46 protein-coding genes (2 of these 46 running past the window's edge) are annotated in these 57,671 nt (G+C 66.0%); 30 read left to right on the top strand and 16 right to left on the bottom strand.

The features are described 5' to 3' along the window. The 15 genes from AC1DZT_RS15315 to AC1DZT_RS15385 all read left to right on the top strand — a co-directional run. Positions 1-6,751: the 3' portion of a hypothetical protein gene (locus AC1DZT_RS15315; protein WP_478007512.1), read on the top strand. 4,223 nt of this gene lie to the left of the window's left edge; only the last 6,751 of its 10,974 coding nucleotides appear in the window; its start codon lies beyond the left edge, outside the window; its stop codon occupies positions 6,749-6,751. A gap of 306 nt (positions 6,752-7,057) precedes the next feature. Further along, on the top strand, positions 7,058-8,401 hold the full coding sequence (locus AC1DZT_RS15320) for an NAD(P)-binding domain-containing protein (RefSeq protein ID WP_478007513.1): 1,344 nt from the start codon (positions 7,058-7,060) through the stop codon (positions 8,399-8,401). Positions 8,402-8,656: 255 nt separating this feature from the next. Further along, positions 8,657-10,441: an APC family permease gene (locus AC1DZT_RS15325; RefSeq protein ID WP_478007514.1), complete on the top strand. Its 1,785-nt coding sequence runs from the start codon at positions 8,657-8,659 to the stop codon at positions 10,439-10,441. Between the two features lie 159 nt (positions 10,442-10,600). Then, complete coding sequence (locus AC1DZT_RS15330; protein ID WP_478007515.1) at positions 10,601-11,737, top strand: aminomethyl transferase family protein; 1,137 nt, start codon at positions 10,601-10,603, stop codon at positions 11,735-11,737. An 85-nt stretch (positions 11,738-11,822) separates the two neighbouring features. Beyond that, the gene (locus tag AC1DZT_RS15335) at positions 11,823-12,440 is read left to right on the top strand and encodes a dimethylamine monooxygenase subunit DmmA family protein (protein ID WP_478007516.1); all 618 of its coding nucleotides are present in this window, start codon (positions 11,823-11,825) and stop codon (positions 12,438-12,440) included. Continuing rightward, positions 12,437-13,399: a PDR/VanB family oxidoreductase gene (locus tag AC1DZT_RS15340; protein ID WP_478007517.1), complete on the top strand. Its 963-nt coding sequence runs from the start codon at positions 12,437-12,439 to the stop codon at positions 13,397-13,399. The genes AC1DZT_RS15335 and AC1DZT_RS15340 overlap by 4 nt, the downstream gene beginning before the upstream one ends. Before the next feature lie 9 nt (positions 13,400-13,408). Beyond that, positions 13,409-14,476, top strand: coding sequence for a heme-dependent oxidative N-demethylase family protein (locus AC1DZT_RS15345; RefSeq protein ID WP_478007518.1), 1,068 nt, complete (start codon positions 13,409-13,411; stop codon positions 14,474-14,476). Continuing rightward, positions 14,476-15,474 (top strand): GlxA family transcriptional regulator, encoded by a 999-nt coding sequence (locus tag AC1DZT_RS15350; RefSeq protein ID WP_478007519.1) that lies wholly within the window; start codon positions 14,476-14,478, stop codon positions 15,472-15,474. The genes AC1DZT_RS15345 and AC1DZT_RS15350 overlap by 1 nt, the downstream gene beginning before the upstream one ends. Positions 15,475-15,595: 121 nt before the next feature. Continuing rightward, the gene (locus AC1DZT_RS15355; protein ID WP_478007618.1) at positions 15,596-17,965 is read left to right on the top strand and encodes a DUF1989 domain-containing protein; all 2,370 of its coding nucleotides are present in this window, start codon (positions 15,596-15,598) and stop codon (positions 17,963-17,965) included. An 8-nt stretch (positions 17,966-17,973) separates the two neighbouring features. Further along, the gene (locus tag AC1DZT_RS15360; protein WP_478007520.1) at positions 17,974-18,351 is read left to right on the top strand and encodes a group II truncated hemoglobin; all 378 of its coding nucleotides are present in this window, start codon (positions 17,974-17,976) and stop codon (positions 18,349-18,351) included. Positions 18,352-18,432: 81 nt separating this feature from the next. Further along, the gene (locus AC1DZT_RS15365) at positions 18,433-19,683 is read left to right on the top strand and encodes a sarcosine oxidase subunit beta family protein (RefSeq protein ID WP_478007619.1); all 1,251 of its coding nucleotides are present in this window, start codon (positions 18,433-18,435) and stop codon (positions 19,681-19,683) included. 70 nt (positions 19,684-19,753) lie between these two features. Next, the gene (locus AC1DZT_RS15370; protein ID WP_478007521.1) at positions 19,754-20,038 is read left to right on the top strand and encodes a sarcosine oxidase subunit delta; all 285 of its coding nucleotides are present in this window, start codon (positions 19,754-19,756) and stop codon (positions 20,036-20,038) included. Continuing rightward, positions 20,035-22,992 (top strand): sarcosine oxidase subunit alpha family protein, encoded by a 2,958-nt coding sequence (locus AC1DZT_RS15375; RefSeq protein ID WP_478007522.1) that lies wholly within the window; start codon positions 20,035-20,037, stop codon positions 22,990-22,992. Before AC1DZT_RS15370 ends, AC1DZT_RS15375 begins: the two co-directional genes overlap by 4 nt. Continuing rightward, positions 22,985-23,551: a sarcosine oxidase subunit gamma gene (locus AC1DZT_RS15380; protein WP_478007523.1), complete on the top strand. Its 567-nt coding sequence runs from the start codon at positions 22,985-22,987 to the stop codon at positions 23,549-23,551. Before AC1DZT_RS15375 ends, AC1DZT_RS15380 begins: the two co-directional genes overlap by 8 nt. A gap of 70 nt (positions 23,552-23,621) precedes the next feature. Continuing rightward, positions 23,622-24,275, top strand: coding sequence for a helix-turn-helix domain-containing protein (locus tag AC1DZT_RS15385; RefSeq protein WP_478007524.1), 654 nt, complete (start codon positions 23,622-23,624; stop codon positions 24,273-24,275). 132 nt (positions 24,276-24,407) lie between these two features. On the opposite strand, the gene AC1DZT_RS15390 is transcribed toward AC1DZT_RS15385, so the two are convergent. Genes AC1DZT_RS15390 through AC1DZT_RS15415 form a run of 6 tightly spaced genes read right to left on the bottom strand, consistent with a single transcriptional unit; the run spans position 24,408 to position 27,698 of the window. Next, a complete protein-coding gene (locus AC1DZT_RS15390) occupies positions 24,408-24,683 on the bottom strand; it encodes a hypothetical protein (RefSeq protein WP_478007525.1) in 276 nt (91 codons plus the stop codon). Further along, positions 24,680-25,360 carry a hypothetical protein gene (locus AC1DZT_RS15395; RefSeq protein ID WP_478007526.1) on the bottom strand — a complete coding sequence of 227 codons (681 nt, stop codon included), beginning with the start codon at positions 25,358-25,360 and terminating at the stop codon, positions 24,680-24,682. The genes AC1DZT_RS15390 and AC1DZT_RS15395 overlap by 4 nt, the downstream gene beginning before the upstream one ends. Before the next feature lie 54 nt (positions 25,361-25,414). Continuing rightward, positions 25,415-26,854, bottom strand: coding sequence for an APC family permease (locus AC1DZT_RS15400; RefSeq protein WP_478007527.1), 1,440 nt, complete (start codon positions 26,852-26,854; stop codon positions 25,415-25,417). Beyond that, positions 26,847-27,023: a hypothetical protein gene (locus AC1DZT_RS15405; protein WP_478007528.1), complete on the bottom strand. Its 177-nt coding sequence runs from the start codon at positions 27,021-27,023 to the stop codon at positions 26,847-26,849. Before AC1DZT_RS15405 ends, AC1DZT_RS15400 begins: the two co-directional genes overlap by 8 nt. 7 nt (positions 27,024-27,030) lie before the next feature. Beyond that, positions 27,031-27,408: a hypothetical protein gene (locus tag AC1DZT_RS15410; protein WP_478007529.1), complete on the bottom strand. Its 378-nt coding sequence runs from the start codon at positions 27,406-27,408 to the stop codon at positions 27,031-27,033. Next, complete coding sequence (locus AC1DZT_RS15415) at positions 27,408-27,698, bottom strand: hypothetical protein (RefSeq protein WP_478007530.1); 291 nt, start codon at positions 27,696-27,698, stop codon at positions 27,408-27,410. Before AC1DZT_RS15415 ends, AC1DZT_RS15410 begins: the two co-directional genes overlap by 1 nt. A 237-nt stretch (positions 27,699-27,935) precedes the next feature. Here AC1DZT_RS15415 and AC1DZT_RS15420 point away from each other — a divergent pair, with 237 nt between their 5' ends. The 5 genes from AC1DZT_RS15420 to glnT are packed head-to-tail and all read left to right on the top strand — an operon-like array spanning position 27,936 to position 32,632. Next, positions 27,936-28,832, top strand: a complete 897-nt coding sequence (locus tag AC1DZT_RS15420; protein ID WP_478007531.1) for a class II glutamine amidotransferase — start codon at positions 27,936-27,938, stop codon at positions 28,830-28,832. Between the two features lie 4 nt (positions 28,833-28,836). Continuing rightward, on the top strand, positions 28,837-29,526 hold the full coding sequence (locus AC1DZT_RS15425; protein ID WP_478007532.1) for a protein GlxC: 690 nt from the start codon (positions 28,837-28,839) through the stop codon (positions 29,524-29,526). Positions 29,527-29,532: 6 nt separating this feature from the next. After that, on the top strand, positions 29,533-30,849 hold the full coding sequence (locus tag AC1DZT_RS15430; protein WP_478007533.1) for an FMN-binding glutamate synthase family protein: 1,317 nt from the start codon (positions 29,533-29,535) through the stop codon (positions 30,847-30,849). After that, positions 30,850-31,299, top strand: coding sequence for an OsmC family protein (locus AC1DZT_RS15435; RefSeq protein ID WP_478007534.1), 450 nt, complete (start codon positions 30,850-30,852; stop codon positions 31,297-31,299). A 25-nt stretch (positions 31,300-31,324) separates the two neighbouring features. Beyond that, on the top strand, positions 31,325-32,632 hold the full coding sequence (gene glnT / locus AC1DZT_RS15440; protein WP_478007535.1) for a type III glutamate--ammonia ligase: 1,308 nt from the start codon (positions 31,325-31,327) through the stop codon (positions 32,630-32,632). Between the two features lie 86 nt (positions 32,633-32,718). Here glnT and AC1DZT_RS15445 read toward each other — a convergent pair whose 3' ends face one another. From AC1DZT_RS15445 to AC1DZT_RS15455, 3 genes are all read right to left on the bottom strand, one after another. Then, the gene (locus AC1DZT_RS15445; RefSeq protein ID WP_478007536.1) at positions 32,719-34,584 is read right to left on the bottom strand and encodes a calcium-binding protein; all 1,866 of its coding nucleotides are present in this window, start codon (positions 34,582-34,584) and stop codon (positions 32,719-32,721) included. A 269-nt stretch (positions 34,585-34,853) separates the two neighbouring features. Further along, complete coding sequence (locus AC1DZT_RS15450; protein ID WP_478007537.1) at positions 34,854-35,417, bottom strand: hypothetical protein; 564 nt, start codon at positions 35,415-35,417, stop codon at positions 34,854-34,856. 90 nt (positions 35,418-35,507) lie between these two features. Further along, positions 35,508-37,037 carry a UxaA family hydrolase gene (locus AC1DZT_RS15455; RefSeq protein WP_478007538.1) on the bottom strand — a complete coding sequence of 510 codons (1,530 nt, stop codon included), beginning with the start codon at positions 37,035-37,037 and terminating at the stop codon, positions 35,508-35,510. Positions 37,038-37,131: 94 nt separating this feature from the next. Between AC1DZT_RS15455 and AC1DZT_RS15460 the strand changes: the two genes are divergently transcribed. Beyond that, the gene (locus AC1DZT_RS15460) at positions 37,132-37,893 is read left to right on the top strand and encodes a GntR family transcriptional regulator (RefSeq protein ID WP_478007539.1); all 762 of its coding nucleotides are present in this window, start codon (positions 37,132-37,134) and stop codon (positions 37,891-37,893) included. Positions 37,894-37,899: 6 nt separating this feature from the next. Beyond that, positions 37,900-38,865 carry a sugar phosphate isomerase/epimerase family protein gene (locus AC1DZT_RS15465; protein ID WP_478007540.1) on the top strand — a complete coding sequence of 322 codons (966 nt, stop codon included), beginning with the start codon at positions 37,900-37,902 and terminating at the stop codon, positions 38,863-38,865. A gap of 137 nt (positions 38,866-39,002) precedes the next feature. Here AC1DZT_RS15465 and AC1DZT_RS15470 read toward each other — a convergent pair whose 3' ends face one another. Both AC1DZT_RS15470 and AC1DZT_RS15475 read right to left on the bottom strand, forming a co-directional pair. Further along, entirely contained in the window at positions 39,003-39,830 is an 828-nt protein-coding gene (locus AC1DZT_RS15470; RefSeq protein WP_478007541.1) for an amidohydrolase family protein, read from the bottom strand. Further along, positions 39,827-40,861, bottom strand: a complete 1,035-nt coding sequence (locus AC1DZT_RS15475; protein ID WP_478007542.1) for an aldo/keto reductase — start codon at positions 40,859-40,861, stop codon at positions 39,827-39,829. Before AC1DZT_RS15475 ends, AC1DZT_RS15470 begins: the two co-directional genes overlap by 4 nt. 77 nt (positions 40,862-40,938) lie before the next feature. On the opposite strand from AC1DZT_RS15475, the gene AC1DZT_RS15480 reads away from it, so the two are divergent. The 4 genes from AC1DZT_RS15480 to AC1DZT_RS15495 are packed head-to-tail and all read left to right on the top strand — an operon-like array spanning position 40,939 to position 45,114. Continuing rightward, a complete protein-coding gene (locus AC1DZT_RS15480) occupies positions 40,939-41,763 on the top strand; it encodes a BtpA/SgcQ family protein (RefSeq protein WP_478007543.1) in 825 nt (274 codons plus the stop codon). Next, positions 41,760-42,869: a M42 family metallopeptidase gene (locus tag AC1DZT_RS15485; RefSeq protein WP_478007544.1), complete on the top strand. Its 1,110-nt coding sequence runs from the start codon at positions 41,760-41,762 to the stop codon at positions 42,867-42,869. Before AC1DZT_RS15480 ends, AC1DZT_RS15485 begins: the two co-directional genes overlap by 4 nt. After that, positions 42,869-44,371, top strand: coding sequence for an FGGY-family carbohydrate kinase (locus tag AC1DZT_RS15490; protein WP_478007545.1), 1,503 nt, complete (start codon positions 42,869-42,871; stop codon positions 44,369-44,371). The genes AC1DZT_RS15485 and AC1DZT_RS15490 overlap by 1 nt, the downstream gene beginning before the upstream one ends. Further along, the gene (locus AC1DZT_RS15495; protein WP_478007546.1) at positions 44,368-45,114 is read left to right on the top strand and encodes a creatininase family protein; all 747 of its coding nucleotides are present in this window, start codon (positions 44,368-44,370) and stop codon (positions 45,112-45,114) included. The genes AC1DZT_RS15490 and AC1DZT_RS15495 overlap by 4 nt, the downstream gene beginning before the upstream one ends. Before the next feature lie 54 nt (positions 45,115-45,168). Here the strand turns inward: AC1DZT_RS15495 and AC1DZT_RS15500 are convergent, their stop codons facing one another. From AC1DZT_RS15500 to AC1DZT_RS15515, 4 genes are all read right to left on the bottom strand, one after another. After that, the gene (locus AC1DZT_RS15500) at positions 45,169-45,624 is read right to left on the bottom strand and encodes an RbsD/FucU family protein (protein ID WP_478007547.1); all 456 of its coding nucleotides are present in this window, start codon (positions 45,622-45,624) and stop codon (positions 45,169-45,171) included. Positions 45,625-45,706: 82 nt separating this feature from the next. After that, positions 45,707-46,654: a carbohydrate ABC transporter permease gene (locus AC1DZT_RS15505; RefSeq protein ID WP_478007548.1), complete on the bottom strand. Its 948-nt coding sequence runs from the start codon at positions 46,652-46,654 to the stop codon at positions 45,707-45,709. Between the two features lies 1 nt (position 46,655). Then, a complete protein-coding gene (locus AC1DZT_RS15510) occupies positions 46,656-47,759 on the bottom strand; it encodes a carbohydrate ABC transporter permease (protein ID WP_478007549.1) in 1,104 nt (367 codons plus the stop codon). A 154-nt stretch (positions 47,760-47,913) separates the two neighbouring features. Continuing rightward, positions 47,914-49,548 (bottom strand): extracellular solute-binding protein, encoded by a 1,635-nt coding sequence (locus AC1DZT_RS15515; protein WP_478007550.1) that lies wholly within the window; start codon positions 49,546-49,548, stop codon positions 47,914-47,916. A gap of 272 nt (positions 49,549-49,820) precedes the next feature. Between AC1DZT_RS15515 and AC1DZT_RS15520 the strand changes: the two genes are divergently transcribed. From AC1DZT_RS15520 to rbsK, 4 genes are all read left to right on the top strand, one after another. Further along, positions 49,821-50,873, top strand: coding sequence for an ABC transporter ATP-binding protein (locus tag AC1DZT_RS15520; RefSeq protein ID WP_478007551.1), 1,053 nt, complete (start codon positions 49,821-49,823; stop codon positions 50,871-50,873). Then, on the top strand, positions 50,870-51,514 hold the full coding sequence (locus tag AC1DZT_RS15525; protein ID WP_478007552.1) for an SGNH/GDSL hydrolase family protein: 645 nt from the start codon (positions 50,870-50,872) through the stop codon (positions 51,512-51,514). Before AC1DZT_RS15520 ends, AC1DZT_RS15525 begins: the two co-directional genes overlap by 4 nt. 97 nt (positions 51,515-51,611) lie before the next feature. Further along, positions 51,612-52,079 (top strand): RbsD/FucU family protein, encoded by a 468-nt coding sequence (locus AC1DZT_RS15530; RefSeq protein WP_478007553.1) that lies wholly within the window; start codon positions 51,612-51,614, stop codon positions 52,077-52,079. Continuing rightward, positions 52,079-52,996: a ribokinase gene (gene rbsK / locus AC1DZT_RS15535; RefSeq protein WP_478007554.1), complete on the top strand. Its 918-nt coding sequence runs from the start codon at positions 52,079-52,081 to the stop codon at positions 52,994-52,996. The genes AC1DZT_RS15530 and rbsK overlap by 1 nt, the downstream gene beginning before the upstream one ends. A gap of 72 nt (positions 52,997-53,068) precedes the next feature. Here rbsK and AC1DZT_RS15540 read toward each other — a convergent pair whose 3' ends face one another. After that, a protein-coding gene (locus tag AC1DZT_RS15540; protein ID WP_478007555.1) for a calcium-binding protein crosses the window boundary here: on the bottom strand, positions 53,069-57,671 show its 3' portion. The gene runs 1,634 nt beyond the window's last position; 4,603 of the gene's 6,237 nt are visible here — the last part of the coding sequence; its start codon lies off the right edge, out of view — the gene reads right to left on this strand; it ends in the stop codon at positions 53,069-53,071.

Here is a 57,671-nt window from a genome sequence, read left to right on the forward strand (position 1 = left end):
CAACAGCCAGATGGCGGCCCTCACCTCGTCGCAGGTGGCCGCGCTGACCACGGCGCAGATGGCGGCCTTTTCGCCCGGCCAGGTCGGCGCCCTGACGGCGGCGAGCCTGGGTGGTCTGACCTCTGCCGATCTGGTCGCCCTGACCACGGCGCAGGCGGCGGCGCTGAGCTCAACCCAGGTGGCTGGTCTCAACCCCGCAATCATCGCCCAGATGGAGACGCAGGATCTGGCCGCCATCACCACGGCCGCCCTGCGCGGGTTGAGCACGGCCGAGGTCGTGGGTCTGACCACGGCGCAGATTGCCGCCCTGACCAATGGCCAGGTCGCGGCGCTGGCGACCGCCGCGGTCTCGCATCTGTCGACCGATCAGATTGCCGCGATGACGACGACCCAGGTCGCGGCCTTCACCACGTCACAGGTGGCCTCGCTGACCTCGGACCAGGTGGCGGGGCTGAGCACGGCGCAGGTCGCGGGCATGACCTCGACCCAGGTTGCGGCGCTGTCGACGGCGGGCCTGGCCGGCCTGACCTCGGCAGAGCTGGTGGCTTTGAGCACGACCCAGGCTGCGGCGCTGACCTCGGCGCAGGTCGGGGCGATCGATGCGACGGTGCTTGCCGCGATCGAGACGGCGGATCTGGCGGCGCTGAGCACCACGGCGGTGCGCGGGCTGGGTTCGGCGCAGGTGGCGGCTTTGTCCTCGGATCAGGTCGTGGCGATGACGCCGGGCCAGATCGCCGCCCTGACCACGGCGGCGGTGGCCGGGCTGACCCCGGCGGATGTGGCGGCGCTGACCACGACCCAAGCGGTAGCCCTGACCACGGCGCAGGTGGCGGTGCTGTCCTCGGCCCAGGTCGCGGCCCTGACCACGGCAGAGGTGGCGGCGCTTTCGACGGCGCAGGTCGCCGCCTTCGGTACGGCGGCCCTGGCGGGGCTGGGCAGTGACGCGCTGGTTGCGATCACCACGGCGCAGGCCGCGGCGCTGACCTCGGCGGAGGTGGGGGCTCTCGCGCCCTCGGTCCTGGCGCAGATGGAGACGGCGGATCTTGCCGCCCTGACGACGGGGGCCCTGCGCGGGATGACCACGGATGGCGTGGCAGGACTGTCGACCGACCAGGTCGCAGCCCTGACCGTGGCGCAGGTCGCGGCCCTTGGCACGGCCCAGGTCGCGGCGATTGCGACCGCGGGGATTGCCGCCCTGACCACCGACCAATCCGCCGCCCTCACCACGGGGCAGATGGCGGCCCTGACGGCGGACCAGCTTGCCGCAGTCACGACGGCGCAGATGGCGGGCCTGAGCACCGCGCAGGTCGCGGCGCTGACCACTTCGGCGCTGACCGGGCTTGGCAGCGATGACCTCGTCGCCCTGACCACGGCGCAGGCGGCGGCCCTGTCCTCGGCCCAGATCGGCGCGATCGCGGCCAATGTGATTTCGGCGATGGAGGTGGCGGATATCGCCAAGCTCACCACCACGGCGCTGGCGGGCCTGAGCACCGATCAGGTGGCCAGCCTCGGTTCGGATCAGGTCGCGGCCCTGACCACGGGCCAGGTCGTGGTCCTGACCACGGCCCAGATCGCGGCCCTGTCGAGCGATGCGGTGGCGGCGATGTCGACGGGCCAGGTCGCGGCGCTGACCTCGGCGCAGGCGGCGGCCCTTACCTATGACCAGGTGGGCGCGCTGACCACGGCGCAGGTCGCCAACATGACGACGGACCAGGTCGCGGCGCTGACCACCGATGCCTTGCCCGGCATGGGCTCGGCGGATCTGGTCGCGCTGACCACGGCGCAGGCGGCGGTCCTGTCTTCGGCGCAGATCGCGGTGATCGACCCGACGGTTCTGGCCGCGATGGAGGTGGCCGATCTTGCCGCCCTGACCACGACGGCGATCACCGGGCTCAGCACCGATCAGATCGCTGCGCTTGGCATCGATCAGGTCGCGGGCCTGACCAGCGCGCAGATGGCGGTCCTGAGCACGGGCCAGGTCGCGGCGATCTCCAGCGACGGGATCGCGGCCCTGACCACGACACAGGTGGCGGCGCTGACCTCGGTGCAGGCAGCGGTTCTGACCTCGGAGCAGGTCGGCGCCATGACCACGGCGCAGATTGCGGCGATGACCACGGCGCAGGTGGCGGCGCTGTCGACCGATGCGCTGGCGGGGCTGACGACGGATGACATCGTGGCGCTGACCACGGCGCAGGCCGCGGCGCTTTCCGCGGCGGAGGTGGGCGCGCTGAGCGCGGATCAGGTCGCGGCCTTCGAGGCGGCGGATCTGGCCGCCCTGCGCACCGCGGCCCTCAGGACGCTGGATACGGCCGAGATTGCGGCGCTCGGGACGGCCCAGGTGGCCGCCCTGACCACCGCCCAGGTGGCGGCGCTGCGCACGGCGCAGGTGGCGGCGATTGCCACGGCGGGAGTCGCGGCCCTGTCGACGGCGCAGGTCGTAGCCCTGACCACGGCGCAGGTCGCATCCCTCGGCTCCGATCAGGTGGGGGCGCTGACGGCGGCCCAGGTGGCCAAGCTTTCGACCGGGCAGATCCTCGCCCTGCGCACCCAGGCCATTGCCGGACTGGGCACCGCCGGGGCTGCGGCCCTGACCACGGCGCAGGCTTCGGTTCTGACCTCCGCGCAGATCGGGGCACTGGACCCCCTCGCCTTCGGGGCGCTGGGTTCGGCGGATATGGCGGTTCTGTCGACCACGGCGCTGCGCGGGTTGACCACGGCAGAGGCCGCGGCGATGAGCGCGGCACAGGCGGCGGCGCTGACCACCGGCCAGCTCGTCGGCCTCGGTACGGCGCAGGTCGGCAATCTGAGCACGGCGGCGGTGCAGGCCCTGTCCACCACGCAGCTCGCCTCGCTCTCGACGGCGCAGATCGCGGGGTTCGGCACCGCGCAGGTGGCGAGCCTGACCACGGCGCAGGTCTCCCATCTGACCACGGCGCAGGAGGTGGCCCTGACCACGGCGCAGGTGGCGGCGCTGACCACGGCGCAGGTGGCGGCCCTGACCACGGCCCAGGCCGCGGCCCTGACCACGGCCCAGGTCGGCGCGCTGAGCACGGCGGATGTCGCGGCGCTGACCACGGCCCAGGTGGCGGCCCTGACCACGGCGCAGTTCGGCGCCCTGAGCCTCGCGCAGTTCGGCGCCCTGACCGGGCCGCAGCTTGCCGCCCTGACCACGACCCAGATCTCCCGGCTCAGCACCGCGCAGCTGGGGGTGCTTGGCACGGCGCAGATCGCGGGCCTGACCACGGCGCAGGTGGAGGTGCTGACCGCGGCGCAGGTGGTCTCGCTTTCGACGGATGATGTGGCGGCGCTGACCCAGGCGCAGGTCGCGGTGCTGACCAGCACCCAGATCGCAGCACTTTCGACCGGGCAGGTCGCGGCGCTGAGCACCGACCAGGTCGCGGCCCTGACCACGGCGCAGATCGCGCGGCTCAGCACGGCGCAGGTGGCCGCCCTGAGCACCGATCAGATCGGCGCCCTGACCACCGGCCAGGTCGTGGCCCTCTCCACCGCCCAGATCGCGAAGCTGTCGACGGCCGATGTCAATGCGCTGTCGACCAGCCAGGTCGCGGCCCTGACCTCGGCCCAGATCGTGGCGCTGACGACGGATCAGGTCGCCGCCCTCGGCTCGGATGCGGTGGCGGCGCTGACCACGGCGCAGATCTTGCGCCTGACCACGGGGCAGATCGTGGCCCTGACCTCGGACCAGGCCGCGGCGCTGACCACGGCGCAGCTGGCCGCCCTGACCACGGCGCAGATCGCCAAGGTCACGACGGCGGATATCGCCGCCCTCTCCGCCAGCCAGATCGCGGCCCTGACCACGGGGCAGATCGCGGTCCTGACATCGACCCAGGTGGCGGCCCTGACGACCGAGGAGGCCGCCGCCCTGACCACCGCCCAGATCGCCGCCCTCGGGACGGCGGCGCTGAAGGGGCTCGGCTCGGATGACCTCGTCGCCCTGACCACGGCGCAGGCCCATGTCCTGACCGGGGCGCAGATCGCGGTGATCTCCTCCACCGCCATCGCGGCGATGGAGACCGAGGATCTTGCCGCCCTGACCACCGCCGCCATTCGAGGGCTGACCACGGCGCAGGTCGCGGCCCTGACCTCGGACCAGGTGGCGGGGCTGACGACGACGCTTCTGGCCGCGATGACCACGGCCCAGGTGACAAAGTTCACCACCGCCGATATCGCGGCGCTGAGCGCGGATCAGGTCGCGGGCCTGACCACGGGCCAGGTGGCGGCCCTGACCACGGCCCAGGTCGCGGCGATCGGCAGCGACCAGATCGCGGCGATGACCACGGCGCAGGTGGCCAAGCTGACCACGGCGCAGATCGCGGCGCTCTCGACCACCCAGGTCGCCGCGCTGAGCGAGACGCAGATTGCGGCCCTGACGGCGGCGCAATTCGCCAAGCTGACCACCGCCGATATCGCCGCCCTCTCGATGGCGCAGGTGGCGGCGATGACCACGGCGCAGGTGGCGGCGCTGGGCTCGGCGCAGGTCGCAGCCCTGAGCACCGATGCGATCAGCAGCCTGACCACGGCGCAGATCGCGGTGCTGAGCACGGGTGCCCTGGCCGGCCTGACCACGGCCGATGTCGTGGCGCTGAGCGGGGAACAGGCGGCGGTCCTGACCTCTGCCCAGGTGGCGGCGCTGGATACGGCGGGGATCGTGGCGCTGGAGGTGGGCGATTTCGCGGCCCTCTCCTCCACGGCGATCAAGGGGCTGACCACGGCCCAGGTCGCGGTCCTGACCTCGGACCAGGTGGCGGCGATGACGGCGGGCCAATTGGCGGCCCTGTCGACGGCGCAGCTGTCACAATTCAGCACGACCGACATCGCGGCGCTTTCGGCGGGCCAGATCACCGGCCTGACGACGGCGCAGATGGCGGGATTGACCACGGCGCAGGTGGCGGCGATCGGAACCGAGCCGATTACGGCGCTGGGCACCGGGCAGGTGGCGGCCCTGACCACGGCGCAGGTCGGCGCGCTGACCACGGCGCAGATCGCGGCTCTGGACGGGACGCAGATCGCGGCGCTGACGGTGGCGCAGCTTCCCGCACTCTCGACGGCGGATGTGGCGGCGTTGAGCGTCGATCAGGCGGCAGCCCTGACCACGGCGCAGATCGCAGCCCTCTCCACCGCGCAGATCGCGGCCCTTGGCTCGGATCAGGTGGCGGGGCTGACCACGGCCCAGGTGGCCAGGCTGACCACGGCGCAGATCAGTGCCCTGTCGACCAGCCAGATCGCCGCCTTGAGCGCCACGCAGATCGGCGCTTTGACCACGGCGCAGATCGGGCGCTTCTCGACCGCGGATATGGCTGCGCTCTCGGTCGATCAGGTCGCGGCGCTGAGCACGGCCCTGGCTGCGGTGCTGACCTCGGCCCAGATGGCGGCGCTCTCGACCGATCAGGTGGGCGCCCTGACCTCGGACCAGATCGGGGCGCTTGCGACGGCGGCCCTGGCGGGTCTGGGTACCGATGACGTGGTGGCGCTCAGCGCCGATCAGGCGGGGGCGCTGACCTCGGGCCAGATCGTCGCGCTGAGCACGGCCCAGATCGCGGCGATGGAGGCGGAGGATCTTGCCGCCCTGACCACGGCGGCGATCCGGTCTCTGACGACGGGCCAGGTCTCTGCTCTTGGCAGCGATCAGGTCGCGGCGCTGACCACCGATCAGGTTGGCGTCCTGACCACGGCGCAGGTGGCGCGGCTGACCACGGCGGATCTGGCGGCGATGACGGCCGATCAGGTGGCTGCGCTGGCCACGGCGGCGGTGGCGGTCCTGACCTCGGCCCAGATCGGCGCCCTGACGCCGGAGCAGGTCGGAGCCCTGACAACCGGGCAAGTGGCCGCCCTGACCACGGCCAGCATCGCGGGCCTGTCCAGCGATGATGTCGTGGCCCTGACGACCGAACAGGCGGCGGCCCTGACTTCGACCCAGGTCGCGGTCCTGTCTACCGCGATCTTGGCCCAGATGGAGGGGGAGGATCTTGCCGCCCTGTCCACCACCGCGATCCGGGGTCTGACCACCGGGCAGATCGCGGCGCTGACCACGGGCCAGGTGGCCGCGCTGACCACCAGCCAGGTGGGCGCCCTGACCACGGCCCAGGTGACCAAGTTCAACACCGGCGACATCGGCGCGCTTTCGACCGATCAGGTCGTGGCGCTGACCACGGCGCAGGTGGCGGTCCTCGTCTCGGCCCAGGTCGCGGCCCTGACCACCGATCAGGTCGAGGCGCTGACGACAAGCCAGATCGGCGCGCTCAGCATCTCCAGCATGGCGGGCCTGTCGAGCGATGACGTGGTGGCCCTGACCACGGCGCAGGCCGGGGCGCTCAGTTCCGGGCAGCTCGCCGCACTCGGCACGGCGGTGCTGACCCAGATGGAGGTGGCGGATTTCGCAGCCCTCAGCACGACGGCGATCAAGGGGCTGACGGCCAACCAGCTGCATGCCCTGACCTCGGACCAGATGGCGGCGCTGACCACCGATCAGATCACCGCCCTGACCACGACGCAGATCGGCGCGCTGGGCACCGATCAGGTGGTGGCGCTGTCGACCGATGCGATCACCGCCTTCACCACGGCGCAGATGGCGGGGTGGAGCACGGCCCAGATCGCCGCCCTGACCACGACGCAGATCACAGCCCTGGAGACGGCCGATATCGCGGCCCTGTCCAACAGCCAGACCTCTGCTTTCACCTCGGCCCAGACGGCGGTGATGACCAACGACCAGATCTCGGCCCTGTTCCTCTGACGGAACGGCCGGATCGGGCCTGGCGCGCTCTGCCCCTTTGGCAGGGCGCGTCTTGCCTTTCGCGATCAAGGCCTGAAGGGTGCGAAGGGGCGCCGGGGCAGGGAGACCGCCCCTTCTGGCCGCCGCCCGACTTGCCAGCCTCGTGCCACCACCTCTGCCCCTAGGAGGCTGCTGGCAAATCAGGCGCAGCACCCCCTGCGACGTTTCACAGCAGGAAGAAAAATTGACACTCAGCATAGGGTCTGTCTAGCTTCCTTCAAAGGGCCAGAATCAAATCCTCGCAGGGCCCGCGTCAGGGAGACTTCCATGCAGAAACGAGTTGCGGTCATCGGCGCAGGTCCCTCGGGCCTCGCGCAACTGCGCGCCTTCCAATCGGCCCGCGCCAAGGGCGAAGCGATCCCCGAGATCGTCTGCTTTGAAAAGCAGGGCAATTGGGGGGGCCTTTGGAACTACACCTGGCGCACCGGCCTCGATGAATATGGCGAGCCGGTGCATTGTTCGATGTACCGCTATCTCTGGTCGAACGGCCCGAAGGAAGGCCTTGAATTTGCCGACTATTCCTTTGAAGAGCATTTCGGCAAGCAGATCGCCTCCTACCCGCCGCGCGCCGTGCTCTTCGACTATATCGAAGGGCGGGTGAAGAAGGCCGGGGTGCGGCCCTGGATCCGTTTCCGCCATCCGGTCCGCTTTGTGAAATACAACGAGGCCAAGGGCAATTTCACCGTGACCGCCCATGATCTGGTCAACGACAGCATTTATGAGGAGGAGTTCGACAATGTGATCGTCGCCTCCGGCCACTTCTCGACGCCGAATGTGCCGGAATATCCGGGCTTTTCCAAATTCGGTGGCCGCGTGCTGCACGCCCATGACTTCCGCGACGCGATGGAGTTCAACGGCAAGGACATCCTCCTGCTCGGCTCCTCCTATTCGGCCGAGGACATCGGCTCGCAATGCTGGAAATATGGCGCGAAATCGGTGACGGTGGCCTATCGCCATGCGCCGATGGGCTATAACTGGCCGGAGAATTTCAAGGAATGTCCGGCACTTGACCATGTCGACGAGACGACGGCCTATTTCAAGGACGGCAGCTCGAAGAAGGTCGATGCGATCATCCTCTGCACCGGCTACAAGCACCATTTCCCCTTCCTTCCCGACGATCTGCGCCTGAAGACCGCCAACCGTCTGGCGACGGCGGACCTCTACAAGGGGGTGGCCTGGGTGCATAACCCCAAGCTCTTCTACATCGGGATGCAGGACCAGTGGTTCACCTTCAACATGTTCGACGCCCAGGCCTGGTGGGTGCGCGACGTGATCCTCGGCCGGATCGCCATTCCCGCCGACAAGGCGGTTCTGCTCAAGGACGTGACCGACCGTGTCGCGGGCGAGGATGCCGGCAAGGACGCCCATGACGCGATCCACTACCAGGGCGATTATGTCAAAGAGCTGATCGCCGAGACCGACTACCCCTCTTTCGACGTCGACGGCGCCTGCGAGGCCTTCTTCGAATGGAAGCATCACAAGGCCGAGGGCATCATGACCTTCCGCGACCATGCCTATAAATCGGTGATCACCGGCTCGATGGCGCCGATCCACCACACGCCCTGGAAGGACGCGCTGGAGGATTCGATGGAGAGCTACCTCAAGAATTGAGTGCCCCCGGACCGCAAGTCTGACCATCGCAAGGCCCGGCACCTGATGGCGCCGGGCTTTTTGCTGCGTTTTGCGGCAATTCTGACCCAGGCGCCAAGTGTCGGGTAAACAAATATTCCGAGGATTAAAATTTTGTAGCGTTAATTTCGTCTTCATGTTTTTGTTGCCTCATCCGGGGCGAACCCGGTGCGAATGCGCGGCCATCCTCAGGCCTGGCGCGGGCAAAAACACAGCGGGAGAGGGAATGAGATGACGATGGAGACAAGTGTGTCCAGCACGGGCACCGCCTCGAGTGCGGGGCAGCTGGTGCGGGCGCTGGACTGGAAGGGTGCGTTCTGGGTTGCGGCGGGGGTGCCGCCCCTGGTTCTGTTCTCGATCGGCGGGATTGCCGGGGTGGCGGGCAAGGCGGCCTTCCTCGTCTGGATCATTTCGATGATCATGGGCTTTCTGCAAAGCTTCACCTATGCCGAGATGGCGGGGATGTTCGGCAACAAGTCGGGCGGCACCTCGATCTATGGCGCCACGGCCTGGCTGCGCTATTCCAAGCTGATCGCGCCCCTGTCGGTCTGGTGCAACTGGTTCGCCTGGAGCCCGGTGCTCTCGCTCGGGTCGGTCATCGCGGCGGGCTATATCCTGAATGCGCTGTTCCCGATCCCGGCGGCGGATTCGGCGGCGGTCATGGCCTGGGTCACGGCCCATGCGGCGGATTACACCGCCTCGACCCAGGCGGTGGTGGACTACATCGCAGCCCATGCCGGCACGGCGCCGGCCGATGCGATCACCGCGGTGGCCTCGGCCGACGGGGTGGCGGCGCTGACCCCGGCCATCCGCACCTGGGAGGCCCTGAGCTTCAGCATCCCGGGCCTTGGCGCCCTGCATTTCAACTCCACCTTCGTGGTGGGCGCGGTCCTGATGCTGGTGATGTTCGGCATCCAGCACCGCGGCATCGCTTCGACCGCCTCGGCGCAACGGGTGCTGGCGATCATCGTGCTGGTGCCTCTGCTGCTGGTCGGGCTTTACCCGATCTTCACCGGGGCGATCCAGTCGGCCAATGTCACCGGGATCGTGCCGCCGACGGCCTCCTATTCGGGCGTGGACGGTTTGTGGAACCTTGGCGGCTGGACGCTGTTCCTCGGCGGGATGTATATCGCGGCCTGGTCGACCTATGGGTTCGAGACGGCGGTTTGCTATACCTCGGAACTGAAGGACCCGCAGCGCGACACCTTCAAGGCGATCTTCTTCTCGGGCCTGCTCTGCTGCGTCTTCTTCTTCATCATCCCCTATACCTTCCAGGGCGTGCTGGGGCAGGGCGGCATGCTGGCGCCGGGCATCGTGGACGGCACCGGTGTCGCCGAGGCGCTTGGCAACATGGCGGGTGGCCATCGGGTGGTGACGCAGATCTTCGTGATCCTGATGATCCTCGGCCTGTTCCTTGCGATCATGACCGCGATGGCGGGCTCGTCGCGCACGCTTTACCAGGGCTCGAAGGACGGTTGGCTGCCGCGCTATCTGAGCCATGTGAACGACCACGGCGCGCCGACGGGGGCGATGTGGACCGACTTCTGCTTCAACCTCTTCCTTCTGGCGCTGGCCTCGGATGCGGGCGGGTATTTCTACGTTCTGGCGATCTCGAACGTGGGCTATATCCTGTTCAACTTCCTCAACCTCAACGCCGGCTGGATCCACCGCATCGACAGCGGCCATATCGCGCGGCCGTGGAAGGCGCCGGCGGTTCTGATCGGGATCAACACCGTGCTGGCCTTCGTCAACGCGCTGTTCCTCGGCGCCGGGGCCAAGGTCTGGGGCTATTCCAACGCGCTCTGGGCCGGGCTGATCTTCGCGGCGCTGATCATCCCGGTCTTCGCCTATCGCCACTATGCGCAGGACGGCGGCCGCTTCCCGGCGGAGGCCATGGCCGAGCTGGGCCTGAAGGATGGCGAGATGGGCGAGCGCAAGGCGGGCATGCTGCCCTACCTCGCGCTGCTTCTGGGGGCGGCGGTGGTGCTTTGGGCCAATTGGTTCTTCGTCCTGCCCGCCTGAGACCCGTCTGATCCCGAAAAGGGGCGCCCCGCGTGGCGCCCCTTTTTTCATCCGAAGTCGGCGTTTGTTTTCTGAGAAGAAAATATGTTGCACTTGAGTATTGCTTTTTCGCAGGTGCCCTCGCAAACTTCGTCCAAATCACCGAAAACGGGGGGTATCATGACGAATTCCTGGCGATTCTCGACCTTGGGCGACCGGCACCGGGCCCTGGGTTCCAACCTTGAAGACTGGTCGGGCATGGGCACCGCCTGGTCCTATGACGCGGACCCCGAACAGGAGTATCTGGCGATCCGGACCAAGGCCGGGTTGATGGATGTCTCGGGGCTGAAGAAGGTCCATATCTCGGGCCCGGCCGCCAGCCATGTGATCGAACGCGCCACGACGCGGAACATGGAAAAGCTGATGCCGGGGCGGGCGGTCTATGCCTGCATGCTCAACGATGCGGGCAAGTTCATCGACGACTGCGTGATCTACCGCTTCGGGCCGAACAGCTTCACCGTGGTGCATGGCTCGGGGCAGGGGCATGAGCAGCTGACCATGGCTGCGACCGGCCGCGACGTCTCGATCCGCTTTGACGACAACCTGCATGATCTGTCGCTGCAAGGCCCGCTGGCGGTGGATTACCTGGAAAAGCACATCCCCGGCGTGCGGCAACTGGGCTATTTCAGCCATATGGGCACCTCGCTTTTCGGCAAGCCGATCACGCTGAGCCGGACCGGCTATACCGGCGAGCGCGGCTATGAGATCTTCTGCCGTGGCCAGGATGCCGGCATGATCTGGGACCGCATCCTCGAAGAGGGCGCTGCGATGGGGATCATCCCCTGCCGCTTCACCACGCTGGACCTGCTGCGGACCGAGAGCTATCTTCTGTTCTTCCCCTTCGACAATTCCGAGATGTATCCCTTTGAAAACGAAGGCCCGGGCGACACCTTGTGGGAGCTTGGCCTCGATTTCACCGTCTCGCCCGGCAAGGTCGGCTTCCGGGGGGCAGAGGAGCATTACCGGCTGAAGGGCCGCGAGCGGTTCAAGATCTGGGGGCTGAAGCTGGAGGGGATCAACGCCCCCGGCAATGGCGCGCCGGTGATGCAGGGCGGCAAGCAGGTCGGCGTGGTTACGCAAGCCATGCATTCCAGCCTGAACCAGCACACCGTCGCCATTGCCCGCCTGCCGGTCGATTGCGCCAACAACGGCACCGAACTGGTGGTGCATTGCGGCACCCATGGGCCGATCAAGGCCACGACGCACAGCCTTCCCTTCTACGACATCGACAAGAAGCGGCGGACGGTGCAGGGCTGAAGGCCCGGCCGGGGCGCCCCGGGCAGACCGGGGCCTCCGGCGGGGATATTTGCGCAAGTATGAAAGACCAGGTTCAGGCAGGATGATGAGCAAGACCAGCTTCCCCCCTTCGATCAAGAGCAGGCCGGTTTATGCGGAGCTTGAGGCCCGGCCGGGGCGCGCGCATCTGGTCATTGCCGATGGCGAGGGGGCGGAGGCGGTGACCGAGATGCTGGCCCGCGCCCCCGATGCGGCGGCGATGCTGGCCGCGATGCATATCCTTTATGTGCCGGGGCCGAATGGCACGGATCAATGGGCCGGGTTGCGGGCCTTGGGAGCCTCGATCGCTTACCGGGCGCCGACCATTCCCGCGCTGATGCCGCGCCTGCAGAAGGTGGTGGGCGAGGCGCATATGGGCACCCAGTTCTACCTTGCCGGGACCGAGGGGCTGATCGGCCAGGCCGAGCGCGAGATCATGGCGACCGGCTTTCCCTTTGCCGCCATCCAGAAAGAGCATCGCGGCTCGACCCTGCGCCGGGTGCAATGCGTCCATTGCAAGGGGATTACCGAAAACGTGGCGACCGATCCTTTCGTCTGCAGCCATTGCGGCTTGCATCTTTTCGTGCGCGACCATTACTCGCGCCGGATCGCGGCCTTTCAGGGCGTGAACATCGACGCCGAGGACCCGGGGCTGGTCCCCGAAGCGGTGGAGCGGTTCAAATGAGCGGCGGGGCCAAGCTTTTCGTCAAGGTGGCCGAGGTGGTCAAGGTCAACGACCTGATCACCCGCTTTCGCTTTGTCAGCCGGGATGGCGCGCCCTTGCCGGCCTTTTCCGGCGGCGCCCATGTCGTGGTCGAGATGGAGGATCAGGGCACGCGGCGGCTGAACCCCTATTCCTTGATGTCCGACCCCGAGGATCGTTCGGGCTACGAGATCAGCGTGCGGCGCGATGATGCAGGCCGTGGTGGCTCGCTTTACATGCACCGCGAGGTGGTGCCGGGGATGGAGATGGTGATCAGCCATCCGCTGAATTTCTTCCCGCTCGACGGCCGCGCGCGCAAGCATCTGATGATCGCAGGCGGCATCGGCATCACGCCGTTTCTGGCGCAGATCAAGCAATTGGCGCATTTCGGCGGCAGGTTCGAACTGCATTACGCCGCGCGCAACGAGAGCCTTTGCGCCTATGGGGCAGAGCTGCAGGCCGGGCATGGGACACGCGCGCAACTTTACTTTGACGACAACGGCCAGGCCATTGCGCTGGAGGATCTCTTGACCCGCCAGCCGATCGGCACCCATCTTTACGTCTGCGGGCCGAAGGGCATGATCGCCTGGGTCCGCCGCTCCGCCGAGGCCGCCGGCTGGCCCGCCCAGGCCGTGCATTTCGAGGAGTTCCTCGCCCCCGGCACCGGCGCCGTCTTCACTGCCGCGCTTGCCGCCTCGGGCAAGACGGTCACCGTCGGCACGCATCAGAGCCTCCTCGAGGCGATAGAGGCCGCCGGGGTCGATGCGCCCTACCTCTGCCGTGGCGGCGCCTGTGGCCAATGCGAGACGAAGGTGATCGCCTGCGACGGCAAGATCCTGCACCGCGACCACTGGCTTTCGCCCGAAGAGCAGGCGGCGGGGGCCAAGATCATGCCCTGTGTTTCCCGGTTCGAGGGCAAAACCCTCGTCCTTGACCGATAGGAGCGCCAGATGAGCCTCGATTTCAAACCTGCCTTCGACGACTTCTTCCGGAACGAGACCTTCCGCGAGGATTTCACCTACAAGAACTCCCCGGCCGCCGTCCGCCGCTTTCCCTTTCCCTTCGACCGCGACGAATACATGTATTCGGTCAATATCGAGCCGCATGTGCCGGGGCGGGTGGGTTCGGTCTTCGAGAAGACCTTCGATGTGGACGAGCATTATGTCTCCGAGATGATCGACCGCGCCAAGGTGCTGGCCGAGGACCCCCTGCGCTGCCAGAGCCTGCCGCATATGACGCTGGCGGGTTGGGATCTTCTGGAACTGATCATGGAAAGCAACGCGCGGGATTACCCGCAGTGGTTTTCGCTTCACAAGAACGGCGACCGGTGGCACTGGATCAACCGGCCCTTGGGGATCGACCAGACGTTCACTTTCCTCGATGACAGCACCCTGCCTTACGGGCCGATGGAATATATCACCCGCCAGATGCAGGGCGATTTTTCCTTGCAGGATGAAAGGGATGGCAACCTCTGGATGGATGCCGGCATGGTGACGACCCAGGCCGACTGGAGCCTTGATTTCGACGTCGGCATGAATTTCATGGAATGGCACGCGCCGGTGCCCTTGGCGCATGAGATGCAGGTCTTCGATCGGGCGCTGAAGTTTCTGTTGAAGCTGCAACAGGGCGCGCCGGTCCGCCGCTTCAACTGGACGATGACGGTGGACCCGCTTCTGGACACCAGCCCCGAGCATTACCCGAAATGGGGCCCGACCAAGACCACGATCACGCCAGAGACTTTCGGCCACCGCCAGCATCTGCGAGTGGAGTTGCAGGCCCTTTTCCGGCTGCCGCGCTCCAACGCCATCGCCTTTTCGATCCGCGCCTACCTCGGCAAGTTCGAGGAACTGGTGACGGTGCCGAAATGGGGCCGCCGCCTGCACCGGGTGATGCGCGATCTGCCGGTGGAGCTTGCGACCTACAAGGGCTTCGAGCGCAACCGCAAGATGATGGTGGAGTGGCTGTCGAAGTACGATGACGGCGCGCCGACCTCGCCGGGCTGGTGGCCGGATCTCTGATGGAAAAGCCGCTGAAACTGGGGTTCCTGATGTTCCCCGGCTTTCCGATGGCCTGCCTGACCTCGGCGATCGAGCCTTTGCGCGCGGCCAACGAGATCACCGGGACAAGGGCCTTTTCCTGGGTGCTTCTGGGCGAGACGGCAGCGCCGGTGCGCTCCTCCGCCGAGGTGCGCTTCACACCGGACCTGACGCTGGAAGAGGCGCAGGGGCTGGACCAGATCTACCTTCTGTCGCCGCCGACCGGCAGTTTCAGCGATGCCCGCCGCTCGCCCGCCGTCCTGCGGCGGATGGACCGGGCCGGGGTGGTGATTGGGGCCTTTTCGGGCGGGATCTTCCCCCTGGTGCGGGCGGGCGTGATGGAGGGGCATCGCTGCTCGGTCCATTGGTGCTATGAAAGCGCCTTCAAGGCCGAGTTTGCGCAGATCGCCGCCGAGGAAACCGTGATCGTGCGCGACCGGCGGCGGATCACCGCCTCGGGGGCCGGGGCGGTCTTCGATCTGATGTTGCGCCTGATCGAGGAGCGGCTGGGCCGTGCCGCGACGACCGAGGTCGCCTGCTGGTTCCAGCACCCTTTCGTGCGCGACGAGGATGCCCGCCAGAAAGTGCCGGTGCAGCGCGGCGCGGGCACCGCCGATGCCCTGCCGCCGCCGATCCGCACCGCGATCCAGCTTTTCGACGCCCATATCGAGGACCCTCTGCGCATTCCTGACGTCGCCGATGCGGTGGACATGTCCGAGCGCAACTTCGAACGCCTGTTCAAGCGCGAAACCGGGCAGAGCCCCCTGCGCTATTACCGCCTGATCCGGCTGGCCAAGGCGCGCCAGCGCGTGCTTTATTCCGACGATTCCCTGACCGAGATTGCGGCCTCGGTCGGCTATCCCCGCTCTGGTCCGATGGCGCGGCATTATGCCGAGGCGTTCGGGGTCAGCCCGCAGAACGAACGCAAGGCGCTGGCGGGCTTGCGCGGCCTGTCCGGGGCGCAGCCGCCAGACCGCTGAACCCGATTTTTCGACGAAAAATCGTGTTGCGCCCTTGGCCCGGCTTGTGCGGTCCTTGTGACGTGTTATTCTTGAGGATGAACAAGTTTTACATGCGTTAAAACTGGCGCGGAGAATGTCCATGCTTGACAGTGCCTATCCCTCGGTTCGGCCCGGCCCGCCGAAGCCCAGCCAGATCCTGATCCCCGAGGCCGCGCGCCGCCGTTCGGGGCATGAACGGTACGAGGTGCCAGGCGGTGGGGCGCTGCTGGTCGCGCTGGATGAGGGCGACCGGATCAGCGTGACCAATGTTGAGGGCGGACAGCGCGCCGAGGTTCTGGTGGCGGATGCGGCGGGCGTGATCGATCCGACGATCCTGGGCGTGGCGGCCGATTGCACGGGCGAGGGGCTGCAGGCGCTGGTCTCCGCGGGCGGCCCCGGCATGGCGCGGCTGCGCGCGGGCCTTGCGCGGCGCGGCATCGATCTGGGCCGGGCCAGGGCTCTCGGGCTTTTTGGCGAGGCGTCGCCCGCGGGATCTCAGGCAAGCTTCACCGCCGGGCGGGCGGGCAGCCTGATCCTCGCCGCGCCGGGCGCGCCGATGTCGCCCGATGCGCAGTCCACCCTGACGCCCCTGATCCTGACCATCGACCGCGCCAATCCCGGCTGGGCCGCGCTGCATGACCTGCCCGAGCCTTTGGCCGAGCCGACCCTTGATCTGCGGGTGAAGGCCGCCACCGCCCGGGCCTATCACGTCAAGGCGGGCGACTATATCCAGATCATCGATGTCGATGGCCGCCAATGCACCGATTTCCAATGCTTTTCGGCGCGCAAGCTGGATCGGGGGATCGCCCATCCCCTGGATGTCACCACCTCGCGCACCTTGATGGGCCATGCCTATTCGATGCCGGGTCTCCACGCCAAATACTACGATCAGGACTGGGAACCGCTGGTCGAGGTCATCCAGGACACCGTGGGCCGTCATGACGCCTTTGCGATGGCCTGTGCCGCGAAATATTACGACGAGATCGGCTATCCCGGCCATGTCAACTGCTCGGACAATTTCAACGCGGCGCTGGCCCCGCATGGGGTGGGCGCAAGGCCCGGCTGGATGGCGGTGAATCTCTTCTTCAACACCGCGATCGACGCGCATGGCGTGCTGATCGCCGATGAGCCCTGGAGCCGGCCGGGCGATTACGTCCTCTTCCGCGCGCTGACCGATCTGGTCTGCGTCAACTCCTCCTGCCCGGATGACACCTCGCCCGCCAATGGCTGGTATCTGTCGGATATCCACATCCGCACCTATGCCGGTGCCGAACCCTTCCAGCGCGCCACGGCCTGGCGCCCCATGCCCGATGCGGAGCCGCAGATGACCAAAGAGACCGCCTTTCACCCCGCGACCTCGGCCCGCACCCGCAACATGGTGGAATACCGCGGCTATTGGCTGCCCAATGCCTATGCCGCCGCAGGCCCGATCGAGGAATACTGGGCCTGCCGCCAGGCCGCCGTGGCCATCGACCTTTCCCCCCTGCGCAAGTTCGAGGTGACCGGCCCGGATGCCGAGGCGCTGATGCAATATACCCTGACCCGCGATGTGAAAAAGCTCGCCGTGGGGCAGGTGGTCTATTCCGCCATGTGCTATGAACACGGCGGGATGATCGATGACGGCACGCTGTACCGCCTTGGCCGCGACAATTTCCGCTGGATCGGTGGCGATGATTTCGGCGGGGTCTGGCTGCGGCAACAGGCGGAAAAGCTGGGGTTGAAGGTGATGGTGCGCAGCAGCACCGACCAGCTGCACAACCTCGCCGTCCAGGGCCCGAACAGCCGTGAGATCCTGAAGCGGATCATCTGGACCGCGCCGGCCCAGGCCAGTCTGGAGGAACTCGGCTGGTTCCGCCATACCGTCGCCCGCCTGCAGGGGCCGACCGGGGCGCCCCTTGTCGCCTCGCGCACCGGCTACACCGGGGAACTGGGCTATGAGATTTTCTGCCACCCGAAGGATGCCGTGGCGGTCTACGATGCGGTGATGGAGGCGGGGGCCGACCTTGGCATCCGCCCGATGGGCCTTCTGGCGCTGGATATGGTGCGGATCGAGGCCGGGTTGATTTTCGCCGGCTATGATTTCAGCGACGAGACCGACCCTTTCGAGGCTGGCATCGGCTTCACCGTGCCGCTCAAGTCCAAGCCGGATGATTTCATCGGCCGTGACGCACTGATCCGCCGCAAGGACCACCCCTCGCGCAAATTCGTCGGGCTGGAGGTCGATGCCGCCACCGACGTTGGCCATGGCGACACGCTGCACCTCGGGCGGGCCAGGGTCGGGGTCGTCTGCTCGGCCATGCGCTCGCCGCTTCTGGGCAAGCAGATCGCCCTGGCGCGGGTCGATGTCGCCCATGCCGAACCCGGCACCGCGCTGGAGGTCGGCAAACTTGACGGCCAGCAGAAGCGCCTTCCGGCTTTGGTCACCACTCTTTCGGCCTATGACCCGAAGAAGACCCGGCCGCAAAGCTGATGGAGCCGATGATCGACAGGATCGGTGGCGAGGCGGCGGTGCGGGCGCTCGTCGCCCGGTTCTATGACCTGATCGAGACCCGGCCCGAGGCGGCGGCGATCCTGAAACTGCACCAGCAGGGCCATGGCCTCGACCATGCCCGCGCCGCCCAGTTCGACTTTCTCTCCGGCTTCTTTGGCGGGCGGCGCTATTATGTCGAAGCCCGCGGCGCGATGAACCTGCGCGAGATCCACGCCCATCTGCCGATCCGCCCGCAGGAGGCCGAGGCCTGGCTGGAGGCGATGGCCGAGGCCATGGCCGACACCCGCATCGCCGCGCCGATGCGGGAGGAGATCATGGCGACCTTCCGCCGCGCCGCCCGGATGCTGGTGAACCGGGATGGCTGAAATCAGACATGACTTGGCGGAAATCACGCTGTGGACCGCGCCGATGCGCGCTAGGTTCGTCGCAGCGAAGGAGAGATGATGATGCGCTATTCCGGCTTTCGGATCCTGAAAGAGGCCCTGACCGGCCACAAGGGCTGGACCCAGGCCTGGCGCGACCCGGCGCCGCAGGCCGCCTATGATTACGTCATCGTCGGCGGTGGCGGGCATGGGCTGGCCACGGCCTATTACCTCGCGAAAGAGTTCAGGCAGGCGCGGATCGCGGTGGTCGAGAAGGGCTATCTCGGCGGCGGCAATGTCGGGCGCAACACCACGATCATCCGGTCGAACTACCTTCTGGACGGCAATGAGCCCTTCTACGAATTCTCGCTGAAGCTCTGGGAAGGGCTGGAGCAGGATTTCAACTACAACGCGATGGTGTCACAGCGCGGCATCATCAACCTGATCCATACCGATGCCGCCCGCGATGCCGCCACACGGCGCGGCAATGCGATGATCCTGAACGGCGCGGATGCCGAGCTTCTGAACCGCGATCAGGTCAAGGCCATGTATCCCTTCCTGAATTTCGACGACGCCCGCTTTCCGATCAAGGGCGCCCTGATGCAGCGGCGGGGCGGCACGGTGCGCCATGATGCCGTGGCCTGGGGCTATGCAAGGGGCGCCGACAGCCGGGGTGTCGATCTGATCCAGAACTGCGAAGTCACCGGCATGCGGATCGAGAATGGCCGCATCCTCGGGGTCGAAACCACCAAGGGCTTCATCGGCGCCAAGAAGGTCGGCGTGGCAGTGGCAGGCTCCTCCTCCCGCGTCATGTCTCACGCCGGCATGCGCCTGCCGATGGAAAGCCATGTGCTGCAGGCCTTCGTCTCAGAGGGCCTCAAACCGCTGATCGACGGGGTGATGACCTTCGGCGCTGGGCATTTCTACGTCAGCCAGTCCGACAAGGGCGGCCTCGTCTTCGGCGGCGACATCGACGGCTACAATTCCTACGCCCAACGCGGCAACCTGCCGGTGATCGAGGATGTGATCGAGGGCGGCATGGCCCTGATGCCGATGCTCGGCCGCGCCCGCCTCTTGCGCGCCTGGGGCGGCGTCATGGACATGTCGATGGACGGCTCCCCCATCATCGACAAGACCCACGTCGAGGGCCTCTATTTCAACGGCGGCTGGTGCTATGGCGGCTTCAAGGCCACCCCGGCCTCGGGCTGGTGCTTTGCCCATCTCCTGGCCACCGACACGCCGCACAAGACCGCCACGGCCTACCGCTTCGATCGCTTCCTCAAGGGCCTGATGATCGATGAAAAGGGCCAGGGCGCCACGCCGAACCTGCACTGATGCGCGCCCTTGCCCTCTGCCCAAATACTCCCCGCGGAGCGTTCCACGCCTCCCAAACGCGAGCCCTGACATGATCATCCCCCATCCCATCCTCGGCCCCCGCGACGCGCAGGAATTCGTCTATCTCGGCGACGCCAGCCTGATCCAGCGACCCGACGGCATGACGGCCTCCTTGGAAGAGATGCACGACTACGCCTATCTGCGCGACAATCCGGCGGGGCTACACCGCGAACTTTGGTATCACGAACAGGGCGACCGCTCCTGGCTGGTCGTCACCCGCAACACCCTGACGCATGAGATCGTCGCGGCCGAACTGGCGCGCGACGTGGCACGGGCCGAGGGGCGTTCCAAATGACCCAATCCAACCGCATTGCCGAGACCCTTGCCGCTGGTCAGATTGACCGCAAGACCAGGCTGAACTTCCAGTTCGACGGCAAATCCTTCACCGGCCATCCCGGCGACACCCTCGCCTCCGCCCTTCTGGCCAATGGCGTCCGCCTGATGGGGCGCAGCTTCAAGTACCACCGCCCGCGCGGCCCGATCTCGGCGGGTTCCGAGGAGCCCAATGCCCTCGTCGAACTGCGCTCCGGCGCCCGGCAAGAGCCGAACACCCGCGCCACCGTGGCCGAGCTGTTCGACGGCCTCACCGCGCAAAGCCAGAACCGTTGGCCGAGCCTGAAATTCGACGCCCTGTCGATCAACGACCGCTTCAACAGCTTCTTCACCGCCGGGTTCTACTACAAGACCTTCATGTGGCCCGCCTCCTTCTGGGAAAAGGTCTATGAGCCGATCATCCGCCGCGCCGCTGGGCTTGGCACGCTGAACCGGGTCGAGGACCCCGACCAGTACGACAAGGGCTTCCTGCACTGCGATATCCTGATCATCGGCGCCGGGCCTGCCGGCCTGTCGGCGGCCCTGACCGCGGGTCGCGCGGGCGCCCGCGTGATCCTCGCCGATGAGGATTTCCGGATGGGCGGGCGGCTCAATGCCGAAACCTTCGCCCTGGGTGACCAGAGCGGCGCAGACTGGGCGGCCGCCGCGGTGGCCGAACTCGCCACCATACCCAACGTCCGCCTGATGCGCCGCACCACGGTTGTCGGCGCCTTCGACCACGGCATCTATGGCGCGGTGGAGCGGGTCTCCGATCACCTCGCCGTGCCGCTGGCCCACAAGCCGCGCCAGACCTTCTGGCGGATCTATTCGGCGCGCGCGATCCTTGCCGGGGGCGCCACCGAACGCCCGATCGCGTTTGAGAACAACGACCGTCCGGGCATCATGCTGGCGGGCGCCTTGCGCGCCTATGCCAACCGCTGGGGCGTCTCGGTCGGCGACCGCACGGCGGTTTTCACCAACAATGACGATGGCTTGCGAACCGCTCTTGATCTGCAGGCCAAGGGCGTCGACGTGGTGGCGGTGATCGACAGCCGCGAGGGCGGCGCGCTTCTGCCCGGCATCCGCCACCTGCGCGGGGCGGAAGTGGTGGACAGCGAGGGGCGGCTTGGCCTTTCCTCCATCACGGTGCGGCTGGCCAATGGCAAGACCGAGGTGATCAGGGCCAATGCGCTTGGCGTCTCGGGCGGCTGGAACCCCAATGTGAACATCACCTCGCACCACCGCTCGCGCCCGGTCTGGCGCGAGGATATCGCGGCCTTCGTGCCGGGCGAGGGCGGGCCTGCCAACCTCTCCGTCGCCGGGGCTGCGGCAGGAGCGATGTCCACCCATGGCGCGCTGGTCACGGGCGACGCCGTGGCGCGGCAGGTTTTGGAGGGTCTGGGCCGCAGCGCCCCCGCCGCCGATCTGCCGAAGGCCGAGGATGCGCCGGTCGCGATCAAGCCCCTGTGGTTCGTCAAGGGCGCCAGCCGCGCCTGGATCGACCCGCAGAACGATGTCACCGTCAAGGACATCAAGCTGGCGCATCAGGAGAATTTCACCTCGGTCGAGCATCTGAAACGCTATACCACGCTTGGCATGGCGACCGATCAGGGCAAGACCGGCAATGTGCTGGGGCTGGCGGTCATGGCCGAACTGACCGGCAAGCCGATCCCCGAGACCGGCACCACGATCTACCGCCCGCCCTATACGCCGGTTGCGATGGGCGCTTTGGGCGGCAGGGCGCGGGGCCGCGATTTCAAGCCTTTCCGCCTGACGCCCTCGCACAGGTGGGCCAGCGAACAGGGCGCGACCTTTGTCGAGGTCGGCTATTGGCTGCGCACGCAATGGGTGCCGAAAGCGGGGGAGACGGAGTGGCGGCAATCGGTCGACCGCGAGGTTCTGGCGACGCGGAAATCGGTTGGCATCTGCGATGTGACGACGCTGGGCAAGATCGACATTCAGGGCACCGATGCCGGGGCTTTCCTCGACCGGGTCTATGCCAATACGTTCAGCACCCTCGCCATCGGCAAATGCCGCTACGGCCTGATGCTGCGCGAGGATGGCATGGTGTTCGACGATGGCACCACGGCGCGGATGGGCCAGAATGAATATGTGATGACGACGACGACCGCCAATGCCGTCACCGTCTTCCGCCATCTGGAGTTCTGCCGCCAAGTCCTGTGGCCGGACATGGATGTGCAGCTGATTTCCACCACGGAAGCCTGGGCGCAATTCTCGGTCGCCGGGCCCAATGCGCGGAAATTGCTGCAAAAACTGGTGGATCAGGACATTTCCGACGCGGCCTTCCCCTATATGGGCGCGGGCGAGATCACGGTCGGCGGGTTGCGGGCGCGGCTGTTCCGGATCAGCTTTTCCGGCGAATTGGCCTATGAGATCGCGGTGCCGACCCGCTATGGCGATGCGATGATAAGGAAGCTGATGGAGGCGGGGGCCGAGTTCGATGCCGTGGTCTATGGCACGGAGGCTTTGGGCGTGATGCGGGTCGAAAAGGGCCATGTCGCGGGCAATGAGCTCAATGGCACCTCGACGGCGCTCAACATGGGGCTGGGCAAGATGGTCTCGGCCAAGAAGGATGCGATCGGCGCGAAGCTGTCGCGGCGCGAGGCGATGCTGCGCGAGGATGGGCTGCGCCTGGTAGGCGTCAAGCCGGTCAACCCCTCCGACGCCCTGAAGGCGGGCAGCCATTTCCTGAAGACCGGCGCTGCCGCCACGGCGGAGAATGACGACGGCTGGCTGACCTCGCTGGTCTATTCGCCGCATCTGGGGCATTACATCGCGCTCGGCTACCTGAAAAACGGCGCGGCGCGGCTGGGGGAAAAGCTGCGCGTTGTCAACCTCTTGGCCGGGACCGATACCGAAGTGGAAATCGTCAGCCCGCATTTCATCGACCCGGAAGGGGAGCGTCTTCGTGCCTGATTTCATCCTGAAACCGCTGACCGCCCTTGGCCATGCCGCCCCCGTGGTGGAGCGTATCGGCCCCTGGACCCTGACCGAACGCGCCGATGTGGCGCTGGCCTCCCTGGCCCTGCGCCGCGGGCGCGAGGCCGAGGTGCAGGCGCTTGCCGCCGGTTCGGGCCTGCCGCTGCCGGGCGTGGAGGCTTTCGCGCAGGGTGCCGTTTATGGCGCCTTCTGGATCACGCCCGAGATGTGGATGGTCGAGGCGCCCTTCGCCTCCCACGAGGATGTCCGCGCCCATCTGCTGGCGATCTTCGGTTCTGCGGCCTCGATCACCGAACAGACCGATGCCTGGGTGCGGCTTGACCTCTCCGGGCCGGATCTGGTCCGGGTGATGGAGCGTCTGTCGAATTTCGACTTGGCCCTCGCGCCCGAGGGGGCGGCGCGGCGCACGGTGATCGAACATCTGGGCTGCTATCTGATCAAGCGCTCCGAGACGGTTTTGACGCTTTACGGGCCGCGCTCTTCGGCAGAAAGCCTGCGTCATGCGCTGATCACGGCGGCGCGGTCGGTTTTGTGACGGTTTAACTTGTCGCTGGGCGGTTTTCTTTCCTATAGTGAAAAAAACCGCCCCTCATTCAGCGAAAAGCATGACCGAAGACAGCAATTTCGTGCCGCGTGGCAAGCCGACCCTCAGTCAGGACCCCCACAAGGTCCGCGACATTTCCGAACGCAATCTGGAGGCGGCGATCGGGCGCGAAGTGCGCGCCTTTCGTCGCCAGCAGGGGCTGACGGTGGCGGATCTGGCGCAGATCACCGGCCTGTCGATCGGCATGCTGTCGAAGATCGAGAATGGCATCACCTCGCCCTCGCTGACCACGCTGCAGGTCTTGAGCCATGCCTTTTCTGTGCCGGTGACCGCCTTCTTCAAATCCTACGAGGAGCGGCGCGAGGTCCAGCATGTGCAGGCGGGCGACCATATCGAGGTGGAACGGCGCGGCACGCGGGCGGGGCATCAGTATAACCTTTTGGGCCATATCGGCTCGAACAATTCCGGGGTGGTGGTGGAGCCTTACCTGATCACGCTCTCGACCGAGGCGGATGTGTTTCCGACCTTTCAGCACGAGGGGCTGGAGCTGTTGTACATGCTGGAGGGCGAGGTGACCTACCGGCATGGCGACAAGCTGTTCGAGTTGAAGCCCGGCGACAGCCTGTTCTTCGACGCCGATGCAAGGCACGGGCCCGAGACGCTGACCAAGCTGCCGGCGCGGTATCTGTCGGTGATCGCCTATCCGCAGGGGTGAAGCGCGCCTCAGAGCGCTCCCACCCGCCCACCCCGCGCTCTGAGGCGCGGGAGAGGGAGTGCCCTGGGCTGGCCCCGGAGGGTTTCACTCCCTCCGGACCTCCGGTGGGATATTTTAAGGACCGATGAAGGGTCAGGCGGTGGTTTGCGCGCGGTGCCACAGGGTCCAGCGCAGGCGGGCGGTGCGGTAGGCGTCGGGGATCGAGAGGGCGTAGACGAAGATCCCGCCGGCGATGCGGCCGATGGCGGAGGCCTCTGGCGGGGCGGTCAGCGCGGTCAGGCTGCCCAGAAGCAGCATGAAGAAGAGGAAGATCAGGCCGCGCATCGGCTGACGGTTCAGGACCTGGCCGCAGCCGGGCAGCAGGAGCGCGGTGGCGAGGACGAGCCAGGGATGCGGCGGGCGGGTCATGCGGTGGCTTTCATCGGGTTCAGGGCGAAGTGGAGGTCGCAGAGCGCCGCGAGCAGGCTCTGCAGGCGGGCGGCGGCCAGGGGGCTGCGGCCGAGTTCGGCGTCGCGGAAGATCAGGTAGCGGCTGCGCTCGGCCTCTTCGGCGAGAAAGACCAGGCGGAGGCCCTTGGGCGAGAGGACCAGCTCTTTCACCCGCGGTTCGGCGAAGAGCGGGGCGATGCGGGCGAAGAGCGCCTCGGACGGCAGGGCGGCGGGATCGGTGCAGCGCAGGCTGGTTTGCGGCGGGAAGCCGGGCGGCAGGGCCACGTCGCAGGGCATCTCGGCATGGGTGGAGAAGCTTTCCAGCCCGCCGGGCCGCGCCATGACATGCGCCTCGCCGCGCAGGGGCTGCGGCTCGGTCAGGGTGACCATGACCCAGAGCGCGGGGAGTTTGCGGAAGGCCAGGCTGTCGGGCAGGGCCTGCAGATCGACCTTCAGGCCACGGTAGCGCCCGGCGATGCGGGGAAAGCCAGTCGGCTGGATCTGCGTCCGGATCTCGCCCATCAGCCCGGCGCTGGCGGCGAAATAGCCGGCACGGGCGGCCTTGCGGGCCGGGATGGCGCGGGCCAGCGCCCGGAGCGTCGTGATGGCCCAGAGCGCGAGGCCCAAGGCAAGGAGCAGGAGGATCAGACGGGACATCCGGGGCCTTTCGGAACGCCGGCCCGCCGGAGGGGCGGGCCGGGGAGGGCGGGCTCAATAACCTTTCGGGCGCGGCCAGGGCATGGTGAACTGCGCCGCCCGGCTCACGAAGCGGTAGCGCCAGAAGTGGAACCACAGCGAGGCCACGATGTAGAAGGCGATCATCGCCACCAGCTGCGTGCCATAGCCGAGGAAGACGGCGAAGAAGGTCACGGCGCAGAGGCTCAGAAGCACGACCGAGGGCAGCGGGTGGAACGGATGTTCATAGCCGCGCTTGATCGACCCCATCGGCCATTTCTTGCGGAACAGGATCATGTTGAGCGGCATGAAGGTATATTCCAGAAGGCCCGACAGGATCGAGAAGGTGACCACCTGATCCAGCGGCGCCTTCAGCGCGAAGGCCAGGGCGATCGGCACCAGGAAGATGATCGACCGATACGGGGTGCGGAACTTCGGATGAACCGCGCCGAACCAGCCGGGAAGGTACTTGTCCCGCCCGAGCGCGAACCAGGCCCGCGAGGCATCGTTGATGCAACCATTGGCCGAGGCGAGCGTGGCAAAGAGCGTGCCGATGCCCAGAAGCCAGATCAGGGGTTGCGACTGGGTCAGGCGGGCCGCATCGAACAAGGGCGCCACCGAGCCGTTGACCCCGTCGCCGAGGAACTCCCACGGGATCAGGCCGACGCAGATATACCAGGTCAGCGTCGCCGCGATCAGCAGGGTCATGATCCCGGCCAGCGTGCCGAAGGGCAGGGCGCGGGCGGGCGAGCGGACCTCTTCGGCGGCCTGGGTCGTGCCCTCGATCCCGAGATAGTACCAGAGGCCGAAATGCATGGCGGCCAGAACCCCGATCCAGCCATAGGGCAGGGCGGCGGGACCGGACATCAGCTCGGCATGGTGCATCATCGAAGGGCCGACGAGGCCGGTGGTCGACAGGAAGAGGATCAGGATCGCCACGAAGGCGATGGCGGTGATGACGAGGTTGAAGGTCAGCGTCGCCAGCACCCCGCGGTAGTTCAGCCAGGCCAGGAACATGATGGCCAGAATGATGAAGGGCCTTTGGTCCAGCGTGCCGGCATAGCCGGTCAGGCTTGCGACCTCGGAGATGAGATAGCCCGCCGTGATCGCATTCGCCGCCTCCAGCATCGTATAGGCGAAGACGAGGTAGAGGCCGACGTTGAAGGCCATCAGGGGCCCGATGATATGCTTGGCTTGGGTATATTGCCCGCCGGCGGCGGCGACGGTGGAGGTGACCTCGGAATCGATCATCGCCACGCAGGTGTAGAGGATGCCCGCGAACCAGCAGGCGATCAGCGCCGCATAGGCGCCGCCCTTGCCGACGGCAAAGTTCCAGCCCATGTATTCGCCGACCAGAACGATGCCGACGCCAAGGGCCCAGACATGCGCCGGGCCAAGGACGCGCAACAGCCCGACATTGGTGCCATGCGGCCCCATGCCATCCATGGTCTTCGAGGTGATGTCGAAATCAGCCATGATGACCCCCCTGGGCTTCGGTCATGGCTTCCAGCTCACCCTCGCGGGAAGAGGTCAGCATCTCTTCCGAATAGGCGGCGTCGGTTTTCAGCCAGTCCACCACCATGTAAAGCCCGAACAGCGCCGACAGCGCCCAGGCCGCATATTCCGCGTAATTCCAGAAACTCATGGCGCCCTCACCCGTCGAACTTTTCCGCGATCACTTCGCGGTATTCGGTTTCAGAGAATTTCAGCATCAGCGCGTAATAGGCGATGATGATGACGACCATGACCAGCAGGGCCAGGATGGAGAAGCTGTAGTCGTAGCGCGCGTTGATGATGTCGGAGACGGCGGCCGGGTCGCTGAAGCCGAGCGCGTTGTACTGCGCGATCTCGGTCAGGTTCTGGCCCATCGCCTCCCAGGTCGTGCCGGCGCCCTCGGGCACCGATTTGGACCCGCCGGCGAGGCCCATGAACAGGGGGATGTAAAGCGCGCCGAAGGTCATGGCCATCAGGACGACCACGTCGAACAGCTGGCTGAGCTTGCTTTGCTTGGGGGGGACATAGCGCGCCATCAGCCCCTCCGCGCCGCTTTGGCCGCATCGAGGAACTTGATGTCGAGCCCATACATGAAATCGCGATCCTCGCGGTAATGGCGCAGCATCGCCATGATCGCCGCGGTGTTGAACACCAGGATCACGGCGCCGGCGATCAGCAAGAGGACGCGCGCCGTGCCGTTGGGCGCGAGAGTCCAGGTGGCGATGGCCACGAAGATGATGGCGAACCAGAGACCGATGACAAACGCCCAGGCGACCCGCGTGTCGCTGCGATGCATGGCCTCGATCCTTCGATCCAGGTCTGACATGTTCCCTCCCTATGGCCTTGCGCCGGACGGGTTGGCCGTTGGCCCTTTTCTCTTCCCGGCAATTTTGTTTTCTTTGAGGAAACCCTTGCTGCGACATTCTGTCAAGAAATCTCTGACTTGCCTGCAAAATAGGCAAGCAACCGGGGCGGGCTTGCACTCAGGTCAAAAAAGTTTCCTCGCAGTTGATTCCGTTTCGGGGCAATGCTAGCGTCCGGGAAACGTGTAAGGAGACTCACCATGTGTGGCATCGTCGGGCTGTTTCTGAAGGACAAGAGCCTGGAGCCGAAATTGGGCGCCATGCTGACGGATATGCTGATCACCATGACCGACCGGGGCCCGGATTCGGCGGGGATCGCGATTTACTCGGGCGCGGGCGAGGGGCGGGGCAAGATCACCGTGCAATCCTCCGAACCCTGGACCGCCTTTGCCAACCTCGATGAAGAGCTGAAGGATGCGATCGGCCAGCCGGTCCTGATGCTGGTCAAGGACACCCATGCCGTGCTGGAAGTGCCCCTGGCCCAGCTGGAGGCGGCGCGGACGGCGCTGGCCCATCTGCGCCCCGGGATGAAGGTGATGAGCGCGGGCGAAAGCATCGAGATCTTCAAGGAAGTGGGCCTGCCCAAGGACGTGGCCGCCCGTTTCGGCGTCTCGAAGATGGCGGGCACCCATGGCATCGGGCACACCCGCATGGCCACCGAAAGTGCGGTGACCACGATGGGCGCGCACCCTTTCTCCACCGGGTCGGACCAGTGCCTCGTCCACAACGGCTCGCTGTCGAACCACAACGGCGTGCGGCGCGAGCTGAAGCGGCTGGGCATGAGTTTCGAGACCGAGAATGACACCGAGGTCGGTGCCGCCTTCATCAGCCACAAGATCCAGACCGGCGAGACGCTGGGCAATGCTTTGGAGGCGACGCTGACCGATCTGGACGGCTTCTTCACCTTCGTCGTCGGCACCAAGAACGGCTTCGGCGTCGTGCGCGACCCGATCGCCTGCAAGCCCGCCGTCATGGCGGAGACCGATCAATATGTGGCTTTCGGCAGCGAATACCGCGCCCTCGTCAGCCTGCCCGGCATCGAGACTGCCCGGGTCTGGGAGCCGGAGCCCGCCACTGTTTACTTCTGGGAGCGTTGAGCGCATGCAAACCTATGATCTGGAGAAAGACGGCCTGCGCGGGCTGAACTCTTCGCTTCACGCCCTCAAGGGGCAGACCAACATGACCGATTGGGAGGTGATCAATCCCAAGGGCGCCCATGCGATCGCCGCCGGTGTCGATGCGCCGGTGGAGATCACGGTGCGCGGGTCCACGGGCTATTACTGCGCGGGCATGAACAAGCAGGCGACGATCCGCATCAAGGGCTCGGCCGGGCCGGGGGTTGCGGAAAACATGATGTCGGGCACCGTCATCATCGACGGCGATGCCAGCCAATATGCCGGGGCGACCGGCAATGGCGGCCTCTTGGTGATCAAGGGCAACGCCTCCTCGCGCTGCGGGATTTCGATGAAGGGCATCGACATCGTCGTCCACGGCAACATCGGCCACATGTCCTGTTTCATGGCGCAGTCGGGCAACATGGTCGTCCTCGGCGATGCAGGCGAGGCTTTGGGTGACAGCCTTTACGAGGCGCGGCTTTTCGTGCGCGGTTCGGTCAAGTCGCTCGGCGCCGATTGTATCGAAAAGGAGATGCGGCCGGAGCATCTGGCCCTCCTCGCCGATCTGCTGAAGCGCGGCGAGGCGGAGGGGAAGGCCAAGCCGGAAGAGTTCAAGCGCTACGGTTCGGCCCGCAAGCTCTATAACTTCAATGTCGACAACGCCGAGGCGTACTGAGGTATCATGACCGATTTCCCCCACACCCCGCCGAAGTATTCCTGGACGTTTTCCAACGATGTCAACGCCGAGATCCGCCGCGCTGCGGCCACCGGCATCTATGACATCCGCGGCGGCGGGTCCAAGCGCCGCCTGCCGCATTTCGACGACCTGTTGTTCCTTGGCGCCTCGATCAGCCGTTACCCGCTGGAAGGCTACCGCGAGAAATGCTCGACCGATGTCTGGCTCGGCACCCGCTATGCCAAGAAACCGATCCATCTGGATATTCCGGTGACCATCGCGGGCATGTCCTTTGGCGCGCTGTCCGGTCCGGCGAAAGAGGCTCTGGGCCGTGGCGCTTCGGCCGCTGGTACCTCGACCACCACGGGCGACGGCGGCATGACGCAGGAAGAGCGCGGCCATTCCAAGACCCTGGTTTATCAATATCTTCCCAGCCGCTACGGCATGAACCCCGATGACCTGCGCCGCGCCGATGCGATCGAGGTCGTCGTGGGGCAGGGCGCCAAGCCCGGTGGCGGCGGCATGCTTCTGGGCCAGAAAATCTCCGACCGGGTGGCCGCGATGCGCAACCTGCCCAAGGGGATCGACCAACGCTCGGCCTGCCGTCACCCCGACTGGACCGGCCCGGACGATCTGGAAATCAAGCTTCTGGAAATCCGCGAGATCACCGATTGGGAAAAGCCGATCTATGTGAAGGTCGGCGGCGCGCGGCCCTATTACGACACCGCGCTGGCGGTGAAGGCGGGTGCCGATGTGGTCGTGCTGGACGGCATGCAGGGTGGCACGGCGGCGACGCAGGACGTCTTCATCGAAAACGTCGGCATGCCGATCCTCGCCTGCATCCCGCAGGCGGTGAAGGCGCTGCAGGACCTCGGCATGCACAGGAAGGTGCAGCTGATCGTCTCGGGCGGCATCCGGACCGGGGCTGACGTGGCCAAGGCCATGGCCTTGGGTGCGGATGCGGTGGCCATCGGCACCGCCGCCCTGATCGCGCTTGGCGACAATGACCCGGCGCTCGAGGCCGAATACAACAAGCTCGGCACCACCGCCGGCGCCTATGACGACTGGCACGAGGGCCGCGATCCGGCAGGCATCACCACCCAGGACCCGGCCCTCTCGGGTCGCTTCGATCCGGTCCTCGGCGGGCGTCGCCTGAAGAACTACCTGAAGGTCCTGACGCTGGAGGCGCAGACCATTGCCCGCGCCTGCGGCAAAAGCTCGCTGCACAACCTCGAGCCCGAGGATCTTTGCGCCCTGACTCTGGAGGCTTCGGCGATGTCCGGCGTACCTTTGGCGGGCACCAACTGGGTTCCGGGGCGGTAAATGGCAGGTCATGGGGCAGAGGTGCGGTGGCGGCGCAAGGGGGACGAGCCCTTCACCGACAACCGCTTCTCGCGCGCCCATGACTGGCGCTTTGACGGCGGGCTGACCGTGCCCGCCTCCTCCTCTCCCCTCGTCCTGCCGCGCCAGTCTGACCCGGCCGGCGTGGACCCGGAAGAGGCGCTGATCGCGGCGCTTGCCTCCTGCCACATGATGGCCTTCCTCTACCTTGCCGCCAAACGGGGCCTGGTGGTCGAGGCTTACGAGGACAAGGCGACGGGGGTTTTGAGCAAAACCGACGGGCGAGTCTGGCTTTCCCAAGTCACGCTGCGCCCGCATGTCACCTGGGGCGGCCCCGCCCCCGAGGATCTTCTTGCGCTGCATCATGCCGCCCATGCGGAATGTTACATCGCCAATTCCGTAAAAACCGAGGTGCGCTGCGAACCCGCATAAGCACCGACCAGACAGGGAGCTTTCCATGGTCACTGACCTTGCCAAATGGGCAAAAGACAAGGGCGTCAAATACTTCATGATCTCCTACACCGACCTGTTCGGCAGCCAGCGTGCCAAGCTGGTGCCGAGCCAGGCGATTGCCGAGATGTCGGTGGAGGGCGCGGGCTTTGCCGGTTTCGCCACCTGGCTGGATCTGACGCCCGCCCACCCCGACCTGATGGCGGTGCCCGATCCGACCTCGGTCATCCAGTTGCCGTGGAAGAAAGAGGTGGCCTGGGTCGCCGCCCGTGCGACGATGGAAGGCAAGCTCGTTGATCAGGCCCCGCGCAACGTTCTGGAGCGCCTGGTGGGCGAGGCGGCCAAGGACGGCTTGCGCGTCAAGACCGGGGTCGAGCCGGAATTCTTCCTCCTCACCGCCGATGGCACCCAGATCTCCGACCCTTATGACACCGCCGAGAAGCCCTGCTATGACCAGCAGGCCGTGATGCGCCGCTATGACGTGATCGCCGAGGTCTGCGATTACATGCTGGAACTGGGCTGGGAAGCCTATCAGAACGACCACGAAGACGCCGTCGGCCAGTTCGAGATGAACTGGAAATACGACGACGCGATGCAGACCGCCGACAAGCATTCCTTCTTCAAGTTCATGATGAAGTCGGTGGCCGAAAAGCACGGGCTGCGCGCGACCTTCATGCCGAAACCCTTCAAGGGCCTGACCGGCTCGGGCTGCCACGCCCATATCTCGGTCTGGACGCCGGATGGCAAGTCGAACGCCTTCTCCGACCCGTCGAAGGAACTGTCGCTGTCGGACAAGGGCCGCGCCTTCCTCGGCGGCATCATGAAACACGCCAGCGCCCTGGCCGCGATCTGCAACCCGACGGTGAACAGCTACAAGCGCATCAACGCGCCGCGCACCTCGTCCGGGGCCACCTGGGCGCCCAATACCGTGACCTGGACCGGCAACAACCGCACCCATATGGTCCGCGTCCCCGGCCCCGGCCGCTTCGAGCTGCGCCTGCCCGACGGCGCCGCCAACCCTTACCTGTTGCAAGCCGTGATCATCGCCGCCGGCCTCGACGGCCTGCGCACCAATGCCGACCCCGGCAAGCGCCATGACATCGACATGTACCAGATGGGCCATACCGTCAAAGGCGCGCCGAAACTGCCCCTGAACCTGCTGGATGCCCTGCGCGAATACGACAAGGACAAGACCCTGAAATCGATGATGGGCGAGGATTTCTCCACCGCCTTCATCAAGCTCAAGACGCAGGAGTGGAACAGCTACGCCTCGCACTTCTCCACCTGGGAAAACGAAAATACATTGGATATCTGATAGTTACGGGTCAGTGTTCATGTCAGATCGCAAAAGGCCCCCGCGTGACGGGGGCCTTTTGTTTGGGGGCCTTGTGGCCCGGACCCTCAGGCCAGGATCAGATCGCCCGCGCCGAAGCTGTCAGCAAAGAGCGTGATCTTCAGATCCGCCCCGCCGCCATCGAGGTCGATCAGCAACAGATGCTGATCCGCCGAATAGGCGACCTCGCCGGCGGCGCCGGTCAGGCCCAGGGCGGCAAACTCCAGCCCCGCGCCCAGGCCGCGCAGGTCGATCCGGTCGATGCCCGACAGGAAATCGCTGATCCGATCTAGGCCCGAGCCGATCTCGGCCGCCGTGGTGAAGACAAAGACATCCGCCCCCGTGCCGCCCACCAGCGTGTCGGCACCCGAGCCGCCATAAAGCGTGTCATTCCCCGCGCCGCCAAGAAGCCTGTCATCGCCTGGCCCGCCGAATAGGCGGTCATTGCCCGCGTCGCCCGCGACCGTGTCGTTGTCTTGATCGCCCCTCAGAAGATCGTCGTCCGCCCCGCCAAAGAGGCGATCCTCGCCGGCGCCACCATAGAGCGTGTCCAGACCCGTGCCGCCATAGCCGCTGTCGTTTCCGCCTTCCAGAAAGAGGTAATCATCGCCCGCGTTGCCTTGCAGCCAGTCGGAACCCAAACCGCCAAAGGCCGTGTCGTCGCCATTGCCGCCCCGGATCGTATCATCGCCATGCAGCACGCCCAGAGAGCCCGCCGGCATGTCGCCGCTCAGAAGATCGGCACCAGCACCGCCGTCCAGCAGGTCGTTTCCGGCCCCGCCCACCAGCGTGTCATCGCTGAGCCCGCCATAAAGCAGGTCGGCTCCATTGTCGCCCTGCAACAGGTCGTCTCCGACATCGCCCCAAAGCTGGTCATTGCCATCGCCGCCCCACACCGTGTCGGTGCCGCCGCCGGCATGGATCGAATCCTGACCCACTTCGCCAAAGACCGCATCGGCGCCCGAGCCCAGCCGGATCAGGTCATGCCCGGCGCCGCCCCAGACCTGCGCGTCGAAATCGCCCAACGTTATCACATCGTGGCCGTCGCCGCCGTAGATCCCGTAGTTTGACCTGCCCCCGGGCGCGTCCAGCACGCTGATCGTATCATTGCCAGCGCCAGCATAAATGCTGGCAAAGGCATTGCCGGTGATCAGGTCATTGCCAGCGCCGCCGACAATGGAGCGTCGACCGAGGAAACCTGTGCCATCCAGCGTGTCATCGCCGAGGCCCCCGTCAAGATACATATCCCCCGCCAGCAGGTCATTTCCGGCGCCGCCGTAATAGGTGCCGTTATCCAGATTGGCGCTCTGGCCGATCATAACGTCGTCGCCGTCGCCGCCATATCCGGTGCGCGCGCCATAAATGCTGTCATTGCCCGCGCCACCCTCGGCAATGTTGCCCATCAGGAAGGTGTCATTGCCCTCATCGCCATAGGCAAACGCAGTATTGGTGAACAGGTCATTGCCGCTACCGCCGTAGAATTTGACAGGGGTCAGTTTCGGATCGGTGGCGAAAGAGCCGGTCAGGCTGTCGTCCCCCGCGCCGCCATAGGCAGCATTGGTGTAGGATAGGCCGGAGCTTGTGGTGACGGTGCCCAAAAGGGAAATCGCATCGTTGCCGTCCCCGCCATAGGCAAAGGTTGCGGCATTGCCAAGGATCACATCATTGCCCTCGTCGCCGAAGACGCGGCTATAGCTGCTGGTGCTGGTCAGGTGATCGTCGCCGGTCCCGCCATAGGCCGTCGCGAAATAGCCGCTGATGCTGATCCAGTCGTCGCCGCCGCCGCCAAAGGTCTGTTCATGATCCACGGTCGAGCTGATCGTGTCATTGCCATCGCCGAGGGTGATGTCGGCCACCACCAATGCGGGCACCAATGCGGGGGGCTGGGCGGCCAAAAGCGGCCCGGCCAGCGCCTTTGTCAAAGTCCTGATCATCCGAATGAATCCAATCTGCTGGCGAATACGGATCCAGTCTGCGTCGGTCCCGGCGCTCCGGCAAGATCGGTTTCGGCGGGAAAGGACAGTTCGGCCGGCTTTGCATGGAAAGTAGTCGGATCTTCAGGCAGGACGTTCCGTCAGCGGGCTCGTGCCAGGATCGCCCCACCCGCCGATGGGGGGAAAGGCCCGGGCCGCTGGCAAAGGTGCCGCGCCGCACTGGACGGCGCCGCCCCCCGCCTCTGGGTCCGCCGAGCGCCCTCGCCACTTCAGCGTTCCAGCCAGCTTTGGTATTGCAGCGCGCGTTCAGCTTCCGCCTGTGCAAGGCAGGCGCTTTCCACCTCGTTTGCGAGAATGGATTCCCCGTATAGCTCGGACAGAAAAGCGCAAGAGCTCTCCGTCGCCCCCTCCCACAACTTGTCTGCCTCCACCAGATCTTTCTCCCAAAGGGCTGCGCTCTCCGGCCCGTCCCAATAGGCTCCCCGGTTGACAGAAAACGCGTCGGTCAATTCGCGGAGAAGATCGGATCGGATGGACTTCCAGATCTCACGTTCGGACAAGACACAATCATCCTCCTGAATTCGGCCGACACCCGAGATGGCGACGCAGGCAGAGTGGACGCTGTCGATGCAGGATCTGTCCATAAGACGATAGGCGCCTTGTCCCAAATCCTTGCTGTCGGAAAGGCATTGCCTGGCGGTGACGCGGATCACTACCGTCACCGGATCATCTTGAAACCCGCGATCTTCGGCCCACGCGATCGACTGTGGAGAGCCGATCAGGACGCTCCATACCATCAAGCCCCAAATGGCGTGAAAGCGCCCCGAAAACATTCTGCTCTTCCTGAAGTTGGCCCCGAAGACGCATCCTTGGACCAACTTGATCAGATCACTTCGTCTGCCACAATCCCGGGCAATCTCCGCCTACATCACAGCGCCCATCGCCCAGGGCACGAACTCCGCCCCGCCAAAGCCCAGCTCCTCCGACTTGGTCTTCTCGCCCGAGGCCACGCGCAGGAACAACTCGAAAATCTCCTGCGCCTTCTCTTCGATGCTCACCCCTTCGGTGATGATGTCGCCGCAGTTGACATCCATGTCCTCCGACATCCGCTCGTACATTTCGGCATTGGTGGCGAGCTTGATGCAGGGCGTGGGCTTGTAGCCGGAAACCGAGCCGCGGCCGGTGGTGAAGGCGATCAGGTTCGCCCCCGAGGCGATCTGCCCGGTGACCGAGCAGGGGTCATAGCCGGGGCTGTCCATATAGACGAAACCGCGCTCGGTGATCGGTTCGGCGAATTTGTAGACCTGGGTCAGGGGCGCCGTGCCACCCTTGGCCACCGCGCCGAGCGATTTTTCCAAGATCGTGGTCAGCCCGCCCTTCTTGTTGCCGGGCGAGGGGTTGTTGTCCATCTCGCCGCCCTGACGCGCGGTGTAATCCTCCCACCACTTGATCCGCTCGACGATCTTCTCGCCGACCTCGCGCGAAACCGCGCGGCGGGTCAGCAGGTGCTCGGCGCCATAGATCTCGGGCGTCTCGGACAGGATCGTGGTGCCGCCATGCGCCACCAGCAGGTCCGAGGCCGCCCCGAGCGCCGGGTTGGCCGTGATGCCCGAATAGCCGTCCGAGCCGCCGCATTGCATGCCGATCACCAGATGCTCCAGCCCGGCCGGCTCGCGCTTGTGTTCGTTGGCCTTCACGGCCATTTCCTTCAGGGCCGCCACCCCGCGTTCGACCGAGCGGCGGGTGCCGCCCATGTCCTGGATCGTCATGTGACGGAAATTGCCGTCGCTGCGCAGCCGCTCGGCGCCGACCAGGTTGGCGACCTGCAGCACCTCGCAGCCGAGGCCCGCCACCAGGATGCCGCCGAAGTTGGGGTTCTTCGCATAGCCCTGCAGGGTGCGGAACAGCGTCTCGTAGCCTTCATCTTTGCCCGACATGCCGCAGCCGGTGCCATGGGTGATCGCCACCACGCCATCGACATTGGGGAAATCCTTCAGCCAGCCGTCACGCTCCACCGCCTCGACGATGAACTTCGCCACCGAGGCCGAGCAGTTGACCGAGGTCAGGATGCCGAGGTAATTCCGCGTGCCGTATTTGCCGTCGGCCCGCGGATAGCCCATGAAGGTGCGCTTTTCGGTCACCACGGGTTGCGGCTTTCTTTCGCTGGCATAGGCGTAATCGGTGGTATGCGCGCCCATGCCCAGGTTGTGGCTATGGATATGTTCGCCCGCCGCGATGTCGCGCGTCGCGTTGCCGATGATCTGGCCATAACGGATCACCTGGGTCCCGGCCGCAATCCCTTGGGTTGCAATCTTGTGGCCGCGCGGCACGGCCTGGGGCAGGGGGGCTGCCAGATCCGGCAGCACGGTGCCGGCCGCCAGATCGCGCAGGGCGATGATCACATTGTCGGAAGGGTGGAGCCGGATCACCGGATTGGGGGCGAGCGTCGTCATCGAGCAGGGCCTTTCACCTGAAGGGGGCCCGGGCCAGGCCGGGGCAGGTCACGGGAACGGTTGACAGCGCCACAGTCCCAGCTAACATGTTAGTATGCTACAAGCTGAAAGCCCCCAAGTTCAAGCCCCCGCAAGCCCCTTCGGCATCGAGGTGCAGCTGCCGCCGCGCAAGCCCCTGCGCGCTCTTGAGGAATTTCAGGGCTCGCTGGCGCAGAAGGTCTATGGCTGCCTGCGCGAGGCGATCCTGTCGATGTCGCTGCGCCCCGGCGACATCCTGCGCAAGCCCGAGATCTGCGAGGCGCTTGGCGTCTCGCGCAGCCCGGTCTCCGAGGCGGTGGCGCGGCTCGCCGTCGAGCATCTGGTCCGCATCGTGCCGCAGGCCGGCACCTATGTGGCGCGCTTCTCGCTGGAAGAGATCCGCGAAGGCGTCTTTCTGCGCGAGGCGCTGGAACTGGCGGCGGTCGAGCGTGTGGCGCAATCGGTCACCGAAGACCAGCTGATCCTGTTGCGCCGCAACCTGCGGCTGCAGCATGCCTTGCTGGAGGATCTGGATTTCACCGGCTTCTACCAGACCGATGCCGCGATGCACGAGCTGATCCTGTCCTTCACCGGCTTTCGCCGGGTGGCGGCGATGGCCGATACGGCCTGGGTCCATGTCAACCGCGCCCGCCAGCTGATCCTGCCGGCCAGCGGGCGGGTGCAGGCGACCTATGTCGAGCATCTGGCGATCCTCGCCGCGATCGAGGCGCGCGACCCCCAGGCCGCGCGCGAGGCGACCAAGGTGCATCTGGGCCAGCTCATCGGCTTTCTGGAGCCCTTGGCCCTGTCGCGTCCCGACCTTTTTGAACCGGATTAGACCCACATGCTGCCCAACCGTCCCCGCTATGCGGCCCGCGTGAACGCCTTCAAGCTGGGGCTGAAGAACCCCACCGTGCCCGACCTTCTGGCGCGGATCGGCAAGGTGCCGGGCATCGATGCGGCCGATCTGAACTTCCCCGACCATTTCGAGGGCTTCGCCCCGGCCGAGCTGGGCAAGATCATGGCCGACCATGGCATTGCCCTCAACGGCGTGGCGATGCGCTATTACACCGACCCGGGCTTTCGCCTCGGCGCCTTCACCAACCCCGACAAGCGTGTGCGCCAGGCCGCCATCGACATCACCAAGCGCGGTCTGGATGCGCTGGCGGCGATGGGCGGGCAGGTGATGACGCTCTGGATGGGGCAGGACGGGGTGGATTACGCCTTCCAGGGCAATTACGCGCGGATGTGGGAGGATACGCTCGCTTGTCTGGCCGAGGTCTGCGACCACAACAAGGCCCTCGACATCTCGCTGGAATACAAGCCGAACGAGCCGCGCGCCTTTTCCCTGATGCCCGATGTCGCCACCAACCTGCTGGCGATCAAGGAGCTTGGCCGCGCCAATACCGGGATCACGCTCGACTTCTGCCATGTGCTCTTCGCCGGTGAGATCCCGGCGCAATCGGCACAGCTGGCCGGCCGGCATTCGCGCATCCTCGGGGTGCATCTCAACGACGGTTACGGCAAGCGCGACGATGGGCTGATGGTGGGTTCGGTCCATCCGATGCAGACGCTGGAGCTGTTCGTGGAACTTGACCGTCAGGGCTATGACGGGGTGATCTATTTCGACACGTTTCCCGACCATTCCGGTCTCGACCCCGCCGCCGAAGCCGCGGCCAATGTCGAGATGACTGATCGTTTGCGCGCCACAGCCAAGCGGCTGGCGACCGACCCGGCGCTGGCCGAGGCCACCCGCGTTCAGGACGCCGCGGCGGCCTTCCGCGCGGTGGCGGCGCAGTTGTACCGCTGAGATCTTTCCTGCACCCGGTCGCCGGTCGAAGGGCGGGGAGGCCAGCCTCCCACCGCTCCGCAGGTTCTTCGCTCCTGCGGAGCAACCTGCTGCGCACCCCTCCGGAGTATTTCCAAAGGAGCAAATGCAAGAGGGAGTCAGAGGTCGTAGAAGGTCTCTGCCGTGCCGCCGTAGATCTGTTTTTGCGCCGGAAGGGACAGGCCTTGCGTCAGGTGGCGTGCGGCGTGGAGCCAGGTGTCATATTCGGCGCGCAACCGGCAGACCGGCCAGTCCGAGCCCCACATGACGCGCTCGGGGCCGAAGACCTTCAGGATATGATCGACGTAAGGATGCAAGACCTCGACCGACCAATCCGGGTTGGCCTCGGTGATCAGGGCGGAGAATTTGACGAAAGCCCCGGTCTCGCCCGCCAGCCGCGCCATGCCCTCGGCCCAGAAGTCGAAGGAATCCGTCGTGCGGATCTGCGGCTTCATGCAATGGTCGATCACGGTGCGCAGGCCCGGGTAGCGTTTCAGCAGGGTCAGGAAATTCGCCAGATGACGCGGAAAGCCGAGCGCGTCGAAGGTCAGGTCGAGGTTCTGCAAGGCGCCGTAGGCCCATTGCACGTCGTCGCGCAGCATCCAGTCATCGTCGGGAATGTCCTGGATCATCGGCCGCACGCCCTTGAAGGCGGGATGGCCCTTCAGGCGGGCCAGGGTCTTCTGTTCCTGAGGGTTTTCGAAATCGACCCAGCCCACCACGCCCTTGATGAAATCCGACGCGTCGGCGAGGCCGAGCATATATTCCGTCTCGGCCGTGGTCGCCGCCGCCTGCACCAGCACGGTGCCGTCGATCTGGTTGCGCACGAGCGAGCCGACCAGATCACCGGGGCGGTAGACCCGGTCCAGCACCGGGTCGCCCTTGGGCATCCAGTCGTAATCGCCGCGGGCGGGGTTCCAGAAATGCTGATGGCTGTCGATGATCATGGCTGGCCCTCGGTTGGCGCATCTTGGCGCATCAGGCCCTCGGCCTTCAGATGCGCCCAGAGCGCGGGGGGGATGGTGGCGGCGGCGGCGCGGGCATTTGCCTCGACCTCCGCCACGCCCTGCGCGCCGGGGATGACCGACAAGATCGCCGGGTGCTGCAGCGGGAACTGGAAGGCGGCATCGACCAGCCGCACCGCATATTGCGCGCAGACGGCTTCGATCCTGGCCACCTTTTCCAGCACCCAGGCCGGGGCGGGGTTGTAATTGTAAAACGCCCCCGGCCTCGCCCCGGTCGCCAGCACGCCCGAGTTATAGGGGCCGCCCACCACAACCCCGATGCCGCGCTCAAGGCAAAGCGGCAGGAAAGAGGTCAGCGCCTCCTGCTCCAGCAGGGTATAGCGACCCGCCAAAAGGAAGATGTCGAAATCGCCGCGCCGCGCCAGCCACTCCGCCGGTTGCCATTCGTTGACCCCCGCCCCGAAGGCCCGCACCACGCCCTGATCGCGCAAGGCGAGGAGCGCCTTGTAGCCGCCGCCCATGAACTCGGCCAGTTTCGCATCCAGCGCCGCCTGGCTGCCGTGGTTGAAGATATCCAGATCATGGGCATAGAGGATGTCGAAACGGTCGAGCCCGGTCCGCTCCAGACTGAACTCGACCGAGCGCATCACACCGTCATAGGAATAATCGTAGATCTCCTTGCGGTTGGGCACCTCGAACCATTTGCCGATGCCGTCACGCTCTTCCCCCGGGCGCAGGGTCCGCAGGATGCGCCCGACCTTGGAGGAGATGACATGGCCGGTCTTCCCCTCCAGCAGCCGCCCGAGCCGGGTTTCCGACCGGCCAAGACCGTAAAGCGGCGCGGTGTCGAAATAGCGCAGGCCCAGGTCCCAGGCGCGGGTCATCGTGGTTTGCGCCTCGTCGGCGCTGACCGGCCGGTAGAGGCCACCAATCGGCGCGGTGCCAAAGCCCAGTTCGGTAAATGTCAGCGCACCTTTGCCCTGACGGTCCCAGACCCTTGTCTTCAATTGCATCTCCTCCGCTCGCGTGGCTAACATGCTAGTATGAATCGACGGGCCGTACATCCCCTTGTGCGGCCAAAGGGGGGAAGATGAGCAATTTCAGAACCGTGTTCGGGTCGACACGGCCAGTGATCGGCATGGTCCATCTGGGGGCGCTGCCGGGCAGCCCGCTTTATGATGCCTCCGCCGGGATCATGGGGCTCTTGGCCGCGGCGCAGGCGGACCTGCGGGCGCTGCAGGCGGCGGGCTTCGATGCGGTGATGTTCGGCAATGAAAACGACCGGCCTTACGAGTTTCAGGTCGACACCGCCTCAACCGCGACGATGGCTGCGGTGATCGGCGCCTTGAAGTCAGAGATCACCGTGCCCTTCGGCGTCAATGTCCTGTGGGACCCGATGGCGACCGTGGCGCTGGCCGCTGCCACCGGGGCGCATTTCGTGCGCGAGATCTTCACCGGCACCTATGCCAGCGACATGGGCCCCTGGACCCCCAATGCCGGCGCCGCGATGCGCTACCGCAACCGGCTGGGGCGGCAGGATCTGGCGATGCTCTACAACGTCAGCGCCGAGTTCGCCGACAGCCTCGATCGCCGCAGCCTGCCTGATCGGGCGCGCTCGGCCGTGTTTTCCTCGATCCCCGATGCAGTGCTGGTGTCGGGCGCCATCACCGGCGAGGCGGCGGCGATGTCGGATCTGGAGGCGGTGAAACGCGTGCTGCCCGATGTGCCGGTTCTGGCCAATACCGGGGTGAAACATACCACCGTGGCCGATGTGCTGCGGGTGGCCGATGGCTGCGTGGTCGGCTCGGCCTTGAAATACGACGGCCATACCTGGAACGCGATTGACCCCGACCGGGCGCAGGACTTCATGGCCACCGCCCGCGCCGCGCGTGAGGGCGCGAGGATCGGCGCATGAAAGCCCGCCTCCGGCAGGATCTGCGGGCGCTGATGCTGCTCCCCGGGCTTTCGGGACATGAGGAGCCGGTGGCGGCATACCTGCGCGCCGCGCTGGACGGATTGGGCCTGTCCCACCGCACCGACCGTCTGGGCAACCTGATTGTCACGGTCCCGGGTGATCCCGACAAGCCCTCGGTCATGGTCTTCACCCATATGGACCAGCTGGGCTTCTTCGTCCGCAAGATCGAGCCGGATGGCTTGATCCGGGTGGAGAGGATGGGCGGCGTTTCCGAACGCGCGATGGCGGCGCAGGAGGTCGTGTTGTCGGGCACCAAAGGCCCCGTGCCCGGCATCATCATGAACAAGGCCCATCACGCCACCGCGCCGGAGGAGAAGTACAAGGTCCTGACCACGCCCGAGATTCGCATCGACACCGGCCACGGCTCGAAAGCGGCGGTGGAGGCGGCTGGGGTGCGCATCGGTACGCCGGTCACCTATGCGGGAAGGGTGATCGAACTGGCGGGCGACCGGATCGCCGGCACCTCGGTCGATGACCGGGCGGGCTGCGCCGTGCTGCTGGAACTGGCGCGCCAGAGGGGAGAACGGGGGGCAGAGCGGGGGGCAGGGCAGGCGGGGCCGACCCTGCATCTGGTCTGGTCGGTGCAGGAAGAGTTCAACCTGCGCGGCGCTGTGGTGGCCGCCCAGAACCTCGCCCCCGATATCGCGATCCAGATCGACCTGATGCTGGCCTGCGACACGCCCGACATGGCCGACCGGGGCGAGATGGCCCTTGGCGGCGGGCCGGGGATCAGCCTTTACTCCTTCCACGGGCGCGGCACCCTGAACGGGGTGATCCCGCATCCCGCCCTCGTCACCCTGATGGAGGAGACCGCCGCGGCGCTGGCGCTGCCCCTGCAACGCTCGGCCCAGGTCGGGGTTCTGACTGATCTGAGCTATGTGCAGTTGCTTGGCGATGGCGTGGCGTCGATCGACGTGGGCTTTCCGATGCGCCATTCGCATTCGACGGTGGAATGCTGCGATCTGGGCGATCTTGCGGGGCTGGTGCAGCTTCTGGACGGGGCGCTGAACCGCATCCCGAAGGCGATGAAACTGGAGCGCGACTGATGGCCGGACCTTTGCGCAACCTCACCCTCGGCGTCGATATCGGCACCTTCGAATCCAAGGGGGTTCTGGTCGATCAGACCGGCCGCATCGTGGCGCAGGCCGCCCGCCCGCACCAGATGATCGTCCCGCAACCCGGCTGGGCCGAGCACCGCGCCGAGGAAGACTGGTGGGGCGATTTCGTCTTCATCACCAAGGCTTTGCTGGAAGACTCTCAAGTAAGACCTGAAGAGATCAAGGCCGTGGCCACCTCGGCCATCGGACCCTGCATGCTGCCCCTGGACCGCGCGGGCAAGCCCTTGATGAACGGCGTCCTTTACGGCGTCGACACCCGCGCCAGTGCCGAGATTGCAGACCTCAATGCCGCGATTGGCGAGGAGGTTATCCTCGCCCGCTGCGGCAATGCGCTGACCTCGCAATCGGTGGGGCCGAAGATCCTTTGGCTGCGCCGCCAGCGCCCGGACCTGTGGGACAAGACGGCCAGCATCGTCACCTCGACCACCTATCTGACGTTGAAGCTGACGGGAGAGACGGTGATCGACCATTACACGGCGGCCAATTTCTCGCCGCTTTACGATATCGAGCGGCATGACTGGTGCTTTGACCTCGCCGAGATCTGCCCGCCCGAGATGCTGCCGCGCCTGATGTGGTCGGGCGAGATTGCGGGCCATGTGACAGAGGAAGCCGCGCGCGAGACCGGGCTGGCCGTTGGCACCCCTGTCACCTGCGGCACGATCGATGCCGCGGCCGAGGCGGTCTCGGTCGGCGTCGCCGCGCCCGGCGACATGATGATGATGTATGGCTCGACCATCTTCATCATCCAGATCACCGGGGTGCCGCGCCCGACCGATCCGCGGCTCTGGCATGCGCCCTGGCTGATGCCCGGCAGCCATGCCGCGATGGCGGGGCTTGCGACCTCGGGCACTCTGACCCATTGGCTGCGCGATGTCTTCGCCCGCGACCTGCCCAAGGAGACGGCTTTCGCCACCCTGACGGCCGAGGCCGAAGCCTGCCCGCCCGGCGCCAGGGGTCTCATCTGCCTGCCCTATTTCTCGGGCGAGCGGACCCCCCTGCATGACCCTCAGGCCAAGGGCACCTTCTTCGGCCTGAACCTGACCCATGGCCGGGGCGAGATCTACCGTGCCGCCCTCGAAGGCATCGCCGCCGCCACCCGCCACATCACCGAGACCTATGCCGAGGCCGGAAGCCCGCCGCAGCGCGTGCTGGCCGTCGGCGGTGGCACCAAGAACCGGCCCTGGCTGCAGGCGACCTCCGACATGACCGGGCTGGACCAGATCCTCTGCCGGGTGACCACCGGGGCCAGCTATGGCGACGCCTATCTGGCCGCCCTCGCGGTCGGTCTGGCAGAGCCCGGCGCCATCGCGCACTGGAACCCGGTGGCGGAGGTTGTAGCCGCCCAAAGCCACTCGGCCTATGCCAAGCAATACCCGATCTTCCGCGCGCTTTATGACCGGACCAAAGACCTGATGGCCGCCCTGTCATGAGGTACGATTTGCTGACCCCGCACCACCTGCGTGCGGCCATCGCCGCCAATACGCCGGTGGTGCTGGCCATCGGGGTGCAGGAATACCATGGCGAACATCTTCCGCTTGGTGTGGACCTGCTGGCGGTGACCCGCTGCCTCGACCGGCTGGAGGCCGAGGCACCGGAACGCCTGATCCTCCTGCCACCCTTCGCTTACGGTGCGGCAAGCCATGCCGTGGCGGGGCCAGCCAGCGGCACGCTCCACCTCGACGCCTCGGTTCTGCTGCCGATGGCGCAGGCGCTTTTCGCCTCCCTCTTGCAGGTGGGCTTTCGCAACATCCATGGCATCATACACCACCAGACCGAGAATTTCGCCCAAGGCATGCCCACCGACCTCGCCTTCCGCCTCGCCGCCCGCCAGGCCGTCTTCGCCCATCTGGAGGCGACCCGCGGCGCGGGCTGGTGGGGGGCCGCCGGCATGAACCATTATTACGAGGGCCATGCCGAGGGCGACAATCCTTTCAACTGGATCTCCATCCACCCGCTGATGCCCAAAGCGGTCGCAGAGCATTTCCCCTTCGACCACGCCGGTGAGGGTGAAACCGCCCTGATGCTGGCCCTCGCTCCCGAAACGGTGGAGCCTGCCCGGATGGCCGATAACACCACCTGGTACACAAGGACCGCCCCCAAGGCGACGCAAGCCCAGGGAGAGGCCGGGGTCGCCGTGATCCTCTCGCATCTCAAAGCTCTGCTCGGCCTTTGACCCTTTCATTCTGGGGCAAATATCCATGGAGGAGCCGGGCCGGTGTCGGGCGGATTACAGCGGCGGCAGGTCGATCACGCCCTTTTTCAGGATGAAACAGCCATAGGGCCCGGAATCCGCCGTGCGGATGATCGCGAAGGCGGATTTGGCCGCGGCGTAGAAGGCAAACCGCTCGAGCGGGATCAGCCGGATCTCGCGCCCCTCGATGCGGGAACAGGTCTCGGCCATCCGGGTGAAGAGCGGCAGTTCCGCGTCGGGCGCGCCCACGACCTGCATCCGCGAGACGGGGGCGGGGACAAAGGTGTCGAGCGGCATCAGGCTCAGGATCGCCTCGGTCGCGGTCAGAAGATCGCAGCCGGGCATGGCCACGAGCTTGCCATAGGTCGTCTCCTTGGCGATCGTGGCGGCGGGGTGGTTCACGTCGCAGATCACCAGATCATCGCCATGCCCCATCAGCATCAGGACATGGACGATTTCGGCGCTGAGCCTTTGGTCGATGCCTTTCAGCATCGGCAGAGCAGACGAATTTTCTGCGAAAATTCAACGCCTGACGGCGGCAGGACAGGGCGATTTTTCGCAGAAAAATCGGGCCTCATTTCACCGCACCCGCCGCCATGCCCTTGATGATGAAGCGTTCCAGCCCGACCCCGATGATGATCAGGGGCAGGATGGCCGCAAAGGACAGGGCCGCCATCGACCACCAGGAAATCCCCTGGCTGCCGGTCTGGCTTGCCACCATCACCGGCAGGGTGTTGGCATAGGTGGAGGTCAGGAGGGCCGCGAAGAAATACTCGTTCCAGGTCAGCACCAGCGACAGGATCAGCGCCGCAACCATGCCGGGCAGGGCGATAGGCAGGATGATCGTCAGATACGCGCCCCAGATCGTCTGGCCATCGACCATCGCCGCCTCTTCCAGCTCGGTCGGGATGCCGGCGAACTGGTCGCGCATGATCCAGATCACGATCGGCAGCACCGACAGCGTGTAAAGCACGATCAGGCCGATCTGCGTGTCCAGAAGCGCCAGCTCCTTGTAGAGCACCAGGAAGGGCAGGGCGAGCACCACCGGCGGCAGGATCAGCTGGCTGAGGAAGAAGAACGAGATATCGGCGTTCTTCATCCAGAGGAACTTGTAGCTGAAGCGCGACAGGCCATAGGCCGCAAGGCTGCCGAGCGCCACCGCCAGCACCGAAGAGGTGACCGAGATCACCGAGGAGTTCCAGAACCGCCGCAGGAACTCGCCCCGCACGGTCGAGGGCTGGCCGATGGTCTCCGGCGACAGGCCCAGGGACTTCCATCCCAGCCATTTCGGCTGGAAATCCCACCAGGGCACCAGCGCCCCCTTCATCACATCCGGCGCCATCTTGAACGAGGTCGAGATCGTCCAGTAGATCGGGAACAGCGCCACGATCGCCCAGAAGATCAGCAGGCCATAGATCACCACCCGTCCCGTCCACCATTTGGCGCGGAAACTGGTGTCGGCGGCGCTGTCGCGGAAGATCTGCCCGGTCATCTTTTCCGTCGGCATGTTTTGCGTCGTCATCTCAGGTGCTCGCCTTCATGTAGCGGTCAGCGGCCTTCATCAGAAGGGTCATGACAATGATGATGATCACGAGATAGACCATGGCCAGCATCGTGCCATAGCCGACGTTGGAGCGGTCGCGGTACTCGCGGAAGATGAAGCTGGTGACGGAATCGGTGGCGCCTCCCGGCCCGCCCGAGGTCACGTTGATCACGATATCGGCCAGCTTCAGCTTGAAGATCAGCCGGATCAGCACCGAGGTGATCGAGACCGGCAGCATCAGCGGAAAGGTCACCTCCCAGAAGGCGCGCCAGCCGGTGGCGCCATCGACGCGGGCGGCCTCCTGCAGCTCTTTCGGGATGCCCTGCAGACCGGCGAGGATCATGATCATCATGAAGGGGATGAAGGTCCAGGCATCCATCAGCATGATCGTCGCCTTGGCGATCCAGGGCGAGGAGAAGAAGGAGGGGTTCTCCCAGCCCAGATGCCGGCCAAGCGTGGCGAGCGGGCCGAAGCGCGTCTCCATCATCGACTTGCCGATCATCCAGGACACGGCGACGGGGGACAGCATCAGGGGCAGAAGGAAGGCCACGCGGAAGAACTTGCGGCCGCGGATCTCGGCATTCAGCATCAGGGCGAGGCCGAAGGCCACGACATATTCGGGCAGGATCGCCAGCACATACCAGATCATGTTGGTCAGGGCGTTCCAGTAGAAGGGGTCGTGCCACATCTGCACGAGGTTGGCCATGCCGTTGAACTGGCGGCCATCCGGCGAGGCGAGGTTCCAGGACGAAAAGGCGATGATCAGGCCGAAGAGCAGCGGGAAGACCGTCATCGAGATCACGAACAGCGCCGCCGGCAGCACGAAGAGGATGCGCTTGCCCTGTTCGCCCTTGATCAGCACCTGACCCCAGCACAGGCAGATCGCATAGAGGATATAGGCGTAAAGCGTGGGCCGCCAGTTGGCGAAGCCGAAATCCTGGCCGCCGAAGGCTTGCAGCAGCTGGGCTGCCGCCACCAGGGCCATCACCGCGGCCGAGCCCCAGATCAGCACCAGGCCAAAGGCCCGCCGCGCGGGGGTGATATTGTCGGTTTCCACGACGTGAAGAAGATCGCCTTCGCTCAAGGTCTCGCCCCTGCTGCCTGCTTGAAATGAGGGTGCGCCATGGCACGGCGCACCCCGATCGGTTCAGGTAAGATGGGCAGATTGCCCATCCTACGCCCAGTCCGCTGTGCCACGGTCGCCGGTAGGATGGGCAATCTGCCCATCTTCCCGAAGCTTACATGCCAAGCGAGGCCTTGTAGAGCTTGATCTGCGAGTCGCGGCCGATCTGGTCGGTGATCTTCTCCCAGGCGGCGGCAATCGCGTCGGCGGTTTCCTGGGCCGATTTGTACTGACCGGCATAGCCCTTGGCCAGCTCGTCCTCGGCGACCGAGTAGTACTGGAAGATGCCCGGGATGCGCGGCTCGATCGCGGCGTTGGGATGGTTGTAGCTGTCCGCGTTGGAGCCGAGGTAATCCTCGACGAAGGCCTTGTCGTAACCCGCCGCAGCCCATTCGTCATAGTTGAAGTGGCTGTTGCGATAGGGCTGGAAGCCCGAAGGATAGGCCGCGGTCCACAGGCTCAGATCCTTGCCGCCGAGGTGGGCCGCCGCCGACCAGGCCGCCTTGCGCTTCTTCTCGTCCTTCGAGACGCGGTTGGTCACATAAATGCCCCAGCCGAGATAGGCCATGTTCGGCGCGAAGTTCGGCGTGGCCGGGGTCTCCCAGGCGGCGGTGGTCGGGTTGTAGACCTTGTCCGCGCCGGGGTTGATCGAGAAGCCCACGACATCGCCCACGACCGAGCTGTCCGAGGTCTTGGAGTTCGACCCCACGTCGCCCCACCAGCAGATACCCGAGCCGGTGCCGGCGAGGAATTGCTGGAAGGCGGTGGTGCCGGGGTCGGCGTTGATCTGGTCGGCGGGCAAGTTCTTGATGTTGTCCATCACGTCCTGGATCGCCTGCACCCAGCCGGGGTTGTTGACCATCGGCTTCATCGTGTCGGGCTCGAACAGCCAGGCCGGGTTGCCGGGGTATTTGACGTAGGCCGTGGCGCGGTCTTCCAGGAAGTAGAAGCCGAAGCCGCCCCAGCCCTTCAAGGGGTCGAGGAAGCCCACGGCGTCCTGGCCGGTCAGCGGGTCTTTCTGGCCATGCACCTTGGCGGAATATTCGGCGATCTGCGCCCAGGTCGTCGGCGCGTCCTTCATGCCGGAAATCGCCCCATCCCCGAAGTAATCCTTGCGATAGGCGAAGGTGTGGCAGTCGCCGTCCACCGTCACGCGGTAGGTCTTGCCATCCCAGGTGCCGACCGGCGCCTTGAGGTAGTTCACATAATCGTCCATGTCGATCTGGGCTTTGACCCAGTCGGGCATCTCGTCCAGGAGGCCCTTGCCGGCGGTGTCGCCTTCGAAGGGGGCGCCCATCTCGACGATGTCGAAATCGACGGTGCCGGTGGCGATCGCCTGCTGCAGGCGCGGGTTGTAATCCGCCTGGGCCAGGTCGATCCAGTTGATCTTCGCCCCGGTATACTTCTCCCACGAGGCGAGGAAGCCGCGGAACAGCAGGTTGTGCAGGTTCTGGTTGTTGAGCCCCATGAAGGTCAGCTCGACCCCGGCGAACTCGCCTTCCTTGACATTGGCCTTGGTGGCGCCGAGGCACAATTCGCCAACCTTCTGCCAGTCGGCATCGGTGGGCGAGCCCTTGCCCACGCCCGGAATGGCGAGGATCTGCTGGCGCAGCGCGTCATCGGCCAAGGCCGGACGCGCGCCCATCAGGCCGCCCATCATCGACAGCGCGCCCAGCGAGGCTGCGCCCTTCAGCACGCCGCGCCGGGTCAGCCCGGCCTTCACGGCGTAATTGTAAAGATCGACTTTCATTCTTTCCTCCGCGTTTGGGTCCGCCGTCTCGGGCGGGGTTGGGCCTTGGGAAGCCTGCGCCCTTCTGGGCGTTCTGATGACCGCTTCCCGCATCCTTGGTCCGGAAGACACCGGACTTGGCGTGACTTTCCCTTGACGGGGGTCTCAAGTCAAGCATCTAACATGTTAGCGTGCTAGATGATGGACAGCGCCTTTGGGCTGGGTTACCAATTTCACGGGCCGCCCCGGTTTCGACCGGTGTCGGAAGGGGAATTTTCTGCTGGGGAGGCAAGATGGCCGAGGTCAAAATCCGCGATCTGGTGAAATCCTACGGGGGGCTTCAGGTCGTCCACGGGGTCAATGTCGATATTCAGGACGGCCAGTTCGTCGTGCTCGTCGGGCCTTCGGGCTGCGGCAAATCCACCCTGCTCAGGATGATCGCCGGGCTGGAGGGGATTTCCGGCGGCACGATCTCGATCGGCGACCGGGTGGTCAACAACCTGCCGCCGGCGCAGCGTGACATTGCGATGGTCTTCCAGAACTACGCGCTTTACCCGCACAAGACGGTGGGGGCCAACATGGGCTTCCCGCTGAAGATGGCGGGGATGGACAAGGCCGAGATCGACAAGCGGGTGAACCGCGCCGCCGAGATCCTCGGTCTGACGCCCTACCTTGGCCGCTATCCCCGCGCCATGTCGGGCGGCCAGCGCCAGCGCGTCGCCATGGGCCGCGCCATCGTGCGCGACCCGCAGGTCTTTCTCTTCGACGAGCCGCTGTCCAACCTCGACGCCAAGCTGCGCGTCCAGATGCGCTCCGAGATTCGCGAGTTGCATCAGCGGCTTGGCACGACGACCGTCTATGTGACCCATGACCAGATCGAGGCGATGACCATGGCCGATCGCATCGTCGTGATGCGCGATGGAAGGATCAGCCAGATCGGCGCGCCGCTGGAACTCTACGACACCCCGGCCAATACCTTCGTCGCAGGCTTCATCGGCTCGCCGGCGATGAACCTGGTGGCGGGCGTGGTCAAGGGCGGCCGCTTTGTCGCTCCGGGCATCGATTTGCCGCTGCCCGCCGCCTCGGGCGTGGTCGAGGGCCGCAAGATCACCTATGGCATCCGCCCCGAACATCTGACCCTGTCGGATCAGGGCATGCCGGCCAGCGTGGTGGTGGTCGAACCCACCGGGGCCGAGATCCACCTCGTTCTGCGCGCCGGCGAACAGGAGCTGACTGTCGTGGTGCGCGAGCGGCAGACCTTCACCCCCGGCCAGACCCTGCACTTGGCACCGATGCCCGGCCTCATCCACCTCTTCGATGGCGAGAGCGGCGCGCGCATCGGATGACCCGCACCATTCTTTGTTTCGGCGACAGCAACACCCATGGCACGAAGCCGATGCCCGACCTCGACGGCGCCGGCCGCTTCGGGCACGAGGCGCGCTGGCCCTCGGTCATGGCGCGCGCTCTCGGCCCGGGGTTCGAGGTGATCGCCGAGGGGCACCCCGGCCGCACCACGGTCCACGACGACCCGATGGAAGGCCCGCACCGCAGCGGCATCCGCGTGCTGCCCTCGCTTCTGGAAAGCCACAAGCCGCTTGACCTGGTGATCCTGAAGCTCGGCACCAATGACCTGAAGAACTGCTTCCACGTCAGCGCCGCCGACATCGCCTTCTGCCTTGACCGGCTGATCCGCGTGATCCGCGGCTCGGGCGCCGGTCCCGATGGCGCGGCCCCCAAGGTGCTCGTCATAGCCCCGCCGCCGATCCTCGAGACCGGCTGCCTGGCCGAGATGTTCGCCGGCGGCGCGGCCAAATCGCACCACCTCGCCGCTGCCATCGCCAGCATGACGACCCGGATGCAGGCCGATTTCTTCGACGCTGGCCAGCACATCGCGGTCAGCCCGGTCGACGGCATCCATTACGAGGCCGAAGCCCAGGTCGCCCTCGGCCGCGCCCTCGCCGAAACCCTGCGCGAGGTCCTGGCCTGACCTCGCCAAGCCCCATTCATCGGTCTATAAATATCCTGCGGGGGTCCGGGGGTGCAAAACCCCCGGCGGCCCGCCCAGAAAGCCCTGCGGAGGACATATGCTCAAGAAGATCGACAACCGCCTGAATGCCGAGGTGCTGTACGCGCTGCGCGCCATGGGCCATGGCGACACGCTGGTGATCGCCGACACCAACTTCCCCTCCGATGCCATCGCGCGCCAGACCGTGCTGGGCGAGCTTCTCAGGATGGACAATCTCACCTGCGCCGAGGCCGCCGAAGCCGTGCTGTCGCTCCTGCCTCTCGACACGTTCGTCGAGGATTTTGCCGCCCGCATGGAAGTGGTCGGCGCCCCCGATCAGATCGAACCGGTCCAGGCCGAGGTGCAGGCCGTGATCAACGCCGCCGAGGGCCAGCCGCGCACCATGCTCTCGATCGAGCGGTTCGATTTCTACGAACGCGCCAAGGAGGCCTATGCCGTGATCCAGACCGGTGAGCGGCGCTTCTACGGCTGCTTCATCTTCCGCAAGGGCGTGATCCCGCCCGAGGCCGCGGTGAGGGCGAACTGATGGGCCGCGTCGTCATCCTCGGCGTCTTCGTCGCTGACACCGCCTACCGCGCGCCGCGCCAGCCCAAGATGGGCGAGACGATCCTCGGCAAAAGCTTCGTGCTCGGGCCGGGGGGCAAGGGTTCGAACCAGTCGGTGGCCGCCGCCATGGCCGGGGCCGAGACGCATTTCATCTCGCGTCTGGGCCAGGACCCCTTCGCCGACATGGCGCTGGCGACCTGGGCCAAGGCCGGGGTGAAGCCCGCGATCACGCAGGACCCCAAAAGCTATACCGGTGCGGCCTATATCTTCGTCGAGGATGGCACCGGCAACAACGCCATCATCATCTCGCCCGGGGCTGCGGCCGATATCACCAATGCCGATGTCGATGCCAATGCCGACCTGATCCGCTCTGCCCGCGTCTTCATCACCCAGCTGGAACAGCCGATCCCGGTGGCGGTCCATGCCCTGCAACTGGCGCGGGCGGCAGGGGTGACCACGATCCTGAACCCGGCGCCTGCGGCCAGCCTGCCCGAGGGCACCGTGGCGCTCTGCGACTATGTCACCCCCAACGAATCGGAGGCCGAGGCCCTGACCGGCCTGCCGGTCACCACCGTGGCCGAGGCCGAGGCCGCCGCCCGCGCGCTGCGCGCGATGGGGGCAGGGGCGGTGATCATCACGCTGGGCGACAAGGGCGCGCTCTTCCACGATGGCAGCCGCACCGTCCATGTCCCGCCCTTCAAGGCCGGGCCGGTGGTGGAAACCACCGGGGCGGGCGATGCCTTCAACGGCGGCTTTGCCGCGGCCCTGGCCGAGGGGATGGACCCGGTCGATGCCGTCCGCTTCGGCTCGGCCACCGCCGGCATCTCGGTCACCCGCGCCGGCACCGCCCCCTCGATGCCCGCAAGGGCCGAGATCGAGGCACTGCTCAAGGCCTGATCCGGGCTTGCAGATGGAAAAGGCGCCGGGAACCCCCCGGCGCCTTTTGTCTTGATCTTCCGTCCGACCCGATCAGTTCCAGATGAAATCGGTATCGTGCAGCTGGCTGGCATTGGTCAGGCCCGACAGGGTGATCAGGATATCCGCCTTGCCATCGCCGTTCACATCGACCTGCAGCTGCGAGCCCTGGACCCGGGCCTCGGAATTGTCCGACCCGCCCGAGAAGGCGCCGCTGCCGATATAGGCGAAGGTGCCGACCAGCAGGCCGTGGAACTCCAGCACGTCGCCTTCCGCCGCGCCGCCATCCAGCGCGTTGAAATCGGTGATCATGTCGGTGCCGCTGGACAGAAGCGAGTTGAAGACGAAATGGTCCGCCCCGTCGCCGCCGGTGATCGTGTCATTGCCGCCCATGCCAGTGATCGTGTCATCGCCCTCCAGCCCCATGATCCGGTTGGAGGAGCTGTTGCCGGTGATGATGTTGGCCCCGGCATTGCCGGTCGCGCTGGCATTGATCGAGCCGATCAGGGTCAGGTTCTCCAGCGTGTCGCCGAGCGTCCAGTTGATCGAGCTCATCACCAGATCGGTGCCCTGGTCGGCCAGTTCGACGATCACATCCGACAGCGAGTCCACGACATAGGTGTTGTTGCCCGTGCCGCCGACCAGGCTGTCGGCCCCGGTGCCGCCGTCCAGCGTGTCGTTCCCGGTGCCGCCGATCAGCGTATCGGCCCCGGCGCCGCCCGACAGAAGGTTGGTCGCACTGTTGCCGGTGATCACGTTGTTCGAGGCATTGCCCGTGCCGTTCAGCGCGGAATTGCCCGAGAGGGTCAGGTTCTCGATCTCCACCGAAAGGACATAGCTCGTGGTGGCGATCACGCTGTCGGTGCCGCCGCCCGACGCTTCGGTGATCTTGTCGTTGGCGCTGTCGACGAAGTAGAGGTCGTCGCCCAGGCCGCCGATCAGGCTGTCATTGCCGGTGCCGCCATCCAGCGTGTCGTTGCCGGCGCCGCCGGTGATGGAATCGTTGCCGTCGAGGCCCATCAGAAGGTTGTTGCCGGCATTGCCCAACATCACGTTGGCCACCGCGTTGCCGGTGCCGTTGATATTGGTCAGGCCGCTCAGCGTCAGGTTCTCGAAATTGTCGGCCAGGGTCCAGGTGATCGAGGAGACCACGGTATCGGTGCCCTCGCCGACATTCTCGACCAGGATGTCGGCGAGGCTGTCGACGACGAAGGTATCCGAGCCGAGGCCGCCGGTCAGGCTGTCATTGCCGGTGCCGCCGTCCAGCGTGTCGTTGCCGGCATCGCCGAAGAGCGTGTCGTTGCCGTCCAGCCCGCTCAGCAGGTTGGCCCCGGTGTTGCCGTTCATCACGTTGGCGCTGATCGTGCCGGTGCCGTTGATCGCCTTGTTGCCCGAAAGGGTCAGGTTTTCGAGGTTGACGTCCAGCACGTAAGTGACGGCAGAGATCACGGTGTCCTTGCCGCCACCGGAGACTTCGACCACGACGTCATCGACCGAATCCACCACATAGGTGTCATTGCCATTGCCGCCGGTCATGCTGTCATTGCCGGTGCCACCGTCCAGCGTGTCATAGCCGTCGCCGCCGAACAGCGTGTCATTGCCGCCCATGCCCTGCAGCAGGTTCGCGGCGCCGTTGCCGGTGATCGTGTTGGCGCCGCCTTCGCCGGTCGCATTGGCGGCCCCGCCCAGGAGGGTCAGGTTCTCGATGCTGGCATTCTGGCCCGACAGCGAATAGCTGATCGAGGCGAAGACCGTGTCGGTGCCCGAATTGGCGTTCTCGAGGATGATGTCGGTGGCGGAGTCGACGTAGTAGATGTCATCCCCGGTGCCGCCCGCCATGCTGTCATTGCCGGCGCCGCCGTTCAGCGTGTCATTGCCCGCCCCGCCGTAGAGCGAGTCGTTGCCGGCATTGCCGTTCAGCGCGTTGTTGCCGCTGTTGCCGGTCAGCACATTGGCGACCCCGGTGCCGGTGGCGGCAAGGTCGGCGGTCCCGGTATAGGTCAGGTTCTCGACATTGGCGGCCAGGGTGACGGCGAAGTCCGAGATGATCGTGTCGGTCCCACCATTGGCCGCCTCGACGATCATGTCGTTCAGGCTGTCGATGATATAGGTGTCATTGCCCGCGCCGCCGACCAGGCTGTCATCGCCGGTGCCGCCCACCAGCGTGTCATTGCCGCCCCCGCCGTAAAGCGAGTCGTTGCCGTCCAGCCCCGACAGAAGGTTCGCCCCGGTGTTGCCGGTGATCGCATTGGCCACCGTGTTGCCGGTGCCCGAGACGTTGGAGTTGCTGGTCAGGACCAGGTTTTCGAAATTGTCGCCCAGCGTCCAGCTGATCGTGCTGTTGACGACATCGGTGCCGGCGCCCGGGTCCTCGAAGACCTGGTCGGCGGCATTCTCCACCAGGAAGGTGTCGTTGCCGGTGCCACCATACATGATGTCATCGCCGACGCCGCCGTTCAGCGTGTCGTCCCCGGCGCCGCCATAGAGCATGTCGTTGCCGATCAGGCCCGACAGGTTGTTGGCCAGGCCGTTGCCGGTCATCTGGTTGTCTTCGCCATTACCGGTGCCATTGGTGGCGGTGCCGGTCAGGATCAGGTTCTCGACATAGAGGTTCAGCGTCGTGGTCACGCCGCTCTGCACCGTGTCGATGCCGCCGCCGCCATATTCGTTCACCTTGTCGCCGGTGGAATCGACGATGTAGAGGTCGTCGCCATAGCCGCCGTTCAGGATGTCGTTGCCGGTGCCGCCGTCCAGCGTGTCGTTGCCGTCGTTGCCGTTCAGCGTGTCATTGCCCGCCATGCCCTGCAACAGGTTGTTGCCCTCGTTGCCGGTCAGGACGTTGGTGTAAAGCGTGCCGGTGCCGGTCAGATTGGCGCTGCCCGACAGGATCAGGTTCTCGACATAGGTGCCGAGCGTGTAGTTCACCGTGCTGATCACGGTGTCCAGACCCTGACCCGAGGTCTCGACCACGATATCGCCGGCGCTGTCGACGACATAGGTGTCATTGTCCAGCCCGCCGACCATCGAGTCGTTGCCGGTGCCGCCGTCCAGCGTGTCATCGCCGCCGTTGCCGATCAGCGTGTCATTGCCGTCCATGCCCTGCAAGAGGTTGTAGCCGCGGCTGCCGATGATCCCGCCGAAGCCCGAGTTGCCGGTGATCAGGTTGTCGGCCGCGTTGCCGGTGCCGCGGATGTCCCCCGCGCCGAGCAGGAGGATATTCTCGAGATTGTCCCCCAGCGTCCAGCTGACCGAGGTCTGCACCGTGTCGACGCCCTCGCCGACATTCTCGACGATATGGTCGTTGAGGCTGCCCACGGTGAAAGTGTCATTGCCGGTGCCGCCGATCAGCGTGTCATTGCCGCTGCCGCCCGACAGGATGTCATCGCCCGCGCCGCCGTCCAGGATGTTGTCGTTGATGTCGCCGCCCAGCGTGTCATTCATCGCCGAGCCGGTGATGTTCTCGACCCCGGTGACATAGTCGCCCGCGGCCTGGCCGAAGGCGCCGAACCCGTCCGAGAGGCTGAGCGAGACGCCCTCCTGCGAGGTGGCATAGGATACGGTGTCGACGCCGTCGCCACCGACGATGATGTCATCGCCATAGCCGCCCGCGATCACGTTGGCATTGGCATCGCCGGTCAGCGAGTCGTTGTTGTCCGAGCCGATGATGTTCTCGAAACCGGTATAGACATCGCCGTCGGCATCGCCGCCGCTGGACGTGCCGGCCGAAAGGTCCACCGTCACCCCGGCCGAAGAGCCGCTGTAATCCAGCGTGTCGGTGCCGCCGCCGCCGGTCAGGCTGTCGGCCCCGGCGCCGCCGCGGATGATGTTGTCGTTCAGATCGCCGGTCAGCGTGTCATTGCCGGCCCCGCCGACGACATTCTCGATGCCGCTGAAGCTGTCGGTGCCCTCGTTGCCGCCCGACATGGTGCTGGTGGCGAGGTTGACGGTCAGGGCCGAGGTCGAGGCGCTGTAATCCAGCGTGTCCGACCCGTTGCCGCCGGCGATCACGTCATTGCCGGTGCCGCCGATGAAATAGTCGTTGCCGTCGCCGCCATAAAGGCTGTCGTTGCCCGCGCCGGCGCTGAAGATGTTGTCCGAGGCATTGCCGGTGATGTTGTCGGCATTGGTCGTGCCGATGATGTTCTCGATGCTGACGAGGGTATCGCCGGCCGCATCGCCGCCCGAGGCGGTGCCGGTGGTCAGGTTGATGGTGACGGCGGCGCTCGAGGCCGAGTAATCCGCCGTGTCGGTGCCGGTGCCGCCATCGAGGCTGTCATTGCCCGCGCCGCCGACCAGCGTGTCATTGCCCAGGCCGCCATAAAGGCTGTCGTTGCCGCCCGAACCGCTCAGATAGTCATTGCCGGCAAGGCCGGTCAGGATGTTGTCGGAACTGTCGCCGCCCAGCGTGTCGTTATAGGCCGAACCGGTGACCGCCTCGATGTTGCTCAGCACATCGCCCGTCGCATCGCCGCCGGTGCCCGAGCCCGAGCCGACCGTGATGCTGATCGCCACCGACGAGGTCGAATAGTCGATCGTGTCGATCCCGCTGCCGCCGTCGATCGTGTCGGCCCCGGCACCGCCGTTGACCACGTCATTGCCCGCGCCGCCATAGATCAGGTTGTTGTTGGCGTCGCCGGTCAGCGTGTCGTTGAAGGCC

Source organism: Rhodobacter sp. P1_C2 (assembly GCF_056406375.1).

What these genes read in the sequence shown, in the direction of transcription:
- AC1DZT_RS15320 (WP_478007513.1), top strand. Translation starts at nt 7,058, where the DNA reads ATGCAGAAACGAGTTGCGGTCATCGGCGCAGGTCCCTCGGGCCTCGCG.
- AC1DZT_RS15325 (WP_478007514.1), top strand. Translation starts at nt 8,657, where the DNA reads ATGGAGACAAGTGTGTCCAGCACGGGCACCGCCTCGAGTGCGGGGCAG.
- AC1DZT_RS15330 (WP_478007515.1), top strand. Translation starts at nt 10,601, where the DNA reads ATGACGAATTCCTGGCGATTCTCGACCTTGGGCGACCGGCACCGGGCC.
- AC1DZT_RS15335 (WP_478007516.1), top strand. Translation starts at nt 11,823, where the DNA reads ATGAGCAAGACCAGCTTCCCCCCTTCGATCAAGAGCAGGCCGGTTTAT.
- AC1DZT_RS15340 (WP_478007517.1), top strand. Translation starts at nt 12,437, where the DNA reads ATGAGCGGCGGGGCCAAGCTTTTCGTCAAGGTGGCCGAGGTGGTCAAG.
- AC1DZT_RS15345 (WP_478007518.1), top strand. Translation starts at nt 13,409, where the DNA reads ATGAGCCTCGATTTCAAACCTGCCTTCGACGACTTCTTCCGGAACGAG.
- AC1DZT_RS15350 (WP_478007519.1), top strand. Translation starts at nt 14,476, where the DNA reads ATGGAAAAGCCGCTGAAACTGGGGTTCCTGATGTTCCCCGGCTTTCCG.
- AC1DZT_RS15355 (WP_478007618.1), top strand. Translation starts at nt 15,596, where the DNA reads ATGCTTGACAGTGCCTATCCCTCGGTTCGGCCCGGCCCGCCGAAGCCC.
- AC1DZT_RS15360 (WP_478007520.1), top strand. Translation starts at nt 17,974, where the DNA reads ATGATCGACAGGATCGGTGGCGAGGCGGCGGTGCGGGCGCTCGTCGCC.
- AC1DZT_RS15365 (WP_478007619.1), top strand. Translation starts at nt 18,433, where the DNA reads ATGCGCTATTCCGGCTTTCGGATCCTGAAAGAGGCCCTGACCGGCCAC.
- AC1DZT_RS15370 (WP_478007521.1), top strand. Translation starts at nt 19,754, where the DNA reads ATGATCATCCCCCATCCCATCCTCGGCCCCCGCGACGCGCAGGAATTC.
- AC1DZT_RS15375 (WP_478007522.1), top strand. Translation starts at nt 20,035, where the DNA reads ATGACCCAATCCAACCGCATTGCCGAGACCCTTGCCGCTGGTCAGATT.
- AC1DZT_RS15385 (WP_478007524.1), top strand. Translation starts at nt 23,622, where the DNA reads ATGACCGAAGACAGCAATTTCGTGCCGCGTGGCAAGCCGACCCTCAGT.
- AC1DZT_RS15390 (WP_478007525.1), bottom strand. Translation starts at nt 24,683, where the DNA reads ATGACCCGCCCGCCGCATCCCTGGCTCGTCCTCGCCACCGCGCTCCTG.
- AC1DZT_RS15395 (WP_478007526.1), bottom strand. Translation starts at nt 25,360, where the DNA reads ATGTCCCGTCTGATCCTCCTGCTCCTTGCCTTGGGCCTCGCGCTCTGG.
- AC1DZT_RS15400 (WP_478007527.1), bottom strand. Translation starts at nt 26,854, where the DNA reads ATGGCTGATTTCGACATCACCTCGAAGACCATGGATGGCATGGGGCCG.
- AC1DZT_RS15405 (WP_478007528.1), bottom strand. Translation starts at nt 27,023, where the DNA reads ATGAGTTTCTGGAATTACGCGGAATATGCGGCCTGGGCGCTGTCGGCG.
- AC1DZT_RS15410 (WP_478007529.1), bottom strand. Translation starts at nt 27,408, where the DNA reads ATGGCGCGCTATGTCCCCCCCAAGCAAAGCAAGCTCAGCCAGCTGTTC.
- AC1DZT_RS15415 (WP_478007530.1), bottom strand. Translation starts at nt 27,698, where the DNA reads ATGTCAGACCTGGATCGAAGGATCGAGGCCATGCATCGCAGCGACACG.
- AC1DZT_RS15420 (WP_478007531.1), top strand. Translation starts at nt 27,936, where the DNA reads ATGTGTGGCATCGTCGGGCTGTTTCTGAAGGACAAGAGCCTGGAGCCG.
- AC1DZT_RS15425 (WP_478007532.1), top strand. Translation starts at nt 28,837, where the DNA reads ATGCAAACCTATGATCTGGAGAAAGACGGCCTGCGCGGGCTGAACTCT.
- AC1DZT_RS15430 (WP_478007533.1), top strand. Translation starts at nt 29,533, where the DNA reads ATGACCGATTTCCCCCACACCCCGCCGAAGTATTCCTGGACGTTTTCC.
- AC1DZT_RS15435 (WP_478007534.1), top strand. Translation starts at nt 30,850, where the DNA reads ATGGCAGGTCATGGGGCAGAGGTGCGGTGGCGGCGCAAGGGGGACGAG.
- glnT (WP_478007535.1), top strand. Translation starts at nt 31,325, where the DNA reads ATGGTCACTGACCTTGCCAAATGGGCAAAAGACAAGGGCGTCAAATAC.
- AC1DZT_RS15445 (WP_478007536.1), bottom strand. Translation starts at nt 34,584, where the DNA reads ATGATCAGGACTTTGACAAAGGCGCTGGCCGGGCCGCTTTTGGCCGCC.
- AC1DZT_RS15450 (WP_478007537.1), bottom strand. Translation starts at nt 35,417, where the DNA reads ATGTTTTCGGGGCGCTTTCACGCCATTTGGGGCTTGATGGTATGGAGC.
- AC1DZT_RS15455 (WP_478007538.1), bottom strand. Translation starts at nt 37,037, where the DNA reads ATGACGACGCTCGCCCCCAATCCGGTGATCCGGCTCCACCCTTCCGAC.
- AC1DZT_RS15460 (WP_478007539.1), top strand. Translation starts at nt 37,132, where the DNA reads ATGCTACAAGCTGAAAGCCCCCAAGTTCAAGCCCCCGCAAGCCCCTTC.
- AC1DZT_RS15465 (WP_478007540.1), top strand. Translation starts at nt 37,900, where the DNA reads ATGCTGCCCAACCGTCCCCGCTATGCGGCCCGCGTGAACGCCTTCAAG.
- AC1DZT_RS15470 (WP_478007541.1), bottom strand. Translation starts at nt 39,830, where the DNA reads ATGATCATCGACAGCCATCAGCATTTCTGGAACCCCGCCCGCGGCGAT.
- AC1DZT_RS15475 (WP_478007542.1), bottom strand. Translation starts at nt 40,861, where the DNA reads ATGCAATTGAAGACAAGGGTCTGGGACCGTCAGGGCAAAGGTGCGCTG.
- AC1DZT_RS15480 (WP_478007543.1), top strand. Translation starts at nt 40,939, where the DNA reads ATGAGCAATTTCAGAACCGTGTTCGGGTCGACACGGCCAGTGATCGGC.
- AC1DZT_RS15485 (WP_478007544.1), top strand. Translation starts at nt 41,760, where the DNA reads ATGAAAGCCCGCCTCCGGCAGGATCTGCGGGCGCTGATGCTGCTCCCC.
- AC1DZT_RS15490 (WP_478007545.1), top strand. Translation starts at nt 42,869, where the DNA reads ATGGCCGGACCTTTGCGCAACCTCACCCTCGGCGTCGATATCGGCACC.
- AC1DZT_RS15495 (WP_478007546.1), top strand. Translation starts at nt 44,368, where the DNA reads ATGAGGTACGATTTGCTGACCCCGCACCACCTGCGTGCGGCCATCGCC.
- AC1DZT_RS15500 (WP_478007547.1), bottom strand. Translation starts at nt 45,624, where the DNA reads ATGCTGAAAGGCATCGACCAAAGGCTCAGCGCCGAAATCGTCCATGTC.
- AC1DZT_RS15505 (WP_478007548.1), bottom strand. Translation starts at nt 46,654, where the DNA reads ATGACGACGCAAAACATGCCGACGGAAAAGATGACCGGGCAGATCTTC.
- AC1DZT_RS15515 (WP_478007550.1), bottom strand. Translation starts at nt 49,548, where the DNA reads ATGAAAGTCGATCTTTACAATTACGCCGTGAAGGCCGGGCTGACCCGG.
- AC1DZT_RS15520 (WP_478007551.1), top strand. Translation starts at nt 49,821, where the DNA reads ATGGCCGAGGTCAAAATCCGCGATCTGGTGAAATCCTACGGGGGGCTT.
- AC1DZT_RS15525 (WP_478007552.1), top strand. Translation starts at nt 50,870, where the DNA reads ATGACCCGCACCATTCTTTGTTTCGGCGACAGCAACACCCATGGCACG.
- AC1DZT_RS15530 (WP_478007553.1), top strand. Translation starts at nt 51,612, where the DNA reads ATGCTCAAGAAGATCGACAACCGCCTGAATGCCGAGGTGCTGTACGCG.
- rbsK (WP_478007554.1), top strand. Translation starts at nt 52,079, where the DNA reads ATGGGCCGCGTCGTCATCCTCGGCGTCTTCGTCGCTGACACCGCCTAC.